57 protein-coding genes and 2 pseudogenes (1 of these 59 cut by a window edge) are annotated in these 57671 nt (G+C 39.8%); 37 read left to right on the forward strand and 22 right to left on the reverse strand.

The window, feature by feature from the left end; genetic code table 11:
- Nucleotides 1–428 precede the first annotated feature (428 nt).
- Nucleotides 429–2465 (forward strand): excinuclease ABC subunit UvrB, encoded by a 2037-nt coding sequence (gene uvrB / locus HMPREF3263_RS08315; RefSeq protein WP_070853195.1) that lies wholly within the window; start codon nt 429–431, stop codon nt 2463–2465.
- Nucleotides 2466–2501: 36 nt separating this feature from the next.
- Here uvrB and HMPREF3263_RS08320 read toward each other — a convergent pair whose 3' ends face one another.
- Nucleotides 2502–3893, reverse strand: a complete 1392-nt coding sequence (locus tag HMPREF3263_RS08320) for a DegQ family serine endoprotease (protein ID WP_005697587.1) — start codon at nt 3891–3893, stop codon at nt 2502–2504.
- A 416-nt stretch (nt 3894–4309) separates the two neighbouring features.
- Between HMPREF3263_RS08320 and aroG the strand changes: the two genes are divergently transcribed.
- Nucleotides 4310–5401 (forward strand): 3-deoxy-7-phosphoheptulonate synthase AroG, encoded by a 1092-nt coding sequence (aroG, locus tag HMPREF3263_RS08325; protein ID WP_005697593.1) that lies wholly within the window; start codon nt 4310–4312, stop codon nt 5399–5401.
- A 121-nt stretch (nt 5402–5522) separates the two neighbouring features.
- Nucleotides 5523–6440, forward strand: coding sequence for a LysO family transporter (locus tag HMPREF3263_RS10715; RefSeq protein ID WP_176747776.1), 918 nt, complete (start codon nt 5523–5525; stop codon nt 6438–6440).
- An 83-nt stretch (nt 6441–6523) separates the two neighbouring features.
- Here the strand turns inward: HMPREF3263_RS10715 and hypF are convergent, their stop codons facing one another.
- Both hypF and hybG read right to left on the reverse strand, forming a co-directional pair.
- Complete coding sequence (hypF, locus tag HMPREF3263_RS08335; protein WP_005697677.1) at nt 6524–8791, reverse strand: carbamoyltransferase HypF; 2268 nt, start codon at nt 8789–8791, stop codon at nt 6524–6526.
- 13 nt (nt 8792–8804) lie between these two features.
- Entirely contained in the window at nt 8805–9080 is a 276-nt protein-coding gene (gene hybG / locus HMPREF3263_RS08340; protein ID WP_005696275.1) for a hydrogenase maturation factor HybG, read from the reverse strand.
- A gap of 346 nt (nt 9081–9426) precedes the next feature.
- Here hybG and HMPREF3263_RS08345 point away from each other — a divergent pair, with 346 nt between their 5' ends.
- From HMPREF3263_RS08345 to fdhF, 12 genes are all read left to right on the forward strand, one after another.
- On the forward strand, nt 9427–10026 hold the full coding sequence (locus tag HMPREF3263_RS08345; protein WP_005697640.1) for a 4Fe-4S dicluster domain-containing protein: 600 nt from the start codon (nt 9427–9429) through the stop codon (nt 10024–10026).
- A 37-nt stretch (nt 10027–10063) separates the two neighbouring features.
- Nucleotides 10064–12085 (forward strand): hydrogenase 4 subunit B, encoded by a 2022-nt coding sequence (gene hyfB, locus HMPREF3263_RS08350; protein WP_070853196.1) that lies wholly within the window; start codon nt 10064–10066, stop codon nt 12083–12085.
- Between the two features lie 10 nt (nt 12086–12095).
- A complete protein-coding gene (locus HMPREF3263_RS08355; RefSeq protein ID WP_070853197.1) occupies nt 12096–13058 on the forward strand; it encodes a respiratory chain complex I subunit 1 family protein in 963 nt (320 codons plus the stop codon).
- Nucleotides 13059–13069: 11 nt separating this feature from the next.
- Nucleotides 13070–14515, forward strand: coding sequence for a hydrogenase 4 subunit D (locus HMPREF3263_RS08360; protein WP_070853198.1), 1446 nt, complete (start codon nt 13070–13072; stop codon nt 14513–14515).
- A 15-nt stretch (nt 14516–14530) separates the two neighbouring features.
- Nucleotides 14531–15169: a hydrogenase 4 membrane subunit gene (gene hyfE / locus HMPREF3263_RS08365; protein WP_005697594.1), complete on the forward strand. Its 639-nt coding sequence runs from the start codon at nt 14531–14533 to the stop codon at nt 15167–15169.
- A gap of 4 nt (nt 15170–15173) precedes the next feature.
- Nucleotides 15174–16712: a hydrogenase 4 subunit F gene (locus HMPREF3263_RS08370; RefSeq protein WP_070853199.1), complete on the forward strand. Its 1539-nt coding sequence runs from the start codon at nt 15174–15176 to the stop codon at nt 16710–16712.
- A gap of 20 nt (nt 16713–16732) precedes the next feature.
- Entirely contained in the window at nt 16733–18463 is a 1731-nt protein-coding gene (locus HMPREF3263_RS08375; RefSeq protein WP_049365604.1) for a hydrogenase large subunit, read from the forward strand.
- Nucleotides 18464–18475: 12 nt separating this feature from the next.
- The gene (locus HMPREF3263_RS08380; RefSeq protein ID WP_049367960.1) at nt 18476–19123 is read left to right on the forward strand and encodes a formate hydrogenlyase complex iron-sulfur subunit; all 648 of its coding nucleotides are present in this window, start codon (nt 18476–18478) and stop codon (nt 19121–19123) included.
- Complete coding sequence (locus tag HMPREF3263_RS08385; protein ID WP_070853200.1) at nt 19120–19896, forward strand: NADH-quinone oxidoreductase subunit B family protein; 777 nt, start codon at nt 19120–19122, stop codon at nt 19894–19896. Before HMPREF3263_RS08380 ends, HMPREF3263_RS08385 begins: the two co-directional genes overlap by 4 nt.
- Before the next feature lie 47 nt (nt 19897–19943).
- Nucleotides 19944–20351, forward strand: coding sequence for a formate hydrogenlyase maturation HycH family protein (locus HMPREF3263_RS08390; RefSeq protein WP_070853201.1), 408 nt, complete (start codon nt 19944–19946; stop codon nt 20349–20351).
- Nucleotides 20341–20799: a hydrogenase maturation peptidase HycI gene (gene hycI, locus HMPREF3263_RS08395; RefSeq protein ID WP_005696264.1), complete on the forward strand. Its 459-nt coding sequence runs from the start codon at nt 20341–20343 to the stop codon at nt 20797–20799. The genes HMPREF3263_RS08390 and hycI overlap by 11 nt, the downstream gene beginning before the upstream one ends.
- A gap of 181 nt (nt 20800–20980) precedes the next feature.
- Complete coding sequence (gene fdhF / locus HMPREF3263_RS08405; RefSeq protein ID WP_083327602.1) at nt 20981–23134, forward strand: formate dehydrogenase subunit alpha; 2154 nt, start codon at nt 20981–20983, stop codon at nt 23132–23134.
- 199 nt (nt 23135–23333) lie between these two features.
- Here fdhF and HMPREF3263_RS10630 read toward each other — a convergent pair.
- Nucleotides 23334–23486, reverse strand: a pseudogene (locus HMPREF3263_RS10630) (Mor transcription activator family protein); the annotation flags it as partial.
- Nucleotides 23487–23504: 18 nt separating this feature from the next.
- On the opposite strand from HMPREF3263_RS10630, the gene HMPREF3263_RS10765 reads away from it, so the two are divergent.
- Nucleotides 23505–23672: a hypothetical protein gene (locus HMPREF3263_RS10765; protein WP_005697606.1), complete on the forward strand. Its 168-nt coding sequence runs from the start codon at nt 23505–23507 to the stop codon at nt 23670–23672.
- 113 nt (nt 23673–23785) lie between these two features.
- Here the strand turns inward: HMPREF3263_RS10765 and HMPREF3263_RS08410 are convergent, their stop codons facing one another.
- Nucleotides 23786–23992: a hypothetical protein gene (locus HMPREF3263_RS08410; protein WP_032803998.1), complete on the reverse strand. Its 207-nt coding sequence runs from the start codon at nt 23990–23992 to the stop codon at nt 23786–23788.
- A 139-nt stretch (nt 23993–24131) separates the two neighbouring features.
- On the opposite strand from HMPREF3263_RS08410, the gene HMPREF3263_RS08415 reads away from it, so the two are divergent.
- From HMPREF3263_RS08415 to HMPREF3263_RS08430, 4 genes and pseudogenes are all read left to right on the forward strand, one after another.
- Complete coding sequence (locus HMPREF3263_RS08415; RefSeq protein ID WP_005697664.1) at nt 24132–24497, forward strand: transcriptional regulator; 366 nt, start codon at nt 24132–24134, stop codon at nt 24495–24497.
- Between the two features lie 33 nt (nt 24498–24530).
- On the forward strand, nt 24531–25628 hold the full coding sequence (locus HMPREF3263_RS08420) for a nucleoid-associated protein (RefSeq protein WP_005697626.1): 1098 nt from the start codon (nt 24531–24533) through the stop codon (nt 25626–25628).
- A complete protein-coding gene (locus HMPREF3263_RS08425; protein WP_005697648.1) occupies nt 25625–26779 on the forward strand; it encodes a hypothetical protein in 1155 nt (384 codons plus the stop codon). The genes HMPREF3263_RS08420 and HMPREF3263_RS08425 overlap by 4 nt, the downstream gene beginning before the upstream one ends.
- A 76-nt stretch (nt 26780–26855) precedes the next feature.
- Nucleotides 26856–27032, forward strand: a pseudogene (locus HMPREF3263_RS08430) (N-acetylmuramoyl-L-alanine amidase); the annotation flags it as partial.
- Nucleotides 27033–27182: 150 nt separating this feature from the next.
- On the opposite strand, the gene HMPREF3263_RS08435 reads toward HMPREF3263_RS08430, so the two are convergent.
- The 5 genes from HMPREF3263_RS08435 to HMPREF3263_RS08455 are packed head-to-tail and all read right to left on the reverse strand — an operon-like array spanning nt 27183 to nt 30264.
- Nucleotides 27183–27824: an energy-coupling factor ABC transporter ATP-binding protein gene (locus HMPREF3263_RS08435; RefSeq protein ID WP_005697661.1), complete on the reverse strand. Its 642-nt coding sequence runs from the start codon at nt 27822–27824 to the stop codon at nt 27183–27185.
- The gene (locus HMPREF3263_RS08440; RefSeq protein ID WP_005697659.1) at nt 27824–28468 is read right to left on the reverse strand and encodes an energy-coupling factor transporter transmembrane component T family protein; all 645 of its coding nucleotides are present in this window, start codon (nt 28466–28468) and stop codon (nt 27824–27826) included. Before HMPREF3263_RS08440 ends, HMPREF3263_RS08435 begins: the two co-directional genes overlap by 1 nt.
- Nucleotides 28465–29076 carry a cobalt transporter CbiM gene (cbiM, locus tag HMPREF3263_RS08445; protein ID WP_070853203.1) on the reverse strand — a complete coding sequence of 204 codons (612 nt, stop codon included), beginning with the start codon at nt 29074–29076 and terminating at the stop codon, nt 28465–28467. Before cbiM ends, HMPREF3263_RS08440 begins: the two co-directional genes overlap by 4 nt.
- A 1-nt stretch (nt 29077) precedes the next feature.
- Nucleotides 29078–29581, reverse strand: coding sequence for a hypothetical protein (locus HMPREF3263_RS08450; RefSeq protein ID WP_005697614.1), 504 nt, complete (start codon nt 29579–29581; stop codon nt 29078–29080).
- Complete coding sequence (locus HMPREF3263_RS08455; RefSeq protein WP_005697667.1) at nt 29581–30264, reverse strand: DUF4198 domain-containing protein; 684 nt, start codon at nt 30262–30264, stop codon at nt 29581–29583. Before HMPREF3263_RS08455 ends, HMPREF3263_RS08450 begins: the two co-directional genes overlap by 1 nt.
- Before the next feature lie 85 nt (nt 30265–30349).
- On the opposite strand from HMPREF3263_RS08455, the gene HMPREF3263_RS08460 reads away from it, so the two are divergent.
- The 5 genes from HMPREF3263_RS08460 to hypE all read left to right on the forward strand — a co-directional run bounded on the left by HMPREF3263_RS08460 (nt 30350) and on the right by hypE (nt 34374).
- Nucleotides 30350–30763 (forward strand): MerR family transcriptional regulator, encoded by a 414-nt coding sequence (locus HMPREF3263_RS08460; protein ID WP_005697590.1) that lies wholly within the window; start codon nt 30350–30352, stop codon nt 30761–30763.
- A 136-nt stretch (nt 30764–30899) separates the two neighbouring features.
- The gene (gene hypA, locus HMPREF3263_RS08465) at nt 30900–31241 is read left to right on the forward strand and encodes a hydrogenase maturation nickel metallochaperone HypA (protein WP_005697604.1); all 342 of its coding nucleotides are present in this window, start codon (nt 30900–30902) and stop codon (nt 31239–31241) included.
- Nucleotides 31242–31427: 186 nt separating this feature from the next.
- On the forward strand, nt 31428–32234 hold the full coding sequence (hypB, locus tag HMPREF3263_RS08470) for a hydrogenase nickel incorporation protein HypB (protein WP_005697615.1): 807 nt from the start codon (nt 31428–31430) through the stop codon (nt 32232–32234).
- A gap of 9 nt (nt 32235–32243) precedes the next feature.
- Nucleotides 32244–33356 (forward strand): hydrogenase formation protein HypD, encoded by a 1113-nt coding sequence (hypD, locus tag HMPREF3263_RS08475; protein WP_005697602.1) that lies wholly within the window; start codon nt 32244–32246, stop codon nt 33354–33356.
- Between the two features lie 4 nt (nt 33357–33360).
- Nucleotides 33361–34374, forward strand: a complete 1014-nt coding sequence (gene hypE / locus HMPREF3263_RS08480) for a hydrogenase expression/formation protein HypE (protein WP_005697589.1) — start codon at nt 33361–33363, stop codon at nt 34372–34374.
- A 67-nt stretch (nt 34375–34441) separates the two neighbouring features.
- Here the strand turns inward: hypE and HMPREF3263_RS08485 are convergent, their stop codons facing one another.
- Both HMPREF3263_RS08485 and HMPREF3263_RS08490 read right to left on the reverse strand, forming a co-directional pair.
- A complete protein-coding gene (locus HMPREF3263_RS08485) occupies nt 34442–34765 on the reverse strand; it encodes an HI1450 family dsDNA-mimic protein (protein WP_005697650.1) in 324 nt (107 codons plus the stop codon).
- A 96-nt stretch (nt 34766–34861) separates the two neighbouring features.
- Nucleotides 34862–35755: an ABC transporter six-transmembrane domain-containing protein gene (locus HMPREF3263_RS08490; protein ID WP_005697597.1), complete on the reverse strand. Its 894-nt coding sequence runs from the start codon at nt 35753–35755 to the stop codon at nt 34862–34864.
- Between the two features lie 103 nt (nt 35756–35858).
- Between HMPREF3263_RS08490 and HMPREF3263_RS08495 the strand changes: the two genes are divergently transcribed.
- Nucleotides 35859–36290: a MarR family winged helix-turn-helix transcriptional regulator gene (locus HMPREF3263_RS08495; protein ID WP_005697621.1), complete on the forward strand. Its 432-nt coding sequence runs from the start codon at nt 35859–35861 to the stop codon at nt 36288–36290.
- A gap of 56 nt (nt 36291–36346) precedes the next feature.
- Here the strand turns inward: HMPREF3263_RS08495 and ppc are convergent, their stop codons facing one another.
- Both ppc and purR read right to left on the reverse strand, forming a co-directional pair.
- Nucleotides 36347–38986 (reverse strand): phosphoenolpyruvate carboxylase, encoded by a 2640-nt coding sequence (gene ppc, locus HMPREF3263_RS08500; protein ID WP_005697631.1) that lies wholly within the window; start codon nt 38984–38986, stop codon nt 36347–36349.
- Nucleotides 38987–39154: 168 nt separating this feature from the next.
- Nucleotides 39155–40165, reverse strand: coding sequence for an HTH-type transcriptional repressor PurR (gene purR / locus HMPREF3263_RS08505; protein WP_005697663.1), 1011 nt, complete (start codon nt 40163–40165; stop codon nt 39155–39157).
- A 404-nt stretch (nt 40166–40569) separates the two neighbouring features.
- Between purR and HMPREF3263_RS08510 the strand changes: the two genes are divergently transcribed.
- The 11 genes from HMPREF3263_RS08510 to HMPREF3263_RS08560 all read left to right on the forward strand — a co-directional run bounded on the left by HMPREF3263_RS08510 (nt 40570) and on the right by HMPREF3263_RS08560 (nt 50998).
- Nucleotides 40570–41340, forward strand: a complete 771-nt coding sequence (locus HMPREF3263_RS08510) for a glycosyltransferase family 25 protein (protein WP_070853204.1) — start codon at nt 40570–40572, stop codon at nt 41338–41340.
- Between the two features lie 7 nt (nt 41341–41347).
- A complete protein-coding gene (locus HMPREF3263_RS08515; RefSeq protein ID WP_070853205.1) occupies nt 41348–42547 on the forward strand; it encodes a hypothetical protein in 1200 nt (399 codons plus the stop codon).
- The gene (locus tag HMPREF3263_RS08520) at nt 42540–43421 is read left to right on the forward strand and encodes a glycosyltransferase family 2 protein (RefSeq protein WP_070853206.1); all 882 of its coding nucleotides are present in this window, start codon (nt 42540–42542) and stop codon (nt 43419–43421) included. Before HMPREF3263_RS08515 ends, HMPREF3263_RS08520 begins: the two co-directional genes overlap by 8 nt.
- 22 nt (nt 43422–43443) lie before the next feature.
- Nucleotides 43444–44247: a glycosyltransferase family 2 protein gene (locus HMPREF3263_RS08525; RefSeq protein ID WP_070853207.1), complete on the forward strand. Its 804-nt coding sequence runs from the start codon at nt 43444–43446 to the stop codon at nt 44245–44247.
- A gap of 33 nt (nt 44248–44280) precedes the next feature.
- Nucleotides 44281–45390, forward strand: a complete 1110-nt coding sequence (locus HMPREF3263_RS08530) for a lytic murein transglycosylase (protein ID WP_070853208.1) — start codon at nt 44281–44283, stop codon at nt 45388–45390.
- A gap of 119 nt (nt 45391–45509) precedes the next feature.
- Entirely contained in the window at nt 45510–46607 is a 1098-nt protein-coding gene (locus tag HMPREF3263_RS08535; protein ID WP_070853209.1) for a cytochrome-c peroxidase, read from the forward strand.
- 97 nt (nt 46608–46704) lie between these two features.
- Nucleotides 46705–47820, forward strand: a complete 1116-nt coding sequence (locus tag HMPREF3263_RS08540) for an ABC transporter substrate-binding protein (RefSeq protein ID WP_005697609.1) — start codon at nt 46705–46707, stop codon at nt 47818–47820.
- A gap of 15 nt (nt 47821–47835) precedes the next feature.
- Entirely contained in the window at nt 47836–48885 is a 1050-nt protein-coding gene (locus HMPREF3263_RS08545) for a FecCD family ABC transporter permease (RefSeq protein ID WP_005697612.1), read from the forward strand.
- Complete coding sequence (locus HMPREF3263_RS08550; RefSeq protein WP_005697603.1) at nt 48885–49658, forward strand: ABC transporter ATP-binding protein; 774 nt, start codon at nt 48885–48887, stop codon at nt 49656–49658. Before HMPREF3263_RS08545 ends, HMPREF3263_RS08550 begins: the two co-directional genes overlap by 1 nt.
- Before the next feature lie 13 nt (nt 49659–49671).
- Complete coding sequence (locus HMPREF3263_RS08555; protein WP_005697639.1) at nt 49672–50106, forward strand: pseudoazurin; 435 nt, start codon at nt 49672–49674, stop codon at nt 50104–50106.
- 70 nt (nt 50107–50176) lie between these two features.
- Entirely contained in the window at nt 50177–50998 is an 822-nt protein-coding gene (locus HMPREF3263_RS08560) for an ATP-grasp domain-containing protein (protein ID WP_005697611.1), read from the forward strand.
- 56 nt (nt 50999–51054) lie between these two features.
- Here the strand turns inward: HMPREF3263_RS08560 and HMPREF3263_RS08565 are convergent, their stop codons facing one another.
- The 8 genes from HMPREF3263_RS08565 to HMPREF3263_RS08600 form a co-directional block, all read right to left on the reverse strand.
- Nucleotides 51055–51669 carry a hypothetical protein gene (locus HMPREF3263_RS08565; protein ID WP_005697647.1) on the reverse strand — a complete coding sequence of 205 codons (615 nt, stop codon included), beginning with the start codon at nt 51667–51669 and terminating at the stop codon, nt 51055–51057.
- A 97-nt stretch (nt 51670–51766) separates the two neighbouring features.
- A complete protein-coding gene (locus HMPREF3263_RS08570) occupies nt 51767–52090 on the reverse strand; it encodes a c-type cytochrome (protein WP_005697654.1) in 324 nt (107 codons plus the stop codon).
- Between the two features lie 5 nt (nt 52091–52095).
- On the reverse strand, nt 52096–52575 hold the full coding sequence (locus HMPREF3263_RS08575) for a TlpA family protein disulfide reductase (RefSeq protein WP_005697630.1): 480 nt from the start codon (nt 52573–52575) through the stop codon (nt 52096–52098).
- Nucleotides 52565–53236 carry an ABC transporter ATP-binding protein gene (locus HMPREF3263_RS08580; protein ID WP_070853210.1) on the reverse strand — a complete coding sequence of 224 codons (672 nt, stop codon included), beginning with the start codon at nt 53234–53236 and terminating at the stop codon, nt 52565–52567. The genes HMPREF3263_RS08575 and HMPREF3263_RS08580 overlap by 11 nt, the downstream gene beginning before the upstream one ends.
- Nucleotide 53237: 1 nt before the next feature.
- Nucleotides 53238–54371 (reverse strand): ABC transporter permease, encoded by a 1134-nt coding sequence (locus tag HMPREF3263_RS08585; protein ID WP_070853211.1) that lies wholly within the window; start codon nt 54369–54371, stop codon nt 53238–53240.
- A complete protein-coding gene (locus HMPREF3263_RS08590; RefSeq protein ID WP_049375554.1) occupies nt 54358–55698 on the reverse strand; it encodes an ABC transporter permease in 1341 nt (446 codons plus the stop codon). The genes HMPREF3263_RS08585 and HMPREF3263_RS08590 overlap by 14 nt, the downstream gene beginning before the upstream one ends.
- Nucleotides 55698–57092, reverse strand: a complete 1395-nt coding sequence (locus HMPREF3263_RS08595; RefSeq protein ID WP_070853212.1) for a Fe-S-containing protein — start codon at nt 57090–57092, stop codon at nt 55698–55700. The genes HMPREF3263_RS08590 and HMPREF3263_RS08595 overlap by 1 nt, the downstream gene beginning before the upstream one ends.
- A 115-nt stretch (nt 57093–57207) precedes the next feature.
- On the reverse strand, nt 57208–57671 hold the 3' portion of the coding sequence (locus HMPREF3263_RS08600; RefSeq protein WP_005696223.1) for an iron transporter. Its footprint extends 58 nt past the window's final position; 464 of the gene's 522 nt are visible here — the last part of the coding sequence; its start codon lies beyond the right edge, outside the window; it ends in the stop codon at nt 57208–57210.

The raw sequence follows: 57671 nt of genomic DNA on the forward strand, positions 1-57671 counted from the left end.
CACCGTTCTACCGACTGAACTAAGGAGGAATAAATTTGGTATCACAAAGAATAGGCGCGCATTTTAATGAGCGACCTGTCGCTTGTCAATACTCAAAATGAAAAAAATTACAAAAAAATTTACCGTTTTTGCTATCCACAAAGCCTGTGGATAACTTTGTGGATTGTTTTTGTTTAAAATGGTCAACCACTGGTGCAGACTGGCTTTGTCTCAAATTGTTCATCTATTAGCCATTCGTTGATATTTGTTTAAATATCAATGTGTTATATAAAGTCCAGTAAAAAAAATAAAATATTTTTCAATTTTGAAGTGTTTAAGACTTGACACGCCTAAGTGTGTGTAAAACTTGGATTTTTATCGCTCAATTTGGAGTAATAAATGTGCTAAAATAGCCACACTTCTAAAACAGTAAAAAATTGACCGCACTTATGGCAGAGAAAATTAATACTAAGCCTTTTATTCTTCATTCCGATTTTAAACCTTCCGGTGATCAACCCCAAGCAATCGAAAAATTAGTCGAAAATTTAGAGGATGGTTTGGCGCATCAAACCCTTCTCGGGGTAACGGGCTCTGGTAAAACCTTTACTATTGCAAATGTTATCGCGACGTTAAATCGCCCAGCAATGTTACTTGCCCCAAATAAAACCCTTGCTGCTCAGCTTTATGCAGAAATGAAAGCATTCTTTCCAGAAAACGCGGTGGAGTATTTCGTCTCATACTATGATTATTATCAACCGGAAGCTTATGTACCGAGTAGTGATACCTTTATCGAGAAAGATGCTTCTATTAATGATCAAATTGAACAGATGCGTCTTTCAGCTACCAAGTCGTTCTTAGAGCGTCGAGATACTATCGTAGTCGCATCTGTTTCGGCGATTTATGGTTTGGGTGATCCGGATAGCTATTTGCAAATGATGTTGCATTTACAACAAGGGGCAATTATCGATCAACGTCAGATTTTAGCGAAGTTAGCGGAATTGCAATATACAAGAAACGATCAAGCCTTTCAGCGTGGTACATTTCGTGTGCGCGGCGAAGTGATTGATATTTTCCCTGCGGAATCTGACGATCGTGCGGTACGAATTGAATTATTTGATGATGAAATTGAACGCTTAAGTTTATTTGATCCTTTAACGGGCACAAGTTTTGGCGCGGTTCCGCGTTTTACGGTGTATCCGAAAACCCACTATGTGACGCCAAGAGAGCGTATTTTAGATGCCATTGAAAAAATCAAAGCGGAGCTTGTGCAACGCCGTGAATATTTCATCAAAGAGCATAAATTGTTGGAAGAGCAGCGCATTACTCAGCGTACACAATTTGACATTGAGATGATGAACGAGCTTGGCTATTGCTCAGGCATCGAAAACTATTCACGCTATCTTTCAGGCAGAAATGAGGGGGAACCGCCTCCGACATTGTTTGATTATATGCCGTCTGATGCGATTTTGATTATTGATGAATCACACGTGACTGTGCCGCAAATTGGTGGGATGTATCGTGGTGACCGTTCACGTAAAGAAACCTTGGTCGAATATGGCTTCCGTTTGCCTTCTGCATTGGATAACCGTCCATTACGCTTTGAAGAGTTTGAACGTTTAGCACCACAGACGATTTACGTTTCAGCGACACCAGGCCCTTATGAGTTGGAAAAATCGGGCAGTGAAATAGTCGATCAGGTAGTACGTCCAACGGGCTTGCTCGATCCACAAATTGAAATTCGTCCAGTATCTATTCAAGTGGATGATTTACTGTCTGAAGCACGCCAAAGAGCGGACAAAAATGAGCGTGTTTTAGTGACGACGCTAACGAAGAAAATGGCGGAAGATTTAACGGATTACTTAGACGAACACGGTATTCGTGTGCGTTATCTGCATTCAGATATTGATACCGTTGAGCGTGTAGAGATTATTCGTGATTTGCGTTTAGGGGAATTCGATGTGTTGGTTGGCATCAACTTATTACGTGAGGGCTTAGATATTCCAGAAGTTTCTCTTGTGGCGATTTTAGATGCGGATAAAGAAGGTTTCTTGCGTTCTGAGCGTTCCTTAATTCAAACCATCGGTCGTACCGCTAGAAACTTGAATGGTAAAGCGATTTTGTATGCTGATAGCATCACTAAATCTATGGAAAAAGCCATTACCGAAACGAATCGCCGTCGTGAAAAACAAATGAAACACAATGAAGAGCACGGCATTGTTCCACAGGCATTGAATAAGAAAGTGGGCGAGTTGTTAGATATTGGTCAAGGCGCAAATCAAAAAGCGAAATCGAAACAGCGTGGAAAAACGGCGGCTGAACCAACCGCACTTTACAATGCACCAAAATCAGCCAAAGAATTCCAACAACAAATTAAGAAATTGGAACAACAAATGTATAAATTTGCTCAAGATCTCGAATTTGAAAAAGCCGCCGCAGTACGTGATCAGCTTCATCAATTGAGAGAGCAATTTATGATATCAGAATAAAGAAAAAGTGCGGTCAAATTTGACCGCACTTTCATTTTATTGCACTAACAAGTAGAAGTTATTTTTGCCACGTAGGATATTAAGTGCAACAGCAGATGGTTTTTCATCTAGCGCTTTACGTAAGTCTTGCGTGCTTTCAATTGGCTGGCGGTTGATGCCGATGATGATATCACCGGATTTTAAACCGCGCTGCGCCGCCATTGAATTTGGCTGTACTTTGCTAATTTCTACACCTTTAACACCTTTTGCATCATAGTTGTTTAAGGTTGCACCGTCTAATGCAGGAAGCTCAGTTTTGCTTGCAGTTTGAGAGCCATCATCTGCTTGTAAAGTCACTTTTACGTTGTCAGTTTTGCCATCACGTAAGTAAGTGAGTTCAATTTCTTTACCTGCACCAGAGGTCGCAATCTTAGCTCGCATTTCGGCGAAGCTTGAGATTTTTTGACCATTCATTGCGGTAATTACATCACCTGCTTTCAAGCCGGCTTTTTCTGCAGCAGAATTTGGAATGACTTCACTCACAAATGCACCTTGTTGAGCACTAACATTAAAGGCTTTCGCTAAATCCGCATTTAATTCGCCACCTTTAATACCGAGTAAACCACGACGTACTTCACCAAATTCTAAGATTTGTTGCACAAGGTTATTGGCTTGGTTGCTTGGAATCGCAAAGGCAATCCCTGCGTTACCACCACTTGGAGAAATAATCGCGGTATTGATACCAATTAATTCTCCTTGTAAGTTTAATAATGCACCGCCAGAGTTACCACGGTTTACCGCTGCATCGGTCTGAATATAGTTTTCATACGCACCACTATCTGAACCAGTAGAGCGGCCTAGTGCTGAAACAATACCAGAGGTTACAGTTTGACCTAAACCAAATGGGTTACCGATAGCAACGGTAAAATCACCTACACGCAATTTATCGGAATCAGCCATTTTGATTGAGGTGAGGTTAGTTGGTTTTTCGATTTGCACTAAAGCGATATCAGATTGTTCGTCTTTTCCAACAAGTTTTGCTTTGAATTCACGTCCATCTTGTAGTTTTACGGTAATTTTATCCGCACCATCTACCACATGATTATTAGTTAAAACATAGCCTTTATCTGCATTGATGATCACGCCAGAACCTAAACCACGGAAGTTGCGTGATGCACCACGATCTCCGCCGAATTGTTCGCCAAATTGATCACCAAAGAAAAATTTAAATTCTTCTGGAATATCATCAGGCAATGCTGAACGGCTGTTTGCTTTTGCTTTGCCTTCAACTGAAAGGGTCACGACTGCTGCTTGCGCTTTTTCTAGCATTGGCGCTAGGCTGCCTTGTTCTACGATTTCATTCGGAATAGCCGCTTGAGCGGATAAAGAGGTCGCAAATACGCTTAAACCTAATGCAATGCCGGTTAATACAAAATTTTTTTTCTTCATAGAGTTCTCCAAGTAAAAAATAAATGACTGAATAAGTGTTCAATCTGACAAAGAAATGGGGGAAATGTTCAGTAAAAACAAGGGAGTTCAAAAAATATTTTAAAAAGTGCGGTCGGAATTGAAATTGTTTTTTATGACCACATTTAGTTTAAATTTATTTGTTCATTTTAGAGGATAAAAAAATAATCTATTTTAAATGGAGCAGGTACAACCTATTTTTACGCCAAAATCCTTGCCAGCTAAGGCTGAAATATAGTTTAATAGTGTCCTGTTTCACTGTTTTGGAAGTACAAATTTTACGCAATTACATAATAATTGTGTATAAAACCAAATGAACTAGTTTACTAGTACAAAAAATGGGTGTAGAGTAACGCCATTAGATTTAAGCACAACATTTAAGATTTAGAGAGTGACATATGGCGACGAAGAAAGAAGAAATCGAAGTAAAAGTTGCAAATGATGATACCCGAATTGAAAAAGTCGATCAGGTATTACCCCCAATTGCCTTATTAGAAAAATTTCCTGCTAGTCAAGAAGCGGCTGATTTAGTTCATGAAACCCGCTTGCACGCACACAATATTATTCATGGAAAAGATGACCGTTTACTTGTAGTAATTGGTCCTTGTTCTATTCATGATCCTAAAGCTGCATTAGATTATGCCAAACGTTTAAAAGTATTACGTGATGAATATAAAGATACACTTGAAGTGGTGATGCGTGTTTACTTTGAAAAACCGCGTACAACAGTAGGTTGGAAAGGCTTAATTAACGATCCTTATTTAAATGATACATATCGTTTAAATGATGGTTTACGTATTGCACGTAAATTATTATCTGACATCAATAATTTAGGCGTCCCGTCAGCAGGTGAGTTCTTAGATATGATCACACCACAATATGTGGCTGATTTCATGAGCTGGGGCGCAATTGGTGCGAGAACAACTGAATCTCAAGTTCACCGTGAGTTAGCTTCAGGCTTATCTTGTGCAGTAGGCTTTAAAAATGGCACAAATGGTGGTGTGAAAGTTGCCTTAGATGCAATGGGGGCGGCGGAAGCTTCGCATTATTTCTTGTCTGTGACAAAATTTGGACATTCGGCTATTGTTTCAACAAAAGGAAATGAAGACTGCCACATCATTTTACGTGGTGGGGATAAAGGCCCTAACTATAAATCAGAAGACGTTGCAAAAGTTTGTGCAGAGATCGAAAAATCAGGTCGTATTCCACATGTAATGGTTGATTTCAGTCATGCAAATAGTAGCAAACAATTCAAAAAACAAATGGAAGTTTGTGAAGATGTTTGTCAGCAAATTGCAGGTGGTTCAAAGCAGATCTTCGGTGTTATGGTAGAAAGCCATATCGTTGAGGGTCGTCAAGACTTAGTCGATGGTAAAGCGCAAACTTACGGACAAAGTATCACTGATGCTTGCATCGGTTGGGAAGATACAGAAATCGTGTTAAAACAGTTATCTGATGCGGTGTTAGCACGTCGCCAAGTAAATGGCTAATAAATTTGATTTTTCAGATGATTAAAAGTGCGGTCAATTTTGACCGCACTTTTTTATGCGCTTTGAAAAAAGGGATAAAAAGGGTATGCTAGCTCTAATGGAATAAGAAAGGAGATGTATGATGCAGGATATGATAAATGGCTTATTAATTGTCTTAATACCGATGGTGTTAGGTTATTTATTAAAGGTCAATAATAAATCCTATATTGCAAAAATAAATCATATCGTGATGTTTTTGCTTTATATTATTCTTTTCTTAATGGGCTATTTACTTGGTCAGTTAGATGATTTAGAGCATAAACTGCCTATTATTGGCACAACTGCGGTGACGCTATCGGCGATCATTTTGGGATCCAATATGATTGGTTTAATGCTTTACGACCGCTTTAACCCTGCTGAGCCACTTAAATCACAAGGTAAAATTGATTCTCGTTGGCACTCCTTAATTGACTCGCTCAAACTTTCCGGCACAGTGGTGATCGGCACCCTTTGTGGTTTCTTATTCAAATCCTATCTCATGTTGCCTACTGGAATTAATCTGTATGTATTGATCGTATTGATTTTCTTTGTCGGGATTCAGCTAAGAAATAACGGCATTTCCTTGAAAGAAGCCCTTTTCAATAAACGAGGTTTCCAAACGGGGATGGTGTTTACTTTTACTTCATTACTAGGCGGTATTATTGCTGCTTTCGTTTTGGCTATGCCAATTACGCAAGGACTGGCGTTTGCCTCTGGAATGGGATGGTATTCATTATCCAGTGTGGTATTGACCAATGCATGGGGACCGGTGCAGGGCAGTATTGCCTTTTTTAACGATTTATCCCGTGAAATTGTCAGTTTATTTGTCATCCCATTATTTATGCGTCATTTCCGTTCGACGGCAATTGGGATTACAGGTGCCACTGCAATAGATTGCACTTTGCCTATTATTCAAAAAGCGGGGGGGATTGAAGTCACGCCGATTGCGATTTCATTTGGTTTTGTTACGAATATTCTGCCACCATTGTTGTTAGTTTTCTTTTCCAGTATTCCGTTATAAAAGATAAAAAATAAATGCAAAACAAAAGAGTTAATCGTCACTTTTCGATTAACTCTTTTTCTTATATTTAATATTAGGGATTATCAGTTTCTATGCATGGCAATAACAGCCTGACCTAAACTAAGTCCACCATCACCCATCGGTAGTTTATGCGCACTCAGTACATGGAATTCACCCAGATGCTCTTTTAATAAGCGACGTAGCAGTTGGTTATGCATTACGCCGCCGGATAGCACGATGGTACGGCATTGGTGTTTTCGTGCTTGGTTTGTTGCAAGTTCAGCAAAACCTTGGGCGAGAGCATAGTGAAAGGCGAAGGCTTTATCTTCAACAGGTGCATGGTAATTTAACCAACTTTGCCAGAAATAAGCCAAATCCAGTTTATTGTCGATAAGCGGCATTTTTACTGGAATATTGACCGCACTTTGTGTTTGTGTCGCCAAAGATGAGGTATTTGCCAGTGCTTCTAGCTGACAGGCAGCTTCGCCTTCCCAAGAAACAATGCTTGGTGCAATACCGAGAGCATAAGCTACCGCATCAAATAAACGACCCGCAGATGATATAGGTGGACAATTTAGTCCTCGCTCGATGGCATTAACTAGTATTTGCCAATTCGGTTCTATACAGGTTTGGGTGAGAATGTCTTGCCATTGTGGCACAAATTGATGCAGGTGAGCCAGCCAGTTACGCCAAGGTTGTTTGGCCGCAAGATCGCCACCAGGTAGAGCAACAGCAGGTAAACCACCTAAATATTGACTGTGTTGATAATCAACGAGCAGGCATTCGCCTCCCCAAAGCTGTCCATTTTCGCCCATGCCAATACCGTCTAGAGCAAGACCAATTACAGGTTTATTGCAATTGTGCTCGGCCATTACGCTGACAATATGAGCATGATGATGCAGTACTTCGATGGTGGGGATTTGTTGCTGTTCAGCAAGTTGTTTCCCGATAGAAGATGAAAAATAGCCAGGATGAGCATCCACCGCGATGATGTCTGGTTTAAATTGATAAATCTGTTGAAATAATTCAAGATTCTCATTTAATTGTGACCGCACTTGTTCATTTGCCGTATCGCCAATATGTTGACTCAGTACCGCTTTATTGTGACGTAGTAAGCAGAAGGTATTTTTCAGATCAGAACCCAACGCCAATACATTTTTTGTGCTTTGTGTTTCAAGTGGCATTTCATCAGGTACATAGCCACGTGCACGGCGAAGTGTTTCTAATCCATCGAAGGCAACACGAACAAGACTATCATCGGCGCGTTGTAAAATATCGCGATTGTGACAAAGATAAAAATCCGCTAAATCAGCTAATTGTTCCACCGCATGTTCATTTTTCAATACAGGAGGTTGCCCGCTTGCATTAGCAGAAGTCATGACTAGTGGACGATTAACTGCGCGTAATAACAAATGTTGCAGTGGATTGCTTGGTAGCATGACGCCGATTTCTTGCAGGTTAGGTGCGATGTTATCAGAAATATTGGGTACTTTATGTTTTGCTAGCAGTACAATTGGCGCAGCACTGCTGGTTAGCAATTCTATTTCTTGAGGCGCTAAATCCTGCAAAAACTGCAAGTCAGGCACCATAATGGCTAATGGTTTTGTTGGACGATGCTTCCGTTGACGTAATAAATCAACCGTCTTTTGATTATTCGCATCACAGGCTAGATGAAAACCACCTAAGCCTTTAACTGCGACGATATGACCTTGTTGCAATAAAAGTGCGGTTTGTTTTAGTGCGGTTTCATGAGTAGCAAGCGTTTGTTCTCGATCTTGTAACCAGATATGGGGGCCGCAAACAGAACAAGCATTGGGTTGAGCATGAAAACGACGATCAGCGGGATCTTTATATTCTTTTTCACATTGTGGACAAAGCGGAAAAACAGACATCGCCGTGTTTTTTCGGTCGTAAGGAATTGCCTTAATGATGGTAAAACGCGGACCACAATGGGTACAATTGGTAAAGGGGTAGTGATAACGTCGATTGTTGGGATCGAATAAGTCAGCTAAACAATGTGGACAGGTTGCTGCATCGGGAATAATTTGCGTGTCCATTTGATTGTTTTCGCTTTCCCGGATAGTAAAGCCTGTTACTGCAGTTGCTTCTGGCCAATCAATGGTGCGCTGAGTAATATCGGTAATTTGCGCTAGCGGTGGGAGTTTGTTTTGTAGGTCGGACAAAAATTGCTCGAGTGCATCTGCTGGTGGAGAGACCAAACGAATTAATACGCCTTGTCCATCATTATTGACATCTCCGTTTAACTTATATTGATTTGCCAGAAGCCAGACAAAAGGGCGAAATCCCACGCCCTGAACTTTTCCTTTTATGCGTAATTCGATCCCTTGCATAACGCAATCCTGTTTATTTTTGATTGAGACCAAGAAAATCGCCGACTTCGTGTTCTAGCTGGCTCATGGCAATTAAAGCTTCTTGCGTTTGTTTGGCTTCTTCTTCATCAATAATCGTCATGGCAAAACCCACATGTACGAGAACCCATTTGCCAACCAGAGGTTTTGGGTCATCCTGACAAATTAATGAAATATTAACTTCTCTTTTTACTCCGCAGACATCGACTACAGCAAGCTGTAATGCGCTGTCAGCTACTTGAATGATCTGTCCCGGAATACCTAAACACATAATCTGTCCTTAGTTAGAATGTTTATGAGATGAATCGTTTATTGTGTTTCAATAAACGTACTGCGCGTGTGAAATTTTATCATGTAACCACCTAAATTTGTATAGCCATATCTTAAATAAGGCTACTGCATTTTTGTTTAAAATCTGTTCACATTTTTAACATAAAATTATTATGTTTCACTGTTATTTAACAGGTGTATCACAGCAATAGAAAAACAATGAAAATCTTTTGATCTTAATCACAAATTTTCGAATTAGTTCTTGAGCTTTACTTTTTTACAGGAGTATCCTTACTTCTAGAGTGGTTATTGTAAAAAACGTTATTTACATACAAGGAGGGGAGTGTATGAATCGTTTTGTAATCGGTGATCCGAAGGATTGCATTGGATGCAACACCTGTATGGCCGCTTGTAGCGAAGTGCATAAAGCTTTCGGATTACAATCTTTTCCACGCTTACAAGTCATGCGTAATGATGATGTAACCGTGCCAATTCTCTGTCGTCATTGTGATGATTCACCATGTGCTACTGTATGTCCGGTGCACGCAATCACACATATTAATGACACTATTCAACTTAACGAAAGTCTCTGTATCGGTTGTAAACTTTGTGGTATTGCTTGCCCATTCGGTGCAATTACTCAACATGGTTCTGCACCGATTGACGCACCAACCTATTATGAAGGATTCTCCTTCACTGATGCGGTAAAACGAGATATTCGTACAGCACCAGATAATACGGATTTACACAATATGCTGGCATGGCAACCTGGCGTGAAAGCCATTGCGGTGAAATGCGATCTTTGCTATTTCCGTGAAGAAGGTCCGGCTTGTGTACAAACCTGTCCGACCAAAACATTATTTATTATTAGTGATGAGAGTATCAAGCAGGCTAATGAAAGAAAACGTGAAATGGCAATGGTTTCTTCGCCTGCGATCCCAAGATAATTAGTGTGTTTTAACTTATAATCAATGGAGTGATATTATGAGTTTACCTATCAATTTACTCATCACGACCCTGTTGATTTATGTCGTTGGTGCGTTTATTTCGCTCGCAGTGAGACGAAATGAACAACTTTCAATCAATATATCCGGCGTGACCGGTGTACTTGCTGGAGTGTTAGGTATTGTTGCCTGCATCCCCGTTCTGATCAGCAGCGACACAGTCGTTGATGTTTTTAAAACCCCATTTGAATTTGCCTCATTTTCCATCCGTATTGATGGATTGGCGGCGTTTATGGTGTGTGTCATTTCTTTATTAGTGATTGTGACCGCACTTTATTCTTTCTCTTATGTGAAAGAATACAAAGGTAAAGGCGCTGGTTCTATGGGGTTCTTTATGAATTTATTTATCGCTTCCATGGTTGCGTTAGTTACCAGCGATAATGCGTTCTACTTCCTTGTATTCTTTGAAATGATGTCATTGGCATCTTATTTCTTAGTCCTTACCGAACAAGATGACAATGCTGTAAATGCAGGCTTGCTTTATTTCTTTATTGCACATGCCGGTTCGGTATTAATTATGATCGCCTTCTTCATTTTCTACTGCTATGCCGGTAGTTTTGAATTTAGCGCATTCCGTCAAACCACTTTACCGGCACCGCTTGCCTTTACTGCCTTTATTTTGGCATTTTTAGGTTTTGGTGCCAAAGCGGGGATGATTCCATTACACAGCTGGTTACCGAAAGCTCACCCGGCTGCACCTTCTCATGCATCTGCGATGATGTCTGGTGTAATGGTGAAAATCGGTATCTTCGGGATCATTAAAGTGGGTGTTGATCTTCTCGGTTCTACCAATGTTTGGTATGGCGTTATCGTACTCGGTTTCGGTGCGGTATCTTCCGTACTCGGTGTACTTTATGCCTTGGCAGAACATGACATCAAAAAACTCTTGGCTTATCACACGGTAGAAAATATCGGCATCATTATGATGGGTGTGGGCGTTGGTATGATTGGTATCGCAACACATCATCCAGTGTTGGCAACCGTGGGATTACTCGGTGGGTTATACCACTTACTTAACCATGCCGTGTTCAAAGGCTTGTTATTCTTAGGTGCAGGTTCAGTAATGTATCGCTTGCATACTAAAGACATGGACTTGATGGGCGGCTTAGGCAAACTTATGCCTTACACTGCGTTCTGTTTCTTAATCGGTACCATGGCGATTTCTGCATTGCCACCGTTTAACGGTTTCGTCAGTGAATGGTTTACTTATCAATCCTTATTCACTTTAAGTCAAAGTGATGATTTCGTATTAAAACTAGCCGGCCCGATTGCCATCATTATGTTGGCATTAACAGGTGCGTTAGCAGCACTTTGTTTCGTGAAAGTATACGGTATCAGCTTCGGTGGTGCACCGCGTAGCGAAAAAGCAGCCAATGCACGTGAAGTGCCAAAACCAATGGTGATTGCGATGGCAGTGTTGGCGTTATGTTGTGTGTTGTTAGGTGTGGGCGCATCTGTGGTAACCCCAATAATTGCGAAAATTTCGACCGCACTTGCTCATAGCGAACCGTTCATGTTGGTTCAAAATGGAGTAGTAGTTGCACAAGCTGAACCGCATACTGCACTTTCAACACCGATGGTGACTATCATGCTATTGGCATTCTTCTTCTTGCCATTTAGTTTTTATGCGTTCACCAAAAATCAACGTTTATCCGATCGTGCAAAAGGCAATCCATGGGCTTGTGGTTATGCTTATGAACAAGATATGGCGGCTTCTGCGGGTAGTTTTACTCGTCCATTACGCACGATTTTCAAACCGCTTTATACCTTGCGCGAAGTATTGGATCCTGCACCTTTAGGTGATAAAGGCATCCAAGCAGTAATTAAAGGCGCAACAAAAACAGAACCTTTCTGGGAAGAAAAAGTGACCATGCCGATCGCTCATTTTATTCCTTGGTTAGGAACTAAAATTCAATGGTTGCAACAAGGTGACTTCCGTTTGTACTGCGTGTACTTCGTGATTGCTTTGGTGGCAATACTACTTTCCATTGCGTTGATGTAGGAGGTTGAAAATGATTACGTTACCTTCAGAAATTGCAACATCTGCCGGAATGTTTGTTTTTGCCATTGTGCAAGCCTTGATTCTACTTGCCCTTGCACCGTTATTTTCCGGTATTTCACGTATGATCCGTGCTCGCATTCAATCTCGTCGCGGTCCAGGCGTGTTACAAGATTATCGCGACATTGCGAAATTAATGAAACGTCAAAATATTTGGCCTGACAATGCGGGTTGGGTTTCTAAAGTGATGCCTTATGTGCTAATTAGCACGGTGATGGTAGTTGCCATGAGCTTACCTTTATTTACTCGTGTTGCACCGTTTGGCGCTGGCAGTGATTTAATCACCGTGATTTACTTATTCGCCTTGTTCCGTTTCTTCTTTTCAATTGCGGGTTTGGATTCAAACAGCACATTCTCAAGTTTAGGGGCAAGTCGTGAAGTCACATTAGGTGTCTTGGTAGAACCAATTCTCATGTTGGCATTCCTTGTGATTGCTTTAATTGCCGGTTCAACCAATTTTGCGGTTATCGGTAATGCACTTTCCGAAAACACTTGGCAATATCCAATTGCGACAGTGATTGCTATCGCCGCAGCATTCTTCGCCGTATTTATTGAAATGGGTAAAATCCCATTCGATTTGGCGGAAGCGGAACAAGAATTGCAAGAAGGTCCATTGACAGAATACTCTGGTCCAGCACTCGCCTTATTAAAAGTCGGCTTAAGCTTAAAATCCATGGTTGTAGCATCTATCTTTGTGAGCGTGTTGCTTCCGTTTGGTATCCCGACAGAGATGAGCTTAAGTGCGGTCATTTTAGGCGGTGTTTTATTCTTCGTGAAATTATTCGTGGTGTTCGTATTGGTTTGTGTCTTTGAAAATACACTCTCTCGTACCCGCTTTATGTTAACAGGACGTTTAACCGTGGTCGGCTTCGGCATTTCTGTGTTGGCGTTTGTATTTTACTTCACAGGGTTGTAAGGAGGATAAATATGGAACGTTTAGCTCTGATTACAATCATTTTACCTTTCGTCGGGGCGTTTATTGTTGGTTTGAACAAAAAACACTTTGCTCAAATTGCTACAGTATTTGCTGCGCTTGCTACGTTAGGAACAATGTTAGTCGCCGGACAATGGTTTGCCAATGGTCATCAAAGCGTCACTTATGACATTGTCGCTTTTGATAAAACTGCGATCTTTGGTGTAACTCTTGATGCAGTCAGTACATTAATTGCTTTTGCCGTTGTGACCTTAGGTTTCTTAATCTGCCTATATTCTTGCGGTTATTTAACCGATAAAAACCGTGAACACCCACATAACGGGTTACCACGTTTTTATGCCTTCTTGCTTATTTTTATCGGTGCCATGGCGGGCTTAGTGTATTCCTCAACTTTAGCAGGACAATTATTGTTCTTCGAAATTACTGGGGGATGTTCTTGGGCATTAATCAGTTATTACCAAACACCAAAAGCCCAAGCCGCCGCAATGAAAGCCTTGATTATTACCCACGTGGGGGCAATCGGGTTATATATTGCCGCAGCCTATTTGTTCAGCCAATCAGGTACTTTCTCTATCACTGCGTTAGAACATTTAGATCCGAGTGCGAAAACAATCGTATTATTCGGTGTGATGTTTGCTGCATGGGGTAAATCAGCGCAATTACCAATGCAAATTTGGTTGCCGAATGCGATGGAAGCACCAACACCGGTGAGTGCGTATTTGCACGCCGCATCAATGGTAAAAGTTGGGGTCTATATTTTCGCTCGCTCTGTTATATCTGCTGGTGAGATTCCACATATTGTGGGTGAAGTCGGCATCATCATGGCGATGATTACCTTAATTTACGGCTTCTTGATGTACTTGCCACAAACTGACTTAAAACGTTTATTGGCATATTCAACCATTACCCAACTTTCTTATATTTTCATTGGGATTTCTCTTGCCGCATTAGGCTCTAAATTGGCCTTTGTGGCAGCGATTAGCTACATCTTTAACCATGCTTTCGCGAAAAGCTTATTCTTCTTGGTTGCTGGTTCGTTAAGCTATGCAACAGGAACCCGTTCTATGCCATTACTACAAGGTATTATGCGTACAATGCCAGTGGTAGGAGCTGGATTTGGTGTGGCCGCGTTAGCGATTGCCGGGGTACCACCGTTTAACGGATTCTTCAGTAAATATCCTCTATTCGCAGCTGGATTTGAATTAGGCCAAGAATACGGTTGGATCACTTGGTTGATGGTACTTGCTTTAGTTGAATCTACCGCGACATTCGTATGGTTGTTGTATAAATTCGGCCAATGCGTCATCGGTAAACCATCAGAAGCTGTCGCAGAAGCACAACCAATTACATTTTCAATGAGTATCGTATTAGTGATTCTCATGGTGATGTCTGTATGCTCTAGCTTCATTGCAGCATATTGGCTAGGTTTGGCGAGTTAGGTTAAGGAGGACTCTATGTTAATGATAAATGGACTTGCGTGTTTACTCATTATTACCTCTCTTTGCGTAATTATGGTTCGAACCGCCAAAAAAGCTGCATTGTTTTACAGTTTGCAATCGTTGGTGTTGGTATTACTGTTCGTATATCTAGCTAATGAAATGCAAGCCCATGAACTTTACATGTGGTCAATTAGCGCATTTATTACCAAAGTGGTTTTGGTACCCGCGATTTTAATCTATGCGATGAAAAAAGTTGATGAAAGTCAAACTCCAGCTGGAATAAATGTCGCTTGGTTGATCCCGATCACAGCAGTGATAGTGACATTGTGCTACTTTGTCGTTGTCCCAATCGATTTACCGTTGGTTGCCCATCTTAAACCGGCATTGTCGGTGTCATTAAGTCACTTCTTATTGGGCTTAGTGTGTATTGTCAGTCAACGCAATATCGTAAAACAAGTATTCGGTTATTGTTTGATGGAAAACGGTTCTCATCTCACATTAGCCTTATTGGCAAATAAAGCACCTGAGTTAGTGGAAATCGGAATTGCCACAGATGCTATCTTTGCCGTCATCATAATGGTGGTATTGGTAAACAAAATTTACCGTACATTCCACTCATTAGATGCAAAACAACTTATGAGTTTGAAGGGGTAACGCTATGTATGAACAATGGATAATTGCGTTATTAATCGCACCTTTAGCAATATCACTTGCCAGTTTCGCTTGTGGCGTGACAAAAACACGGACAATTTGTACCGCACTTCATGTTACAGGTTTGATTTTGATGTTGGCATTCACCTTACAAATTATTAATGGTGTGCTGACTCAGGGGGAAATCAGTGCATTAAATAACTGGATTTACATCGATAGTCTATCTGCTATTTTCTTAGGTCTTATCGCTATTGTTGGGACTTTAGCCGGTATTTATTCTATCGGCTATATCGGTACTGAATATCGAGAAGGCCATCTTGATTTGAAAACATATTGCAATTATTACGGCTTTTTGCATTTGTTTTTCTTCACTATGATTATTTCTGTGATCACCAATAATGTGATTTTGATGTGGGCAGCCATTGAGGCAACTACATTAAGTTCTGCGTTCTTGGTTGGCACATATAAACAAAAAACTTCTCTTGAAGCCGCATGGAAATACATCATTATTTGTTCAGTTGGGGTGGCGTTTGGATTGTATGGCACAATTTTAACGTTCTCTAATGGTACGAATCTTTTAGCGGATCCTAGCCAAGCCATTTTCTGGACAGAAATCAATCAACAGGCAGCGGGTTTGAATCCGATGCTTATGTATCTCGCTTTTGCCTTCATTTTGGTTGGTTTCGGTACTAAGTGCGGTCTATTTCCAATGCATACTTGGTTATCTGATGCGCACAGTGAGGCACCAAGTCCAGTGAGTGCGATTTTATCAGCGGTATTATTGAACTGTGCCATGTTGGTAGTATTGCGCTATTACATCTTAGTTTCTAAAGCAGTCGGTTCTACATACCCGCAAACCTTATTATTGGTATTCGGTTTACTTTCTGTATTGGTTGCGGCCTTGTTTATTATCGTTCAATTCGACATCAAACGCTTATTGGCATACTCCAGTATTGAAAATATGGGGTTAATTAGCTTCGCTTTTGGTTTAGGGGGCCCAATAGGCGTATTTGCTGGGTTACTACATACCATTAACCATAGCTTGGCGAAAACCTTGCTGTTCTGTGCTTCTGGTAACATTTTATTGAAATACAAAACCCGTGATATGAACCAAGTACGTGGTTTATGGCGTGTGGCACCAATGACAGCGGTGTTATTTGCCGGTGGTGCATTAGCACTAGGTGGTATTCCACCATTTAACGTGTTCGTCAGTGAATTCAGTATTGCGGTTGCCGGTATTTACGCAGGTAAAACTTGGTTAATGGTGTTCTGTTTAATTTTACTCACTATCGTGTTAGCTGGATTGTCTTTAATGGTATTAAAAACTGTATTAGGCAAACAACCGGATAATGTTGAAGTGGGGGATGTGAACAAAGTTTCACTCGTGGCGATGGCAATTTTATTGTTATTCATGTTTATTATGGGTATTCATATTGCCGAACCAATTTTGCAGTTATTAAAAAGTGCGGTCGGAATTGTACTCGGATCTGAACAAGTATCCTTTGGTGAAATGTTAGTTTTACCTTGGCAAAGTTTAGCGCAATGATCGACAGGAGGGATAAATATATGGAATTAACTAAAAATACATCAGTCGATCCAGCCAAAATGATTGGCAAGAATTACATTGAAGCAGTCAATGCAAAATTTCCAAATACCATTTTGGATGAGGAGTGGTCAACACCAAATCAGGTTACGCTTACCATTAAAACCAATATGCTACCTGATGTTGTTGAATACCTTTATTATCAACATGAAGGTTGGTTGCCTTTAGTATTCGGGAATGATGAACGCTCAATCCACGGCAATTATGCGGTGTACTACGTGCTTTCCATGGAAGGGGAAGTGAAAACTTTTATCACTATTAAAGCCTTAGTTGATCCTGTGAGCTTAGAATTTCCGTCTGTGACACCAAAAGTCAAAGCGGCTGTTTGGGGCGAACGTGAATTATTCGATATGTATGGTTTGAAAGCCGTTGGTTTACCTGACCAACGCCGCTTAGTGTTGCCAGATGATTGGCCGGACGATCTTTATCCATTACGTAAAGACTCCATGGACTATCGTTTACGTCCTGATCCGACAACGGCGACAGAAACATACGAATTTATTAACGAAAAAGGCGAGGCACGTATCGTTCCACTTGGCCCGTTACATATCACTTCGGATGAACCTGGACACTTCCGTTTGTTCGTGGATGGGGAAGACATCATTGATGCGGATTATCGTTTGTTCTATGTACACCGTGGTATGGAAAAATTGGCAGAAACTCGCATGGATTACGACCAAGTCAACTTCCTTGCCGACCGTGTGTGTGGGATTTGCGGTTTCACTCACAGTGTGGCCTATGCTAATTCCGTAGAAAGCGCTTTGGGGATTCAAATTCCAAAACGCGCTGAATGGATCCGTGCGATTTTGTTAGAAGTAGAACGTTTACACAGCCACTTATTAAACTTAGGTCTATCTAGCCACTTTACCGGCTTTGATACCGGCTTTATGCAATTCTTCCGTGTTCGTGAGAAATCCATGACCTTGGCTGAAGTGCTAACTGGGGCACGTAAAACCTATGGTATTAACCTTATCGGTGGTGTGCGTCGCGATATGTTGAAACATCAACGTGAGCAATGTATCAAACTTATCGGGGAAATGCGTGAAGAACTCAAAACCTTAACCGATATTTTATTAAATACACCGAATATGGAACAACGTACGGTAGGCGTTGGTGTCTTGGCAAAAGATATCGCTCGTGATTTCAGTCCGGTAGGACCAATGATCCGTGGTTCTGGCTTTGCGCGTGATGTGCGTAAAGTACATCCATTCTCTGGTTATGGCGATATCCCTTTCAATCTCTTCACTGAAGCAAATGGCGACGTGTTATCCCGCGTGAAAGTGCGGATTAATGAAGTATTTGAATCCATGAATATCATTGATTACATGGTGGATAATTTGCCAAGTGGTGAAATCTTAAAAGAAGGTTTTAATTATACGCCTGGACGTTTTGCTTTAGGGATTACCGAAGCTCCACGTGGCGAAGATATTCACTGGTCAATGCTAGGCGACAACCAAAAACTTTTCCGTTGGCGTTGTCGTGCTGCCACTTATGCTAACTGGCCAACCTTACGCTACATGTTGCGTGGCAATACAGTGTCTGATGCACCACTTATTATTGGTAGTCTTGACCCTTGCTATTCTTGTACCGACCGTGTCACTGTGGTAGATGTGCGTAAACGCAAAGCCAAAACCGTGGATTATAAAGAAATTGAACGCTACGGTATTGAACGTAAAAATTCACCATTGAAATAGGGGAGGCGGAAAATGTTTAAATTACTAAAAACGGTATTTAAAGCAGGTGATGTTACCACCAAATATCCGTTCAAACCTTATGAAGTCGATGATGATTTTAGAGGAAAACCGGAACTCAATTCAGATCAATGTATTGTCTGTGCGGCTTGTACAATTGCCTGTCCAGCCAATGCGTTAACCATGCGAACTGATCCAGTTACAGGTGAACGTACATGGTCGTTATTTCTTGGTCGTTGTATTTTCTGTGGTCGTTGTGAAGAGGTTTGTCCAACCAAAGCTATTCGCTTGTCACAAGATTTTGAACTCTCAGTGACCAATAAACAGGATCTTTTCCAAGAAACAACCTTTGCTACAGTAACTTGTCAGGAATGTGGTAAACCGTTTATTTCTTATAAAGAATTGAATTACACCATTGATTTATTTAAACAAACTTTGGATAAACCTGAATTAGTGAAACAAAAATTGGCGGAGTTGCATACTTGTCCGGTTTGTAAACGTCAGCACAGCTTAGAAAAAACCGCGAATATGGAATCCAATATGCGGATGAAATTAATCGACTTTAAAGAGCCTGTTCGCTTGAATTTTAAAAAAGCGCTCGAGCAACGAGAACAAAGTGCGGTTGATTTACCTAACGTTTTAGCAGGAGGCGAAAGACGATGAACACACAAATTCCAATGCCGGTCAATGGCATATCAACACCGTTTAGTATTGATGAAAATATTGCCAAAATGAAACAAACGTTACTGAAAGATATTCAACGTTCAGCTTACGTTTATCGTGTGGACTGTGGCGGTTGTAATGGGTGTGAAATCGAAATTTTCAGTACCATTACGCCAACATTCGATGCGGAACGTTTTGGTATTAAAGTGGTGGCTTCACCTCGTCACGCGGACATTTTATTATTCACTGGTGCGGTTACCCGTGCGATGCGTACGCCAGCAATGCGTGCTTACCAAGCTGCGCCCGATCCTAAAATCTGTATTTCTTACGGTGCTTGCGGTTGTGGTGGCGGTATTTTCCATGATCTTTATTGTGTTTGGGGGGGGAGTGATCAAATCGTACCAATCGATGTGTACATCCCTGGCTGTCCTCCGACCCCTGCAGCGACAATTTATGGATTCGCGGTAGCACTTGGCTTGCTTGATCAAAAGCTCAAAGGTAAACAAGAAAAAGCTGATCCTAACGCAGAAGCTAAATTACGTTTCCCAACTATTCCGTTGGATTTGCGTATTAGTCTTGAACGTGAAGCACGTCGTCTTGCCGGTTATCGTCAAGGTGGCAACATCGCTAACCAATTTATGGCAATGATGACAGAAAATGATAACGTACCATTTGGGGTGCGTTTAGGTGAATACCTAGAGCGAGAAGCCGATCCGCGTTTAAGCGAAATCGTTAATCGTCTGCATGCTATTAGTATGCCGTTTTCGGGATAATTAATCGTGGTGGCAACCTTGTTGCCCCTCTACAAAATGGGAATGTTATGACAACTCAAGTCTTTTTCTATTTATTAAACGAACGTTTCGTCGAAAACGATGAACAGGTGCCAGAGCAAGCAAAACAAGTGATGTATTATTCTTTGGCGATTGGTCACCATGTGGGCGTAATTGATTGCTTTAAAAAATTATTGATTTGCGACTATGGCGACTATCAACGTTTTGTCGAGAGCTTTCCGGAAGGCGATGCGAAACGTAAATTTGCGGGTTTAATGCGATTCGGTGAAATCGTGATTGATTCAAGCCATGTAAATTTATTGGCAAAAGCGATGGACGAAAACAAAGCTAATTTCACACCACAACATCAAGAGTGGGTCGAAATTTTAATGGATACGCTGGCGTCTATTCAGCGTGAACCAGTGATGTATATTATGGTGAAACGACGTGACGAATAATGTGATCTTAACCGTTGGCAACAGCATGATGGGTGATGATGGCGCAGGACCTTATCTCTATCAATTATTGAGTGAAAATCCATTGCCAAATTGGACCGCACTTGATGGTGGTTCAGCACCGGAAAATGTTGCCCATATCGTGCGAGACATGAAACCAGATTTGCTTTTAATTTTCGATGCGGCTGATATGGAATTAGCGCCCGGTAAAATCCGAATCATTGAAAAAGAGAGCATTGCGGAAATGTTTTTCATGAGTACGCATAATATGCCGCTCAATTACCTCATCGAGCAACTGGAACAAGATATTAAACAAATTGTTTTTGTGGGGCTTCAGCCTGATCTGGTTTCCTTTGGTTTTCCGATGACAGAAAGCGTAAAAGAGTCTGTGCAATTTATGTATGATTTTTTAAAAGAGGGAAGATCGCTTGAAGAGATTCCTGTTTTGTAAAAAAGTGAGGGTGATTTTCTAAACATATTTAAAAATATTACGAAAACCTGTTTTATATCAATAAATCCATGTTTTTTGTAAGACTATGAACTGATTTTGGGTGTAATATATACCCAGAATTAATTATTCTAATTCTATCTCTAACCTCGTGTTGTACTAAAATAAGGACGTTACTATGGCTATTAAAAAAGTAATTACCGTATGTCCGTATTGTGCCTCAGGTTGTAAAATCCATCTTTTGGTGGAAAACAACAAAATTGTGGGAGCTGAAGGTGCAAACGGCAAGACAAACGAAGGGGAGTTATGCCTAAAAGGATATTATGGCTGGGATTTTGTGCATGATACAAAAATCCTGACTCCTCGCCTAACTCAACCGATGATCCGCTACAAACGTGGCGAACCATTCACACCAGTGAGCTGGGAAGAAGCAATTTCTTACACAGCAAGACGTCTCAGTGAAATCAAAGAAAAGTACGGTAACGAATCGATTATGGTAACGGGTTCTTCCCGTGGACCAGGTAACGAAGTGAACTTCGTTATGCAAAAATTCGCCCGTGCGGTATTAGGAAATAACAACATTGACTGTTGTGCGCGCGTGTGACACGGCCCTTCTGTAACAGGTCTGCTCAAATCGGTCGGTAACGGCGCAATGTCCAACTCAATTGTTGAGATTGAAGATACCAAATGCGTATTCATTTTTGGCTATAATGCCTCCACTTCACACCCTATTGTGGCGCGTCGGATTAACCACGCCAAAGCAAAAGGGGCGAAAATCATTGTTTGTGACCCTCGTAAAATCGAAACAGCCCGTATTGCGGATATTTATGCGCCGCTTGCTAACGGGTCTAACGTAGCATTCTTGAATGCGATGATGAATGTGATTTTGGAAGAAGGGTTACAAGATCAAAAATTTATTGATGAACACACCGAAAACTTCGATGCGTTCTATGAAACCGTGAAAGCTTATACACCGGAATCCACTCAGCATATCACAGGTATTAAACCTGAAATGTTGCGTGAAATTGCCCGCACTTATGCAAAAGCGGAAACGGCTACTATCTTATGGGGTATGGGTGTTTGCCAATTCCGTCAAGGTGTAGAAACCGTACGTGCATTAGCAAGCTTGGCAATGCTTACCGGTAACTTAGGTAAACCAAATGTTGGGGTGAACCCAGTACGTGGTCAAAACAACGTACAGGGTGCATGCGATATGGGTGCGTTATTCAACACATTACCTGGCTATCAAAGTTTTGCTAATCCAGAGATTAATGCAAAATTTGCGAAAGCTTGGGGCGTGCCATCTATTCCAACCAAACCAGGTGTGCCGTTGAGTGAAGTACCTGAAGCTATCATGGAAGATAAGATTAAAGCGTTCTATATCATGGGTGAAGATACACTACAAACTGAGCCTGATATTAATGCGGTTAAAAAAGCCTTCGAGAAAGTGGAACTTCTTATTGTTCAAGATATTTTCATGACTCAAACAGCCGCAGAAGCAGATATTTTATTACCTGCGACTTCTTGTGCTGAACATGAAGGTGTATATAGTGCTGCTGACCGTGGTTTCCAACGTTTCTATAAAGCCGTTGAACCAACCGGCAACGTCAAGGATGACTGGGTAATCATTAGCGAACTTGCTACAGCAATGGGCTACCCAATGCACTATAACAATACCAAAGAAATTTGGGATGAACTTCGTTCGCTTTGTCCAATTTATAAAGGGGCAACTTACGAAAAAATGGAAGGCTTGGGTTATATCCAATGGCCATGTACTGATGAAGGCCCTGAAGATCAAGGTACAACATACTTGTATAAAGGCCAAATCTTCGACCGTCCGAACGGCAAAGCTGAGTTCTTCGCCTGTGACTGGGAGCCACCGATGGAAGATCTTTCTGAAGAGTTCCCATTGGTACTTTCTACCGTGCGTGAAGTCGGTCACTATTCTTGCCGTTCAATGACCGGTAACTGCCGCGCTCTAGCTGCACTTGCAGATGAGCCGGGATTCGTACAAATGAACGATCAAGATGCCAAAGAATTAGGCATTAAAAACAACGACTTGGTTTGGATTGCTTCTCCGCGTGGTAAAGTGATTTCTCGCGCAGATGTGAGCACTCGTACCAACAAAGGTGCTTGTTATATGACCTATCAATGGTGGATCGGTAAATGTAACGAATTAACCGCTGAACATTTGAACCCGGGTTCTAGAACACCGGAATACAAATACAGCGCGGTTCGTATTGAGAAAATCGAAGACCAAGCCTGGGCTGAACGCTATGTGGTCACTGAATACGCAAAATTAAAAAATCGCTTAAAAGAAACCGCACTTGTGGCTTGATTAGCGTCATAAATGAATTACGGGCGAACTTAATGGTTCGCCCGTTTTTAAATCCACTCAACATAACCCTCACACATAATCCAACATAAATGGGAAAATTTTGGATGAAGTGGGAAGAAATGAGAAAAGTGGAATGAAACAGAGTTACACATAGCGAAAAAGAAAACCCAGCGACTTTTTACGGTCACTGGGTTTGTTTTTAGGATCGAGCGAACATATCAAACTGCCGTTTGGCAATTTCTTCTTTCTGCACACGTTTGACGATTTTGTAGATCCATTGCAAAGATAAACCATACTTCTTAGCAAGGTATGCGAGGTTATTGCCGGTGAACTCATTGAAAATTTGCTTTTTAAAAAGCTAATTTCAATTGTGTTGATTGGTCAGCCTGAGTTGAAGTTGAAACTTTCTGAACGCAACACAGAAGTGCGTGAAGTGGTGCAACGCTGTGAGGTGGTGGAAGAGATGAAATACCTTGTTTGTCATTTCTTCTCCGTGTTGTTTTGTGGTAAATTATGGCAATCAATTTTTATTTGCTAAGGAACAAAAAATGGAAAATCAAATTGCCGAATTAAAAAAAGAATTGGCGGCATTACAAGTACAACTGAAAACCCACTAAATCGCCTTAGAAATGCTGGCTGCAACGTTAGAACCTAATGCCCGTCAGCAGTGGGCGGATTATCTGGCTTCTTATCTTGCCGTAAGAGCTCGGACAACTGCTGGGATCGCTCACGCAGAATAGCCCTTGTTGCAATCAATTCAATCTCTACAGGAGAAAGTGGCGGCTCCGCTATCGCTTTCTTAATTACCGCGGTTAAGCCCGACTTTTTCAAAAAATAAATCAATAAACGGCTGAACATAAACTCCTCCTTCTTTCTGTTGCTTTATGGTTCGTTTGTGTTGATGTGGTAAAGTTAGGCGGAATAATTCCGAAATAACAAGTGAAATTTCTGAAAATCTAAATTATTTTCAGGTTATTTCCGATAAAAGGCTAAAAATATGACTATTGGGGCAAGAATTAAGCAATTACAGAAAGAATTAGGTTATTCAAGTGCAGAAAAATTTACAGAGACTTTAGAAAAAACGACCGTTTCACGCTTAAGTGATGTTATTAGAGGTAAGCAAAAACTGCCTGATGACTTGATGTTTGAGCTAATTACCAAGTTTAATGTGAATTCTAATTGGATTATTGCAGGAGTCGGAGATATTTTTATCGGAAAAATTCCGAATAATGCACTTACACCATCAGAACAAACCCTGCTCGAAGACTATCGCGAAAGCAACGAGCAAGGCAAAGAAGCCATAGAGAAAACCGCAAGTGCTTTGGCGGTGACGGCGGCACCTACGACTCGTAAGGTAGCGTAGAAAATATTTAATACAAAAGAAGGAGTCAATGATATGACAGTTCAAATTCAAGCGGGCATCATTCATCAAATTAAAAAAGCCCAAAATACACCTGCGGCGGCTGCGTCATTACAATTACAACAGCAATTACATTCCACAAGTAATACACACTTAACAACCTTTGTTGACTACGCCGAACAGCAGCTGCAAAAAACAGGTAAGAATAGTTCTATAAGTGGTGGTTTTGGTATTCAGCATACACTCTCTAAGGTGCTTGCTGACAGCTACTTTACGAAAACTGGGCAAATTGATTATTTACAACTATCCAAAGATATTGCTCAAGGACTCTACTATTTTGTCACACAAAAAGCAGCCACAACTGGCGAGTATGTCCCAATAGTGTTCTATTGTGTAGATAATACCGACTATTTACTGATTTCACTGATTAGTCTGAATAAGTATATTAATATCGATGCGCAAGGCGAGTTTTCAGATACTAGCGTGATTGATAATGATGCCTTAAAGGTAGGGATAAAAATTAATTTAACGCAAATGGCGGCACATTATGCGCTACCAAATGATGAGCAACCAGAGAGCTACTACATTCAATGGATTCAGCGTGGCAATAGTAAATTGCCTGATTATATTCAAGACTTTATCCCTGTTGGTGAACGAATTGATAACGGCAAAATAACCTCGACATTGCTTAAAAATATTAAAAATTATACCGCTTCAGTGTTTAATGATCCGAAAATTCGTCATAAAGTAGAGACAGATGTGGTAACATTATTGCGTAATAAATTTGAACGCGGTGAGTCAGTGCATATTGAAGATGATATTGATGCCTTGCTTGATAGTGCATTAACTACTCACGGTTTAGATACCCAACCTAAATTCTGTGATTACCGCAAGGAAAACAATATTGTACTGGATTCATCTTTCAAAGTAGATTCAAGCAAATTGAAACCTTACGAAAAATTTGATTTATCTCTTTCCAATAAAGGTATTCTCATTAAAGGGGATATGGGGCAATTAGGGGAAAGTATTTTTGTTATTAAAGATGAAAGTAATGATAAAAAATACTTGCAAATAGAACTAGATCAAAAAGAATTTGATCAAATCACTCAACGTTACGAGAGCTTATTACAATGATCTTAACTGAGTTTTTTAGTTTAGTAACTGAAATGTCTGTCAGTAAAAATAACCTGACAGGCTTTGTTACGCCTAAAAAACAAGAGGATATTGTAGCATTACGAAATTGGGATGATACGAGTGGAGAATTTGAATTAGAGAGTGAAACATTAAGCATTAACAAAAAAACCAGTTTTAAGCTAACGCCAAGATTGCAAGATGGCTTAGGTTATGCGAGTTATGAAAGCTATTTTGATAAGAAACGGGAATGGTGGCTCAATCCGAGTTTCGATGATGTAGTCGAACATCAGTGGTGGCTATCCCAAGCATCAACAATGCAAATTTCGCAAGAAAATTTACAAACACTGGCAAAATTGTTGCAATTATTGGCAGACAAAAATCGTTTCTATTCAACTAACAATATAGTCGTATTTTTTAGCAAAAAACCTTCTGAACTTTCATTAAAAGCTCAAAATAGCCATTCTTTTGTTCAGCTTGTGCGTGACTTATCTGAAGTACAAATTCAAGCCATTAATAAAATTTGTGGATTTTTAGGTGGTAATAGTGAAGATGAACATTTTCATTCTAAGAAAAATGCCTTTTCAACGGCTTTAACTGATTACTTAACCGAAAAAGAAGGTCGGATTCAACATGATGTTTGTGATTTACTTACGGATATTGTAAATATTAGCAATCAAACGCATACGCAATATGATCTCTATCTTGAAGATTTTTCTTATAGTAAATTTGTTAAAAAAATTGAAGAGAGAGCTTCAAAATTTACTGTGCGTATCAATGAGGCACTAGGAAAATCAAGCACACAGGTTCTAGGATTACCTATTGCCGCTGCAGTATTTAATTTTGCAAAATTGGAAACTCAATGGGTGGGAGTTATCTCTTTGATGGTTTATGCGGTGCTTTGTGCTGCTGTACTTTTCAATCAGAATAATCATCTTTTATATATTGAGAAAGAGTTTGATTTATTTGAAAGTAAGCTACCTAAGAAATTAAAAAATCAAGATTGGCAAATGACTAAAACTGCAGTGTTAGAACAAATAAAAAATCAAAAGCGATTAACTTATTTATTATGGTTCATTATTCTTTCAGCATTTTGGTATGCATCAGGTCTACTAGGTTACTTGGTTGCTATCACTTTTAGTAAATCAGTTTAAAAGCTACTTTTTCCTATCACACTTAAACTCCTATTAATTTTTAAACCAATTTATAAAAAGTTAGTAGGAGTTTTTTATGCCTTACCCCATCAACAAAATCGTGATTCACCGTTCTGCCACCCAGAACGGCAAGCCACTACGCACCACCACTCAAACCGCTGCACAACGTATCGACGACTGGCACAAACAGCGTGGCTTTCAGCGTTTAGCAGGCAATTACAAGCAATTCAATCCACACTTACAACACATCGGCTAATATGGTATTCAAATTTTAGAAAACTGTAATTCAGTTTCAATATATGAAAAGAAAGCGAGATGAAATTATCTCGCTTTTTTCATTGTAGTTATGTTGAGCGGGTTTACGTTTTTTATTGAATTATTTTCTTAGATATTATGAACGCATTTAGCCATCATTATCTGTGGCTAAAGACAAACAAGAATCGGCGAGTGTTTCACTAAAGCGTAAATCATGCGAGGCAATAAGCATTGGTAACTGTAACTCGCGTAAAAGTGCGGTCAGTTTTGCGATATTTTTTACATCCAGTCCGTTGGTTGGTTCATCCAATAACAATACTTTTGGCTGCATCGCTAGCACGCCAGCCAGTGCTGTAAAGTTCTGTTCTCCACCAGATAAGGTATTCACAGAGCGATCTTTTAATCCAACAATATTCAGACGTTCTAATTGCTGTAATGCAATTTGATAGGCTTCATCTCGGTTCAATCCCTGATTGAGTGGACCAAAGGCTACATCATCAAGTACAGTTGGGCCGAAAAGCTGATCGCCGGCATGTTGGAAACAGATGCCTACTTTTCCACGTAGCGGTACAAAATCCTTTTCTTGATGGCATGTTCGATCGAACCAGCGAATTTCACCTTGTTGGTGAGGTATAAAACCTAATAGACAGTGTAATAAGGTTGATTTCCCACAACCAATATCACCTTGTAAAAAAAGGCGGTGACCTTCAGGGAGTTCAAAAGAAAGGTTATCAATAATCACACGTTGCTCGCGCATGATCTGTAATTGTTTGACTTCGAGGACGTTCATCAAGATTTATCCTGTGTTTTTTTCACATCATGCAGTTGAAAGCCACGTGCTTTTAGCGCCATTTCTGTTTTTTCTGCTTTAACGAGAGCATGAATTAATAATAATGCCACACGTTGCGCGGCGATAAATAAGGTTCTGCCGTTAAGTTTTGGCTGGTATCCGCGTGCGCGCATCGCCATATCCATTTTTTTATGTACATCACCCAGTACGGAAATATAACGTACGGTCAGAACAAATAGGTGAAGTAATTTTTCAGGCAACGGCAAACGACATAGCGCTTGCAATAAAAGGCTCTCGTTCATATCAATTAACAAGAGTCGAGTTAAACTTAAAATCAAATTAAAACGTAGCGTGATGAGCAGCGCGAGCTGAATGCCCATAGGATTTAATACTAAACCTTGCTCGGTGATTTTCCAGCTTAAGGTTAACCAAACGAGTAGCGTAAAGAGATTTAGTTTAAGCCAATATTTGAAATAACTGGTAAGGGATTTTCGATAGCGTATTAGCGCAATAAGTAATCCGCCTAATACGACTAGATTAAGGATAATAAGCGTTGAAATATGTGTCATTGTGCTGACGATAAGTCCACACAAAAACACATAAATTAATCGTAAGTGCGGTTGAAAAATAGCAAGAAAATTCATTTCACCACACTGAGCACTGTTGGGTACATTTTGTTTAAGAATAAGACCACACCAACACTGACGATACTGTCGATAATAAACACAGGAATATGTGATATCACCAGTAGCATAATCAGATCGCTGTAGGCTTTACCACCATCCAGAGCTAAGACTAAAGAAGCGAGCAAGGCCGCACCACCAACACCGATTACACCTGCACCAATTCCTGCGGCAATTTGAGTGCGACGGGAATTGTCATTTTCAAGTCTTTTTGCAAATAGCCAATGTACGAGAAGGGCAGGTAATGCCATTACGCATAAATTGACACCTAATACGGCAAATCCCCCGAAGGAAAAGAGCAGAGCTTGTAGTACTAATGCGATCAAAAAGGCAGGGAAAACAACCCAGCCGAGAAACAGGCCGGCCATGCCGTTTAAAATGAGATGCACGCTGCCAATGCCAACCGGTACATGAATGGTACCTGCAACAAAAAAAGCAGCAGCAAACAATGCTGTTAGCGGCAATTGCTGCGAATTGAGTCGTTTAAGACCAATCATTACGCAGACTAATGCGACAGCTGCACCACCAAGCAATACGGGTGTATGCAACACACCTTCCGATAAATGCATATTATCTTTCCTTAGATTGCGACGCACGCGTCATCTTTGAGGCTCTAATCAATGCCCATAAGCCAAAAATACCAACAATATAGCCGATACCGCCAATAATATCGTGCAGGTAAATTTTGTCTTTTAATTTAGAAATATCTTCGCGGACCAACATCAATGCATTGTCACTGTTATTAGTGGTTTGCGCAGATACTCTGTTGGCAACAATTGAGGCTCGATGTCCTTCTTCACCTTCTATCACTACTTTAATGGCACCTTCGGCAGTCGTATTGATCGGATAGGCAAATTGCCCATCGCGATCCGTTTTACCTTCCAATAGAGGGGAGTCCTGACCAGCTTGAAAAATCTCCATATAGGTTTCTGCCGCTGGGGTCATATCGGAATAATAGGCTTTGCCAGAAACTGTGCGTCCATCATATTGTGCAAAAACATGCAAACTATGAGCCAATGCTGATGGTGCGCACAGCCAGGTGAAAAGTGCGGTTAAAAATACAACTCTTTTCATTATTTCGCGTCAAAAGTTAGCATATATTCAACACTACGTTTGTTATAGTCAGGATTGTCTTGAACCGGCTCGTCAAATTCAGCCCAGACTTTGTTATAGCCCGCTTTAGGGGTGAATTGTGCAATACCTTTTTCATTGGTTAAGTTGAATGGGTGATCTTCGCCTAAACCCACTTTGATGCCTTGCTCAGGTTTACCTTTTACTAACACGAGAATATCGAGTGGTTGTCCCGCTTTCGGTTCACTTTGTGGAATAAGCTCATAATCCATATTGTGTGATTTATTCGCTTGTGCATCCCAGTGTAAAATCGCTTTGCCGAATTTGACTGGATTAACACTGAGTACAGCTTCAGGTGCTTGCTGTTTGGTTTTTTCGACATATTTACCGCTTGGCAATTTTGACCAAACGCCATTATCAAAGCGAATAAATGCGATGGCAGCATCAGGTGCAGCAAAGTGTGCTTCGCCTTCTTTAAAGTTTACTGTGGCATTTTGCAATTGGCCTTTAGCATCAAGTAGGCGTACCGCTTTTAATTTGCTTTGAGGATAGGTTTCAGTTTCCTCATGACCAAATTTAACCACATATTGCCCTTTTACATCCTTAACGGGCTCCAACCAAACATTATGTGCATTAGCGAGTGAAGCACCGAATAGTGCAGTGATAAGTAATGCTGTTTTTTTCATGGAAGTTCTCCTTTTCTAACATGTGAATACTGTGATAAAGTATAAAATATGAAGTAACTTCAGAGTCAAGTGTAATTTTAAAAAAATGAAAATTGGTCAGCTAGCCAACATTGTTGGCTGTACGGTGGAAGCCGTACGTTTCTATGAAAAACAAGGATTGATTGAACCCGCTAAGCGAACAAGTGGTAATTTTCGCGTTTATACGGAAGAGCATTTGAAACAACTTTCTTTTATTTGCTATTGCCGCAGTTTGGATATTTCACTAAAAGAAATCAAAATGTTGCTCAATCCTCAATGTGCTACTCAAGAGCAGGAAAGAGAAATTAATGAGTTGCTAGATCGACATATTCGAGAAGTATCAAAACGGATCCATGAATTGGCTCACTTGAGAATTCGCTTAATTCAGCTCAAAGGCAAATGTAGCCAGTTTGAACAAAATAATGATTTAATGAATACTTTATTGCAACATAGCGGCATTAATTTTGTGCCACTAAAATGATTTCTTGTACGAGTACCAGTAAAAATTTTTCACACAACGTTTAAATATCAAGCAACGAAACACAGAAATGCTGAAAATAAACATTAAAAAAGAGTAGAATTGGAAGAAACTGCTTTTTTATTTTAAGGAGAAAATCATGCATGAGATGTCTCTCTGTCAGAATATTATGGAAATTATTGATCAACAAAAGAAAAAGCATGAAATCCATGAAGTGACAGATATTTGGCTAGAAATTGGGGCGCTGTCTTGTGTCGAGCAAAGTGCGGTAGAATTTTGCTTTGAAATTATGCGAAAAGATACCGTTGCTGAAAACTGTCAGTTACATTTTATTCATTTACCTGCGATTGCATGGTGCTGGCAATGTCAAAAGGAAGTTGAGATTGAAGCCTATCAAGATTGCTGTCCACATTGTCACAGTGCATGTTTACAACGTCGAAGTGGCACCGAATTTAGAGTGAAAGAAATTGCCGTAAAATAGCAAGACGTCTAAATTGGCAAATTTAACCTGATCTTTTGAATATAAAATACGCTAACTACTTGATAGTATGTATTTATCTCTCTTCAAAGAATATATTTAAGATAGAGAATATGGTATTCTAACGCATGTGAATTACCATAGATTCTAAGTATTTACAGAATAAACGAAACATTATTGAGGTGACTTATGTGTACAACCTGTGGCTGTGGCCATCCAGACCAAGTCAGAATCGGAGAATTACCGCATGTTCATAATGATTCCAATGCGCAACATGCAACAAAACTACCTAATTTTTCTCACTCCTCCTTCCGCATGCCAGACTTTCCACAACAAGAAGAAACCCAGCAACGATTACTGAAAGTAGAACAAGATATTCTTGGTGCCAACAATCAATTAGCCGATATGAATCGTCGCTTTTTCGCGAATCAACATATTTTGGCACTTAATCTTGTTTCAAGTCCAGGTTCAGGCAAAACAACTTTATTGACGACCACACTAAATGCATTAAAAAATGACTATCCTTGTTATGTGATCGAAGGGGATCAACAAACAGAAAATGATGCGGATCGTATTCGTCAAACGGGTGTGCCGGCGATTCAAGTTAATACAGGAAAAGGTTGTCATTTAGATGCACAAATGATTGGTAATGCATTGGTGAAATTGCAGCCACAGGAAAATAGTCTGATGTTTATTGAAAATGTCGGAAACCTAGTTTGTCCATCAGAATTTGATTTAGGTGAGCATGCCAAAGTAGTGATTTTATCTGTGACAGAAGGCGAAGATAAACCACTCAAATATCCACATATGTTTGCGGCTTCGAAGTTAATGATTTTAAACAAAGTGGATTTACTGCCGTACTTAAATTTTGATGTGGAAAAATGTATTGCTTATGCGAAACAAGTGAATCCAACAATTGAGGTTATCCAGTTGTCTTCTCAAAGTGGAGAAGGGTTACAGCAATGGCTAGACTGGTTAAAAGCGCAAGAACGATAGGAGCATCAAATGCAGTTTGTTGATGAATTTCGTGATCCTGAACTGGCTAAAAGTCTGTTGCAGCGGTTACAAAAAATAATGGAAAACCAACCGCACTTTACGCCAGAAAATCCGTTATATCTGATGGAGGTCTGTGGCGGACATACTCATACCATTTTTAAATTTGGGCTGGATCGCTTATTACCCAAAAGTATTGAATTTATTCACGGTCCAGGCTGCCCGGTGTGTGTATTACCGATGGGGCGAATTGATGTATGTATTGAGATTGCTCGTCGTCCAGAAGTAATTTTCTGTACTTTCGGTGATGCCATGCGAGTACGTGGACGTTTAGGTTCATTATTAGAAGCTAAAGCACAGGGCGCAGATGTTCGAATCGTTTATTCGCCGCTCGATGCATTGAATATTGCATCAAATAATCCAGATAAAAAAGTGGTGTTCTTTTCACTCGGTTTTGAAACGACGATGCCGAGTGCTGCAATTACCTTGCAACAAGCGAAAAAACAGCAGGTAAAAAACTTTTTTGTGGTATGTCAAAATATCACTATCATCCCAACATTACACAGCTTATTATCACAAGGACAAGTCAAAATTGACGGCTTTCTTGCACCAGGTCATGTCAGCATGGTGATTGGTTCTGAACCTTATCAGGAATTGTGTGATACCTACCATAAGCCTTTTGTGATCACTGGTTTTGAGCCTTTAGATATCCTACAAGCAATTTTAATGTTGGTGACACAGATTGTTGAAAAACGCTGTGAAGTGGAAAATCAGTATAAACGTATCGTACACCAACATGGCAATGAGTTAGCACAACAGGCAATCAGTGAAGTGTTCCGCTTGAAAGCCAGCAGTGAATGGCGTGGATTAGGCGAAATTGCGGAATCGGGTGTTGAACTGACAGATGATTATCAATGCTTTGATGCAGAAGCGCATTTTGCTTGCCAGCCACATCAAGTTGCCGATGATCCTGATTCTCGCTGCGGTGATGTACTGATCGGAAAATGTAAGCCGGCGGATTGCCCATTATTTGCTAAAAAATGTAATCCTGACAATGCTTATGGTGCATTGATGGTGTCTTCCGAAGGGGCATGTGCGGCCTATTATCAATATAGACGGGAATAAAACAATGACTGATTTTATTACAATGGCACACGGAAATGGTGGTGCCACAATGCAAGAGTTGATCCGCGATTATTTTGTCGAGGCATTTGATAATCCAATACTTTCACAAGGCGAAGATCAGGCTCGTATTGCTTTACAAGAGTTAGATGCTTTAGGTGGAACATTGTCATTTTCTACCGATAGTTTTGTGATTGATCCGATTTTTTTCCCTGGTGGCGACATTGGTAAACTCGCTGTATGTGGTACCGCTAACGATGTAGCGGTATGCGGTGCCGTACCAAAATATTTGTCTTGTGGCTTTATTTTGGAAGAAGGCTTACCACTGGAAACTTTAAAAAAATTGATTCAATCTATGGCAAAAGCCTGTCAGTCAGCCGGTATTCAAGTGGTAACAGGTGATACCAAAGTAGTACAAAAAGGCGCGATAGATAAAGTGTTTATCAATACAGCCGGTATTGGTGTTATTCCAAACGGACTCGACTGGGGCGTGCATCGCATTCAACCAGGTGATCAGATTATCGTGAGTGGTACTTTGGGTGATCATGGTGCAACCATTTTGAATTTACGTGAAAATCTTGGTATTCAAACGGATTTACGCAGTGATTGTGCTGTGCTTGCCCCGCTTATTGATTGTATTCGTCCGATTGAAGGGGTGAAAGCTGTACGCGATGCGACCCGTGGTGGTGTGAATGCGGTACTTCACGAATTTGCACAGGCACAAAAAGTAGGGATTCAAATTGATGAAACGGTATTACCAATTCGTCAGGAAGTACGTGGTATTTGCGAATTACTCGGTTTGGATGCATTAAATTTTGCCAATGAAGGCAAACTGGTGATTGTGGTGGATAAAGAAAAAACAGCTGAAATTCTGACCGCACTTCGTAGCCATCCATTAGGTGAAAATGCGACCATAATCGGCGAGGTAACGACTGATGGTAAAGTTCGAGCAGTTGGTCTTTTCGGTCAAAGTCGTTTATTAGACTTACCACGCAACGAACCTTTACCACGAATCTGTTAAGCAAAAACCGGTTTAATTTAAAATTAAACCGGTTTTAGTTTGTAAATTGATATGTGTGAGAAGAGTGCTATTTTTTCCAAATAACGTGGAATTCACGATCTTCTTCTCGGTGTGAAATTAAGAATTTCGCAAACACATCATCCATTTCATCTTTCTCATTTACTAATCCGACCCAAACTTCAGCAAAAGCCTCAGGATCGATTAACACCCCAATTTCTTGTTCCCAATCATCGGCAGTTTCGACAAACTCGACTGCACCACGATCTTCAAATTGCAGATTGAATAGCATAATATCAGCGGGATCGAGATTTTCGCCTGCCATCTCTAAGAAAATATCATAAGCAAGATCAATCGCTGCATCTGGATCGAGTTTTTGAATATCAGTTGTCATTGGGTTTTCCTTCATCAAGTCAATTGCGCGTATGATACCGCAAGAAACAGAAAACAAAAAGTGCGGTCAAATTCATCTATATTTTGCTTATAGTAGTTAAACCTCAACTCGTTTTCCTATATCTTTCAAATTAGAAAATTGCTCGAGTAATCGAGGTGCATCATCAAGACTAATCGCAAATGTCCAAAGATAAGTAATTACTGCATAAATATGCCCAGCTTGCACACCTTTAGTTGTGGCTAAATTAACTACAGCGACACCAAATAAAATAGCTGATGCAATGCCAATCCATAAATAACCCGTTGCTTCACGATTAGATAAACGGATACGTAAATAGGCGAGCCAGTCATAATGTTTATTTAAGTGATAATTGCTTTTTTGTTCAATTACGTTGACTTCTTTTTCTAACCGATCGTTAAGCTTTAAATAAAGCAAATCATTTGTTTTTGAGTATTTAGGTAATAAAAGACCAAAAAACACCAATATTAAACAAGCCGTTATGCCAGACCAAAATTCTAGCCACAATAGCATTATAGCCGCACCAACGATGGAAAAACTCGACATAATTAATGTTGGTAGATGTTGTTCAAAAAAGTCCACAAATTGACGTGATAATGCTACACGAGCAGTAATTGCTGAGATGTTTAATCCTTTCTCTCGTTGGTTAATGATAACCGGCACGGCAAGCTCTGCGTAAATACGAGCAAAACTACGAGTGTCTACTGCACGGCGAGCTGCACCAATTCCCCAAATGATAAGCACTAAAAGGGAATAGCTAAGTGAAAGCAACACATCTCCATTCATTATTGCATTAACAGCAAAGCCCCCAAAAACGGGATAAGTAATAAAGAGAATGTTCTCTAATGTGACCAAGCTAAAAGTAAAAAAAAGACGTTTTTTGTTGTTTTTGGCGATTGATTTAATATTTTCTATCGCATTTGAAGTTATTTTAGTCATAAAGATATAGTCCAATAATTTACTAAATTGCATAAATTATAGTCTCAAAAGTTACTAAAATAAAGTAAATTTTAAGACTATGTTTTTATGATTGAAATGATAGAATAAGACAAACAGAGAAAGTTGAGGGATAGAAATGAATAATTTTGAGTTGCTTGATAAGCACATTTCAGAAATTGATGAGGTGCTGGATACATGGATTGAGCAGAAATTTTTACTTAATTACAATCATTTTGCTGTGCTCTATTGTTTAGCTAGTGCTGAAAATGGACAATGCACACAAAAGCAAATTTGTGATGAATGGTATCTGCCAAAACAAACCGTGTTTAATATTTGCAAAGAATTTCGAGAAAAAGGATGGATTGAATTTTATCCGAGTTCAACAGATAAACGTGAAAGGATTATGCAATTAACAAATGCAGGTAAATTGCAAGCAGAACCGATTTATGAGGCGACCACAGAAATGTTTGAGAACGCATTTAATGTATTTGGAAAGCAGAAATCTTCTCAACTTTTTGCATTAATGTCTGAATTTTCCCAAATCTGTCGAAATGTAATGAATAAATAAAAAGTGCGGTCAAATCATCGTTGTTTTTTGACCGCACTTATTTTTAGTTGCTGTAACTAGCCCGTATTTCGCATACCTGCTGCAATACCGGTGATGGTAATCATCAAGGCTTGCTCGACATCAGGGCTTGGGTTTTCAGGCAATTCACGGAAACGACGGAGCAATTCCACTTGAAGGAGATTGAGCGGATCCGTATAAACATTACGTAATGCAATAGAATCTGCGATCCACGGCAAGTCCGCCATTAATTCATCTTTGTGAGAAAGCGAAAGCACGGTTTTGATATCCGCATTGAGTTGGTTACGCAGATTTTCACCTAAATACCAAAGCTCTTTTTTCACTAAGTTATGATCATATTGCTCAGAAAGCCAAGTATCGGTTTTACTGAACACCATTTCTAACATACCCACGCGAGTAGAGAAAAATGGCCAAGCTTTGCACATTTCTTCAATAATATGGCCTTTGCCTTCATCCACAATTTTTTGAATTGCCGCACCTGCACCAAGCCATGCCGGTAGCATTAAGCGGTTTTGCATCCAAGCAAAAATCCATGGAATGGCACGCAAGCTTTCTACGCCCCCATTTGGATTACGTTTTGCAGGACGAGAGCCAAGTGGTAGTTTAGACAGTTCTTGTTCCGGTGTGGCACTGCGGAAATAAGGCACGAAGTCTTTATCACCACGAACAACACTACGGTAAATGTCGCATGAAGTAGCGGAAAGTTCATCCATCACAGTACGCCATTCTGCTTTTGGTTCTGGCGGTGGAAGTAAGTTTGCTTCCAAAATTGCACTCGCATAAAGATCAAAGGTTTCAACCGCAACTTCTGGTAAACCAAGTTTAAAGCGGATCATTTCCCCTTGTTCAGTCACGCGTAAACCATTTTTGAGTGAGCGTGGTGGCTGAGAAAGTAATGCTGCATGTGCAGGCGCACCACCTCGACCGATTGTACCACCACGACCATGGAATAAAGTGAGTTCAATACCTAGCTCTTCGGTTAAATTGACTAACGCTTCTTGTGCACGATATTGTGCCCATGAAGCAGCCATCATACCTGCATCTTTGGCAGAATCAGAATAACCAATCATCACCATTTGATGATTGTTAATCACGCCACGATACCAACCAATATTGAATAATTGACGCATGACTCTTTCAGAAGCATCTAAGTCATCTAAGGTTTCAAAGAGTGGTACGACAGGAATATGATAAGGCACGCCCGCTTCTTTTAGTAATAAATGCACGGCAAGCACATCAGAGGCACTTCTCGCCATGGAAATAATATAGCAAGCAATTACACCTTGTTTTTGTTGTGCAATAACTTTGCACGTCTCTAAAATTTCTTGGGTTTCTGCAGACGGCTTCCAATGGGTTGGAATTAATGGGCGACGAGAATTCAATTCACGTACTAAGAAAGATTGTTTCTCTGCCTCGCTCCACTGTGCATAATCACCAATGCCAAGATAACGGGTGATTTCTGCAATAGCATCTGTATGGCGAGTACTTTCTTGACGGATATCCATTTGTGAAAGAGTGACACCAAAACAGCGAATGCGATGTAAAATATCCAATAAGGAACCATTGGCAATAATACGCATGCCGCATGCCATCAATGATTGATAGCAGTCATAGAGTGGTTCCCAAAGCTGATTATCTTCCATGATAATATCCGCTTGGTTTACGCGTGGCGGACGATTTGCCATGCAATCATCAAAGTAATCAAGGGTCGCGATAAGTTTTGCGCGAAGTTCTTTGACCACAAAACGATAAGGCTCTAAATGCTCACCATATTTTGCGGTAAATTCTGGTGTGCATTTGACCATGGATAATTCATCGGCAAGGGATTTGATGTCATTTAAGAATAAATCAGCTGCTTTCCAACGAGCAAGATAGAGGACTTGTTGGGTGATTTTTGAGGTAACGAATGGATTTCCATCACGGTCACCGCCCATCCAAGAAGAAATTCTGACAGGACGTAAGCCCACGGGTAAGTCGTAGCCTAAGAATTCACGAGCATGTTCATTTAATTGACGTAAGAATTCCGGCACGCCTTGCCATAGGCTGTTTTCAATCATCGCATAGCCCCATTTTGCTTCATCGAATGGGGTAGGGCGAACTGTACGGATCTCATTGGTATGCCACGCTTCAGCAATTAAACGAAGCAATAAGCGTTCAATAATACCTCGTTCTTTAGGTGTTAAATCATCATGCTCTAATTTGCTTAAGCATTTATTAATCTCAACGTGTTTATGCACTAAAGAACGACGTGTAGTTTCGGTTGGATGTGCCGTTAATACAAGCTCAATAAGCAAGTTTTCAACGGTTTTGTAAACCTCTTCTTTTGAGGCATTTTGTGCTTTTAAACGTTGAAATAACGCACTCAATGAACGGTTAGAGGATTGTAAATCTTTATGTTGGCGAGAGACGGTTTGGTATTGTTCAGCAATATTCGTTAAGTTAAGAAAATGGCTGAATGCACGCGCAACAGGAATAATATTTTCATTTGAAATGGTGGAAAGGGTATCCAACAATGTTTTACGTGCCAGGCTATCGCCTGCTCGAGATTGTTTGGACAATTGACGAACATTTTCAATTAAGGTGAGAATGTCTTCGCCTTGTGCATCATTAATGGTTTCACCAAGAAAACGCCCTAACATATTAATGTTATGGCGGAGAGTGCGATACTCATTAGTCATATATAAACTCCGATAAAAATAAAACTAGGAGAGATATAACCAAAAATATGTATCGGGATCAAATGGTATACGTCAAAAACTTGAATTAAATCAATAAAGGCTAAAATAAGTAAAAAAACGACCGCACTTTTTAGATAAAATTCAAAGTGCGGTCAAAAAGTTTAATGTTTATTTAAGATTGCGAACTGATTTTCGAATGACGAGTTCAGGATGGATCGCAATGCGGTGTTTTTCGTGATTATCGTTATCTTTATTGGCAATACGCTCAAACAAAAGATTAACCGCTTGCGCACCTAGACGAGACTTCGATTGGTGAATCGTTGTGAGTGGCGGTGCATAGAAACGTGATGAGTGAATATTATCATAGCCGATAATTGAGATATCATCAGGCACGCGTAAACTTTTTTCCGTAATCGCAGAGATTGCACCTAATGCCATCACATCATTACAACAGAATACGGCAGTAGGTAGGTTGTCTTGTGTGAGAATTTTATTCATACACTCGTAACCGTCTTCAGGCTCGAAGAAACCTTCCATAATCCAATTTTCATGTATTGGTAGATTGGCTTCATTCATCGCTTTTACAAAGCCCTCGTAACGGGTTCTTGCAGTCGTTTTATCTAATTCACCCGCAATAAGACCGATCGCTTTATGACCACAATCAATTAAATGTTTCGTGGCAAGGTAACCGCCCGTAAAGCTGTTATCTTCAATGATATCGGTATCTGTATTTGGACCCCAATCCATCACCACCATAGGCACAGACGAGAAACTAGAAAGTACATCGAGTGAATGTTGTGTGTATTCAGAACACATGACCAATAAACCATCTACGCGTTTTTTGGCAAGCATTTCGACGTGGTTTTTAATTTTTTCAGGATCATTTTGTGTATTACACAAAAAAAGTGAATAGCCTTGACGATAACAATGATCTTCAACGGCATGAATGATTTCAGCAAAATAAGGAGATTCACTGGTGGTAACAATCATCCCAATGGATTTTGTTGTATTGACTTTCAAACTCCGAGCAACAGCACTTGGTGAGTATTTCAAGCTTTTAATGGCTTGCATTACCGCCTCTTCGGTTTCTTTTGCTACAAAACGGGTTTTATTAATTACGTGTGAAACAGTGGTGGTGGAAACACCAGCCATTTTTGCGACATCTTTAATTGTTGCCATAATTTTGCCTCTAGAGAATTTTTCCTATTATAAAGACTGTCACCAAATAGGTTAAGTAAATTATAAAAATTTTTTGAAAAAACGTGCTTTATTGTTAGAATGGGTTATCTTTAACTAAACAAGTGGGAAATTAAAATGAGTGATTTTGGTTACGCAATGTTAGCTGTAGTGCTTTCTTTAAGTGTTGTAGTCGGTTTAGCGACAGCAATTTTCTAATTGAAAGAAATAACATATTAATCCATTTAAAATAGACCGCGCTTTAAGCATTTAAAGTGCGGTTATTTTTTTAAGGCTTTTTAAAGTTGTGCTAAAAGCCATGCCATTGGACTATTTCTTTAGTATAATTTGCAACTATTTCCGTTTGTTGTAATCAAAATACTGCAAAAACCAAATTTGAGATAATTATGAATAAATATTTGATTTCACTAGATAAAGATGTTCAGCGTCGTGAGCTGTTTTTTGCTCAACCAGATACGGCAGATTTCGTTGTATTTTCAGCCATTAATACCATGAAAAAAGAATGGGATGAATTGGCAGAAGTATTCAATCCAACAAAATTTGAACAGCATTATGGACGCAACGTCACAAAAGGCGAAATTGGTTGTACATTAAGTCATTTAGCAGTGTATCGTCAGATCGTAGAAGATCAAAATGTGACGGAAAATGACTATGCATTGGTGTGTGAAGATGACGCTTTATTCAATTCAAATTTATCACCAAAAACAATCGCACTCTTAACCGAAAAATGTGATGCGGATATTGTATTAATCGGGCAGTCAAAAATTGCTGAATTTAATGATGTGGAATTAGAGATCAATTATCCAACCACTTTTTCATTCTTGCGCCAAACTATTGGTGATGTCACCGTGGCTTATCCATATAAAAGTTATTTTGCAGGTACGGTGGCATACTTAATCAAAAAATCAGCGGCACGTGCATTTTTGAAACAACTCGAACAAGAAAAACCGTTTTGGCTTGCTGATGATTTCTTATTATTTGAAACCCAATTCCAGATTAATAACAATGTGGTTCGTCCGCTTGTAGCCATTGAAAATCCACAATTAGTGAGTAATTTGGAAGCGATTCGTGGTTCAAAATCTAATAATTTAGTGAAGAAATTAATGAAATATCCACTCAAAAAAATCTTAGCAGTGAAAAAGAATTTAGGAAAATAACGTAAAAATGACCGCACTTTTTAATCTTTTTTATCTTTACGATCCTTGGCTGTTTCATGTCGTACGCATGTCATTTGTCACAGGTTTAGCGGCATTGGTTGTATTGGCTTATCAGTATTTTAAAAAGCAGAAACCACAAGGTATCACTGTGCCAGTAGATAGTTTAGCCGTTATCATTGGGCTGATTGCATTTAGCGTGATTCCACTTTTAGTCAATGGTACGCGAGATTTTTCGGTCATCACCATGTATGTGAAAGAGCTGATTTTATTTATCTTCGGCGTGGGACTTTATAATGCCTTCTATGCCAATGTAAATGGTCAACAGAAAGTCGTTCGTGATTTACAACTTGGTGTGGTGGTGCAGTTTGTCGTGGGCGTGATTGGCTTACTCGGTGCATCATTTATGATTGATTTCTTGCTTTCAACCAATGCGGTGTTGCCCGCACGTTTTTATGGTTCAGAGCAGGAATATCGCTTATATAACATCACCGCAACCGCCTTTTTCCAATTGAGTTTATTCTATTTGATGCTGTTACATTTCTTACTGGCTTACAACGCTAAACATAATACGCTTCCAAGTATTTTAGTGTTTTTTATGCTATGCATTGGGTTGATTTCAGGACGTACATTCCTTCTGTTATCGGTTGTGAGCATTTTAGTGTATTTCAAATGGCGTTATGTGCCATCACTCATTGCATTTGCTGTTTTGGTATTATTATTGGCCTATTTCTTACCTGAAAATCCTTATGTAGCACATGCTTTAGAACCCGTGATTAATTTATTACATGGTGCAGGATTTGTCAGTTCGTCAACGGACACCTTGATGAAAAACCACCTCTTTATGCCAACACTCAAGCAGTTCATTTATGGCGATGGTATGTATATGACAGGTGAGTTAGAAGTTGGTCGTTATTATGGTCATACGGACTCTGGTTTCTTACGCCAAATTCTTTATGGTGGCGTGTCTTATGCTTTAGTGTGTTTTGCCGTGACATTCTATTTTGTACGCAAAGTCGCCTTAAACTGGTTTGATGGCAGCTGGAAATTTATTCTTTCTGCCTTTGTGATTTTAGCGTTCTGTAACATCAAAGCGGATACCTTTGCTTTCCCAGGCATTATGTTTGTCATGCTGATGTTCTTATCGCTTTTTGGCACTCACGGTAAACAACTTATTTTATTTAAACAACAGGAGCAGAAAGATGTTTAGTATCATCGTGCCTTCTTATAATCGGAAAGAAGAAATTCCTGCGTTATTGGAAAGTTTAACCAAGCAAACCACCTATAATTTTGATGTGGTGATTGTGGATGATTGCTCAAAAGAAGCCGTTGAAGTAACACAATCATATCCATTTGCAGTTAAAGTGATTCGTAACGAAACCAATCAAGGGGCGGCAGAAAGCCGTAATATCGGGGCAAGAAATGCCGATAATGAATGGTTGTTATTCCTTGATGATGACGATCGTTTTGCAAATGATAAATGTCAGAAATTAGCCGATGTGATTGCCGAGCATGCGGATGTTAACTTTGTTTATCATCCAGCCCAATGTGAAATGGTCAATGAAGGTTTTAGCTATGTGACGAACCCAATTGAGCCGCAAGATATTAGCGTAGAGCGAATTTTACTGGCGAATAAAATCGGTGGTATGCCGATGATTGGGGTGAAAAAAGATCTGTTTTTAAAAATCGGCGGATTATCGACCGCACTTCGTTCTTTAGAAGACTATGATTTCTTGCTGAAGCTTGTACAAGATCCAACGTTTAAAGCGTACAAAGTGGCAGAACCATTAACTTATTGTACCTTCCATACCAAGCGTTCTAGCGTATCAACGGATACGACTAATACGCAAAAAGCGATTGATTATATCCGTGAACATTATGTGAAAACGGCAGAGCAAGAAAAGAATTTTGCCATCAACACACAATATATGTTGGCTTACCCACATATTATGAATTTATCCCGTAAAGCGGCTTTTTACTATTTTGAAATTTTTAAATTAACGAAAAGTATTAAGCAGCTAGTCATTGCCTTTGTGGTTTTAATTTCACCTAAATTGGCAATTAATTTGAAGCGATTTATGTAGATAACTTATTAGATAGAGAAGTATGAAATTTTCAGTTTTAATGTCCTTATATATTAAGGAAAACCCACAATATTTAAGAGAATGTTTTGAAAGTTTAGTGGCTCAAACCCATCCGGCAGATGAGATTGTGTTGGTGTTTGATGGTGCTGTCACACCTGAATTGGAAGCCGTGGTTTCTGAATTCGAAACAAAATTACCCTTAAACTTAGTGAAATTGCCAAAAAATTTAGGTTTAGGTAAAGCACTCAATGAAGGATTGAAACATTGTTCACACGATTGGGTATTCCGTATGGATACCGATGATATTTGTGTGCCAGAACGTTTTGCGAAACAAGTGGCGTTTATTGAGCAGCACCCGGATACGATTATTTTCGGTGGGCAGATTGCTGAGTTTGGCGAAAATATTCAAGACATTGTGGCATATCGTAACGTGCCGACTGATGCACAAGATATCGTTAAATTTACGCAAAAACGTTGTCCGTTCAACCACATGACGGTGGCATATCAAAAAAGTGCGGTCATTAATTGTGGTGGATATGAAGATTTACAGGAAGATTATTACCTGTGGATTAAGCTCGTAGCACAAGGACAAAAAGTGGCAAACTTGCCAGATATTTTAGTTTATGCCCGCGTGGGCAATGGCATGGTAGGGCGTCGTCGAGGTTTAAACCAAGCGAAAGCAGAATGGCGTTTATTTAAATTGAAACATCGCTTAGGTATTCAAGGCTTATTTTCAGGCCTATTCACCTTTGCCTTGCGTTCAGGTTCTCGCTTATTACCAACCTCATTATTGAAAGCTGTTTATAACAAATTTTTACGCAAATAATGCGATATTTTGATAATTAAAAAAGGAAAAGAAATGAATTTAATCTCAACGTTAAAAATGACCGCATTATCGGCCGCACTTTTATTAGTCGGTTGTTCAAGCAGTACAACAACGTCATCCACCAAAAGTATTCCGTCAGTAAGTAGTAATGCTGTTTATAGCAAGCCAAGAACCTTAGATAACTTTAATGATTATGTGCAGTTCTTAAAAGGTAAAGCGGCAGCTGAAGGCGTGTCTGCTTCTGTATTGAATGCACAAAATAATATTCAATATATGCAAAAGGCGGTGGATTTAGATCGTGCTCAAGCGGGTAGAAGCAAGCGTAATTCGGATCAACCACAGTTACCGAATCCAAACGGTACAACCAATTATCTGAATAAAGTACTGACTCAAAACAAAGTGGATATTGCCGAAGAGCGTTATTGGGAAGTTCAGGCGCCATTACAACAAGCAAGCCAACGTTATGGTGTTCAACAGGAATATATCCTTGCCTTATGGGGCATGGAAAGTAGCTTTGGTCACTACCAAGGTAGCTATGATGTGCTTTCAGCTTTAGCTACATTAGCCTTTGATGGCAGACGTGAAGCTTTATTCAGTAAAGAATTTGTAAATGCGATGAAAATGTTAGAACGTGATCATATTCAACGTCACAGAATGTTAGGCTCTTGGGCGGGGGCAATGGGGCAAACTCAATTTATGCCAAGCGCATTCTTAAATTATGCAGCAGATGGTAATAATGATGGTGTGAAGGATATTTGGACAAACCAATTTGATGCGTTTGCTTCAATTGCAAATTATCTCCACACTGTAGGTTGGGATAACAAATTGCCTTGGGGCGTTGAAGTCACATTAAATCAACCATTAGATTTATCGCTTTCAGGTATTGAGAAGAACAAAGCACGTTCACTCAGCGATTGGCAGTCTAAAGGCGTCACTTTAGCGAGCTTTAGCCAACAAGAACAAGATAAACTTGCCGCGCTTTCTCAAGCTGATCTTTGGCTAGTTCGCCCGGATAAAGAAGTTGGTCGTGCATTCTTGGTTTCCAATAATTACCGCACGATTTTAGATTGGAACAAATCGAATTACTTCGGTGTGAGCATTGGGATGTTTGCTGATCGTATCAAGATGGTTACCGGCTTGTAGAATATTATTCCCTTTTATAATCCAACAATGCTTTGTTGGATTATTTTTTATCTATAATTTGAATATTTGGAGAACACGATGCAAAAAAATGGCTTTCTATTTTATTGTTTGCCCCCCTGATGCAGAGCAATTATGCATTAGCTGATCAAGCAGAGAAAAAAGAATTGGATTATAAAGCACTCGGTGAAGTGTTGTTTTTTGATAAATCGATTTCTTTTAATAAAACACAAAGCTGTTCAACCTGCCATAGTCCAGATACCGCCTTTGTGGATCAACGTAAGAATTCCGCAAATCAAATGGTCTCAGAAGGGGATAATCCTCATCTTCATGGTAATCGAAATGCCAATACTGCGCTTTATGCGATGTTCTCACCGGATTTTCATTTCGATAAAAAAATTAAAGATTATGTAGGCGGACAATTCTGGGATGGTCGTGCGAAAGATTTAGCCGAGCAAGCAGGTGGACCACCAGTAAATCCAGTAGAAATGGGCATGCCAGATAAAAAAGCCATTGTTGAGAGATTAAAAGCGGATCCGACCTATTACAAACCTATTACAGATCTTTATGGCGAAAGCATTTGGGCGGATACCGACAAGATTTATGCCATCATGGAAAAAGCCATTGGCGAGTTTGAAAAACAAGAGTTATTTGCGCCATTCTCTTCAAAATATGATCGTGCTTTAAAAGGTGAAGCTGAATTGACCGCACTTGAAGCCGAAGGTAAGGCATTATTTTTTGATAAAACACGCACAAATTGTAGTAACTGCCACCAATCAAGTGAAACGAATTCAGTAAAAGAAACCTTTACGAATTATCGCTATTTCAACATCGGTGTGCCAAGTAACCAAGAATTAATTAAGCTTAATAAATTAGCTGCCGATTTTGTGGATAATGGACTATTGGATAACCCGATGGTGAAAGGCGATGAAAAGCAAAAAGGCAAATTTAAAGTGCCAACTTTGCGCAACATCAGTGTCACTGCACCTTATATGCATAACGGCGTTTTCCATGATTTGAAAACTGTTTTGTTATTTAAAGACAGTTTTAATAATCCTAATCGTAAAATCAATCCCGAAACAGGAAAAGCGTGGGATAAAGCCGAATATGCTCAAACCATTAATCCTGATGTTTTAAAAGCAAAACCGCTTACAGATGAAGAGATTAACGCATTAGAAGTATTCTTGAAAACATTAACGGATGAAGCTTACGAAGAATAGTTGAGCACCTGAGTTGAATTTAGCAATCGTTTTCGGTATTATTCGCACCGATAATTATTATCATTTATTTTTTAATTTTACTCAGGAGATTTTTCTTATGAAAAAACGTTTTTCAACTTTAGCGATTGCGACCATTCTTGGTTTAACTGCAGGTTTTGCCAATGCTGATCCCGTGAAAGTAAAAGATATACTTGATCGTGAAGTCACTGTTGATTTACCGGCAAAACGCGTTGTGCTTGGTTTCTATTACCAAGATTATATGGCTGTTGGTGGCGATAAAGCGTTAGATAACGTTGTCGGTTTTTCTAAGAAAGTATGGTCTTCTTGGGCACCAGCAAGCTGGGAGTTATTCAGCAAGGCTGTGCCAAAATTAAATCAGTTAGATGATGTGGGTGAAGTAGAGGAAGGCACGTTCTCTGTGGAAAAAGTGCTTTCATTAAAACCTGATCTTTTAGTCTTAGCAGATTGGCAGTACGAAATGCTAGGTTCTGATTTAGATGCTATCAATGAAGCGGGTATTCCAATTGTCGTCTTAGATTACAACGCTCAAACCTTAGATAAACACATCAAATCAACGGAAATTATTGGCGAATTAACCGGTCAGAAAGATCGCGCAGCGAAAATTGCGAAAGAATACAAGGATATTGTAGAACATATTCAGACTACGGTTAAAAATGCGAAATTAGCAAAACAACCAAAAGTGTATGTAGAGTTTGGTCGCGGTGGCCCAGCTGAACAAGGGATGACATTCTTCTCAAGCATGTGGGGCTCAATGATTAGCCTTGTAGGCGCAGAAAACGTAGCGCCTGCAGAAATCGGTAAATGGGGTACATTAGCTGCAGAGAAAGTGTTAGCATCGAAACCGGATGCGATTATTATTACAGGCCGTGAAACTGAATTGAAGAAAAATCAAGATGGTATGGTGATGGGCTTTGGTATTGAAAAAGCGGAAGCTGAACGTCGTTTAAATGCATTCAAACATCGTGCAGGTTGGGCTGAATTACCGGCAGTGAAAAATAATCGTGTTTATGCAGCCTATCATGCGAACTCTCGTACTCTATCAGACAGTGCTTCCGTTCAGTTTGTGGCTAAAGCCGCTTATCCTGATCTGTTTAAAGATTTAGATCCGCAAAAAACTTATCTAAACTTCTATAAAAACTACTTACCGGTTACGCCGGAAGGTACGATTTATCTTTTCCCTGAAACTAAATAAGGGAAACGTTAATTCATGAAAAACAATTCTGTTGTAGCAGATATTGTGGCTAACCAGCGTAAGCTTGAACGCAAACGCTGGTTTGTTATTTTATCTTTTCTTGTGATTGGTGTGATTAGCCTCATTCTTGATGTGATGACAGGCCCCGCGATGCTATCGGTGTCGGAAGTTGTGAACGCCTTGTTCGGTATCGGTGAAGTCGATAAAATGACAGACAATATTGTGCATAATTTACGTTTACCCATGGCATTGATGGCGCTTGTAGTGGGGGCAACATTGGCTGTAGGTGGGGCAGAGATCCAAACCTTATTAAATAACCCAATGGCAAGTCCTTATACTTTAGGATTGGCTGCTGCGGCTGGTTTTGGTGCTTCTATTGTGATTGCTTTCGGGAGCTTTGGTTTACCCATACAAGTTGCCGTGCCAATAGGCGCGTTTGTCATGACTATGCTTGCCTCGGGAATCCTTTTCTTATTTGCCTCTAAACGTCGTTTTAGCTCTGAAATGCTCGTGTTGGTAGGGATTGCATTACTCTTTATTTTCCAATCTTTGCTTTCATTAGTACAATTTATTTCAGCGCCGGAAGTCTCGCAACAAATCCTATTCTGGTTATTTGGTAGTTTAAATAAAGCCACGTGGCAGAGCTTAATCATCATTATTGTCGTCACCACAATTTGTGTCACATTACTTTCAAAAGAGCTTTGGAAATTGACCGCACTTCGTTTAGGCGAAGATCGTGCAGCGAGTCTTGGCATCAATTTACAAGTATTACGTATTAAGGTTTTAGTTCTTGTCGCTATGATGACGGCGACGGCAATTAGTTTCGTGGGCGTGATTGGCTTTATCGGCTTAGTTGCTCCACATGTTGCTCGAATGTTGCTTGGTGAAGATCAACGTTTCTTCTTACCGGGCGCAATGTTAGTCGGTGCCGCATTCTTATCCCTTTCTTCGGTATTATCCAAAGTCATTATCCCTGGTGCATTATTCCCGGTGGGGATTGTTACCTCGTTTATTGGGGTGCCTTTCTTCTTTTGGATTATTTTAAATAACAAGCGGGGACAATAATGTTAGAATTAAAAAGTCTTACGGTAAAACGAGGTGATCTCACCGTTGCGGACCACATTAATGTCCGTTTTGAAGAAGGTAAAGTTTATACGGTACTAGGACCAAACGGCACGGGAAAATCCTCCATGCTGAAAACCATTTTTGGTGAATTGCCACATGAAGGAATAATTACCTATCAAGGCAAACAGCTAGAACGGACGAAATTAGCGGATTGGCGTAAACCAATTGGCTATATGCCTCAAGATAGCCGAGTAGATGCAAGCTTGACCGCACTTGAAGTTGTCCTTTTAGGACGAATGGATAGCCTAACGATGCGAGTAAGTGATGAGCTTCTCACTGAAGCAGCAAGTATCATGGCACAATTAGGTATTGGTCATTTAGCCCATCGTGATATCCTGAATCTCAGTGGTGGGCAGCGCCAAATGGTGATGTTTGCCCAGGTTTTATTACGTGAACCACAGATTTTAATGTTGGATGAGCCGGTGAGTGCGTTAGATATGCATCATCAGCTTAATCTCTTAGAAGAAGTTTACACCTATACGAAACAGAAAAATCTGATTACTATAATGGTATTACATGATTTAAGCCTTGCCGCTCAATTTTCAGATGAGTTGATTTTACTTGGTGAAGGTAAAGTGCAAGGTGTCGGCGATGCTCATCATGTTTTACAAGTCGAAACCATTAATCGTTTATATCGTGTAAACGTTGAATTATTACAATGTAGCGCAGGTTTGCCAGTGGTTCGTCCACAACGTAAATCAGCACATTCTTAAGAAGGAAATGAAAATGAAAAAAATCGCACTTGCAGCATTATTAGGATTAAGTTTTGCTGCTCAAGCCGCACATTATGACATCAAAATGTTGAATTCAAACAGTGAAGGCTCAATGGTTTTTGAACCAGGTTATTTAAAAGTACAACCGGGTGATACGGTGACATTCCGTGCAGAAAATAAAAGCCACTTTGTACACAGCAAAGCGATTCCTGAAGGTGCACAAAAATTCCAATCTGAAGAAGATCAGGAACTCACGATCACTTTAGATAAAGAAGGTGTATATGTTTATACTTGCCCAGTACACCGTTCAATGAATATGAATGGTGTAATTCAAGTGGGTGATAATTTACCAAACAAAGAACAAGCAGAGAAAGTGGTGAAAGACCTCGAGAAAAAATCTATGACGAACAAAGGTCGTCTTGAAAAATATTTTTCTCAAGTAAAATAATCATTGAAATCGATGCGCCAGTTAAATAATTGGCGCATCTTCTTTATGTTTAAATCTGTTATTATTTACTATGCTTACGATTACTACTTGCAAAACGTATCCTTCAGCCCCTCAAAATCTTATCCCTGTACAAACACAACTTTCTAATCAAGGTATTCCTACTCAATTTTTGCCTTGGCAAGAAACATTACAAAGTCATTTTATTCTGCCTTTAGCAGCATGGGATTATGCAAATTTCTATGATGAATTTACTCAATGGATTAAACAACATAAGAATGCATTCATCAATCCTGCGGAATTAATGTTATGGAATAGCCATAAAGGCTATCTATGTGATTTGCAGAATTGGGGCATCAATGTTATTCCCACTATTATTTGCTCAACAAAAACATCTGAAATTTTGACCGCACTTGAACGCCAAGATTGGCCAGAATTTGTCATCAAACCTGCTGTAGGGCAGAGCGGTAATTTGGTGACAAAACTCAAACAAGGTGAAGCATTACCTGATCTTTCCCTGTATGGTGAGCAAGTTGTGTTACAGCCGTTTATTCCTGAAGTAGCAATAAATGGTGAAATCAGCTTGATTTTTTTTAATGGTGTATTTAGTCATGCTATTCGCCGACAGCCACCTCAAAATGAATGGCGAGCAAATTCACAATATAAAGTTGAAATTATCCCTGTTGAGGTTCATCGTCATATTATTGAAACAGCGCGCCATGTTTTATATAAATTGCCAGAGATGCCTGTCTATGCACGCGTAGATGGAACGATTATTGACAGTACATTTTTATTAAATGAATTGGAGTTGATTGAGCCTGCGTTATATTTAGATCGTTGGGAAGGGGCAACAGAGCGATTTGTGGATGTGTTAAAGGCTAGAATCTTAAAATAAGAGCAATAAAAAAACCTTACTTTTTACAGTAAGGTTTTTTCATCTTCAACGTTCAATTATTTTGTAGCTGGAGCAACTGGGGCTGCAGGTGCAAATTTTTGTGCTAAATCAGCACCGTCTTTTTGTAATTTAGCTACTGCTGCTTGGAGTTTTTCAACTTTAGCTTGGTAAGCTTTAGTTTGTTCTTCAGTTGGTGCTTTAGTGGCTAAGTTTAATTGATCAACTAATAATTCGCTTGATAATGCAAGCACTTCTTTATTTTGATCTTTAATGTTTTTCACTGAAGGTGAAGTTACATCTAATTTATCTAAGCTTGCGATAGTATCTTCAACAGTTTTATTGAAAGTCTTGATTGCTTCTTCAATTTTTTTATCATCTTTTGCTTGAACCGCAGCAGTTAAATCAGATTGAAGTTTTTGTTGTGCTGCCATTTGAGCTTGTGCTTGGCTTGCATTCCATTCAAGTAATTTGTTGTAGTCAGCTTGTTCTTGAGTTGGAGTTGCTTCAGCTGGTTTTGTTGCTTCAGCTGGTTTCGCCGTTTCTTGTTTTACCTCAGGCGCAGGTTGAGTTGCTTCAGGTTTTGCTGGAGCTGGTTTATCTGCCGGTTTATCACAAGCAGTTAAGAATAATGCAAATAATGCAGTTGCGCTGATTTTAATAAGTTTGTTCATAGACAATCCTCTATTTAAATTTAATAAAAATATATTTAGTTAAATTAACCGTTGCTTCGACAGCATCAAATTAAATTAGTTCAAAAAATTTTTTAGTTTATTTGAAATTTTTAATATATTCACTTAGGTTACGAATATCTTCATCACTCAAGCGTTGTTTAGCTGGATTTCCAGCTCCAATAATTTTCCCCATTTTTCTTTCAGAAAGTGCGGTTGAAATTTCTTCTGGTTTTAGCTGATTAATAATTTTTGATTCACCCATGGCTGGTTTTTCGCCTTGTTTTCCATGGCAAGTCGCACAAGAACGTTTATATACCTTTTCTGCTTTGACTAAATCAGCTTCGGCAGAAAGCGCGGATGTTGCAAATAAAAAGTTTAAAACAGGTAAAAAAGTAGAGAGTAAGTAAATTCGTTTTTGCATTTTAGCTAGCCTTTAAATAATTTATCTAAATCTGCAGCGGGAATTGCACCTTCATATTTAGCCTGAATATTACCTTCAGGTGTAATCACAAAACTTGTTGGCGTGCCGATAAGCTGATAGCGTTCTGCTGTGATTTTTAATTGGTCTTTGATAACCGGCAACGTAAGCTGACGTTTGGCGACCACGGCTCTGGTATCCACTTTATCTCCATCTACGTTAATGGCGATAAGTTGAACTTTATTTGGATTCGCTTCGGCCAATTTTTCGAACTCTTTTAATTCTGCGACACATCGTCCACAGGTTTCAGACCAGAATGTCAGTAAGCGAGTGCCTTTCCAATCATCAAGTTTCACTTCTTTACCTTGTAAATCATAGGCAGCAATGTCTGGCGCTTTTTGACCAATTGCAGCAACTTCATCTTTACAAGAAACGCTACCGAAAATGACCGCACTTATGGCGAGTAGTTTGATGAATTTATTTTTCATGAATTTCCTCTTTTACAAATTTTCCGTGGTGGAGATAAATAACACGATCGGTTAACTCACCTAATTCAGGATTGTGTGTCACCATCACAATAGTTCTCCCTTGGCGATTTAATTCTTGTAGTAAATCCAGTACAAGCGCTTCATTTTTTTCGTCAAGGTTACCTGTAGGTTCATCTGCAAAAATAACGGGAGGTTGATTAACCAATGCACGAGCAATACAAACCCGTTGTTGTTCACCCCCAGAAAGTTGGCTTGGACGGTGATCAATACGATGACCCAATCCCACTTGTTCGAGTACCGCTTTAGCCGCTGCTTCATCAATTACACTGTGATAATGCTGAGCCAGCATCACATTTTCAAGTGCGGTCAAATAAGGAATTAAGTGGAATTGCTGGAAGACTAAACCGATTTTTTCTGCACGGAAACGCTGACGACCGATTTCATCTAGTTGTGCCGCATCGACACCATCTAAAATGACTTTACCTTCACTAGCCGTATCTAAACCGGTCAGAATATTCATGAGCGTGGTTTTACCCGAACCTGATGCCCCCATAATCGCAATAAATTCACCTTGGCGAATTTGAATATTAATATTTTCTAAAGCGGTGACTTGCCCGAATCGTTTATATAAATGTTGCGTTTCAATTACAAATTCGCTCATTTTATTCCCCTTTTAACATATTTGCGGTTTGAATATTTAAAGCGCGTTTGGTTGGTACAATCACCGCAATAAAGGCAACCAATAACGATAAGACGATAGTAATTGGAATAACCGGTAGACGCATATCAATATAAGATTTGAATACGGTTAATCCAAGTAATTGTGCCAAAATGTAGCCGAGAATCAGCCCTGCTACAATTGCACAAAGCGCAATGATCAGAATCTCGGTACTAATTTGCTTAATGATGTCACTCTGTTTCGCCCCCAAGGCTTTTTGCAGCGCAAATTCTTTTGCTCGCTCACCAACAATCGCTATCAACGTGGTATTCACACAAAGGGTGGCGAGAATCAAAATGACCAATGAGATTAAGCCCATTAAGCCTTTGATTTTATCTAAAATCTGTCCTTCCGAAGCGGAGACTTTTCGAATCGGTCGAGCAGTCAGATCAGGTTGATGTTGCATAATGTCTTGGGCAAATTGTGCAACGTTACCTTGTTCATTTTTTATATTGAGCAAGGCATTATTGGCTGCTCCCTCTTTATCCAACCAATTTTGGGCAAACTCTAAATTTACGATTAGCATGTTGTCTGTAGCATCACCCGCCTCAACAATACCTTTTATCGTGAATTCATGTTTTTCAACCGAATTTTTAGACAGAGTTAATTTACTTCCAACACTTAAATTGAGGCGTTCAGCTAAGGTTTTACCAATCATGGCATTGCGATCGTCAAAATTGACATTAATAGCTGAGCCGGTAATTTGCCAATAAGGCGCGAGCACACGCATATCTTCAAACCACACGCCCATAATTACGATTTTTTCTAAATCGCTTCGTGCAACGCCATACAAATAAGGGCTGGCAGCGGTGATGAAATTATCCGGTGCATTGTGCAGAATTTGCTTTAATTGGCGCTCTTTCATCAAACCTCCATTAGCTGAACCAATGTAAAAGTTTGCCCCAAAGGTACGAAGCTCTTGGCTCATTTTGGTATTAATATCGAAATAGACTGCTGCCATTGCCGTCACAATAGATGCACCAACAGTCAGCGCAGAGAAGATAATAAATACCCGCTGTAAACGTAGGCGTAATGCTTGGAAGATTAAACGCCAAAACATACTTTTATTGGCGGCCATAGAGCACCTCCACAGGGTAAAGTTTGGCAATTCGATGGGCAGGGAACCATGTACCCACTACAGCAATTAAAATAGACAGCATCAATACGCAAGGAATTACAATCCAAGCAAAACTCAGTGGTACGCCAAATAGCGCAGCGCCAATAAATCTTGCTAAGCCCCAACCTGCAATACAACCAAGCGAACCACCGATTAAGGCACTGATAATGGCTTCACAATAAAATAATAAGGCAATTTGCCATTGATAGGCGCCTAAGGCTTTCATCAAACCAATTTCTTTTGAGCGTTCAATGATCCCTGTACTCATTAATGAGGCGATCCCCATGGCTGCGGCGATTAAGGCGGCAAGAGTAACGACTGCCAACAATAACTGGATTTTACCAATGACCACACCTTCTGAAGCTGCAACCTGCCAAATAGGGCGAACAATGGCACCAGAAATAGCTTCTTCTAATTGGTGTGAAATAGAAGAGACATAAGCCGTACAATACCAACGATCGTACTCTTCGGCATCTAGCGCATCGGTATTGGCACGCGCTTTACGAGAAAGATCATTTTCTGGGACAGTAAGCGCAGAAACTTTAACTGATTGAATTTTCCCTTCTAAGTCCAGCAATTTTTGCACAGCATTGAGCGGCATGACTAATTGATTATCTTCAGCACCACCTGTGGATAAAATACCGGTAATTTCGACCGCACTTTGATTATCTAGCTCATTATTTTGATAGCGAAGCTGGATTTTATCACCTTGCTTTAAGCCAGTTCGTTGAGCTAACTGCTCACCAATCAATGCAGGAATAAATTCTCCTTCAGGTGTTTCAAGATCGTTGACCCATTCACCTTGCACATGCCAATACGGACTAATAATTTTTTGTCCTGTATGGTAATCATCTTCATCTGGTACAGGGATGTTATGATCAAAAAACGTACCCAGCACATTAATTTGTCCAAGTGCGGTTAATTTTTCATGAGTATTTTCGGAAAGCGTTTCCGCTTTTACATCTGCACTTAATAACGGTGCAAAACCCACGATATTATTTCGCCAGAAAATATCTTTAATATTCGGCAGTTCTTTTTCATCGAGAAAATCTTGACTACTCAAATCTGCGTTATGACTAAGTTCATCAGGCAGGGCGGCATTACTTGCAGGCTCAACTAAAATATTGGCTCCGTAAGATTTGAGCTCTTTTGCCATTTTATCGCCAATATCAATGGATACAGCCAAGAGTGCAGAGACTAAGCCCGCCGCTAAGAAAATAGTAATCACGGCCAACAGTTTACGTTTAATGCTAAAACGCCAAGATTGAAATAACATTCTTGCTAGCATTATTCCCCCTTACCTAAATACTTTTCAGGGTTATCACGGAATAAATCAAGATTTTTCTCACTTTCAAAGAAGTAAGTTTTACCTTCGTAATTATATTTGTGCTCCGTTTTAGTGTTTTTCATTTGGGCACCACTAATCGGATCTTTTACATCGATTTCAACAATCGTGCTAAATAAATTTAACCCTTCTTCTAAGCTGATTCGATTAATGAGAATTTCAGTCTCAGTTTGTTGCCAATCTTCAATCGGCACAGGATTACAGCCACCCGGTTTACCAATAGATGGAATAAACATATGTACGCCGCAGCCTACACAAACGACTTGGTTACCTTCCATCACATAGCCTTGGTCACCACAAAGCAAGCAGGCATCAAATACCGCAGCTAGACTCAATTTATCTGGTTGACGATTAATGACAAAGAAACGCACGGCTTTACCGTCATCAGCAATCCAGACAAAACGGTGTAATTTGCCATCTTTTACTTGCTCAATTGGAATATGGACTTGTTGCTTTTCATCTAAGGTCAAAGGAATCGCTTCTGACAGTTGTGGCGGACGAGAAGCAATTTGTTCCCAATAAAGCTGTGTAGCAAAAATAATCGCTACGGCCAAATAGCCCCAACCAAGTAAGCGAGAGGAAGTACGCAATGCGGCTAATTTTTGGCGTTTTCCAATAGGTTCTTGTGTCGCATTAACTTGTTGCTTGCGTGATAAATGAATTTTGCCGTAGAAGATGGCTAGTACGACGAAGAGTAAGGTTGCACAGATGTAATTTAACCAACGAGTAATTTCGCCTGATTTTGCAACAAAGCTTAAACGTAGTTTGGTGAGTTCAAGCACTTGAAGTTTCATTAAAATTAATAAGAGTTCGCCAATAAGTGGAACCAGTAAGCCAATTAAGAGAAGGCTCATCACACCTTTTAAAAGTGCGGTTGATTTTTGTTGTGTTTTTCCCGCTTGTTTTAAAAGTAAATCGATCCAACCTTGTAAGCATAAACAAAAAACAAAGGCAAAAATGACCGCACTTATGTGCAAGATAGAGTCCGTGTTGATGACATCAGTAGAAACAAGCGCGGTGATGTTGGGATCTTTTGCCCAGAAGCTGCCCGCGATAAGCATTAATACCGTTTGCCAAAAGGCCGGTAAGCGACCTTTGCCAAAAATTAAACATAAAGCAAAGATAAACAATAGTGCCAATATTACGCCATTGAGCACTAAATTGGTCATTTGTCCCGTAGGTAAACTAAGACGTAGTACGATACCGGCAATAAAACCGAATAGGCTAAGCCAAATTATTTTTTTTGCACTTACAGTGGATTGTTTACTGTGATAAACACCGAGCAATAATGAAAAAGGTAAAAGTGCTTGAAGGAAAAAAGTAAAAAAATAATTCATAGTTTGATCATTTAATGGGATAAAACAGACGATATTTTAAGGTTAAATTAAATGCTATTGCCTTCCCCTGAAATACAAGGGAAGGCAAGTCGGTAAAATCGATGTTTACCTGAGATTATTTGATGCCAGTGAATTTGAATTCATAGCTAACATCAAATGGTTTCCACCAACGACCTACACCCGTTTCAGAGTCGGTATGACGGTGCATACCCGCTTTTGATGGTGGGTCGATGTGGTAAGTTAATTTATAGTTACCCACACCCATCATTTTCACGTTAGCGCCGTAGTGAGGACCATCACCTGCCACCATTGGCATGAACGTACCTTCTTGTTTTTCACCGGTATCGGTATTCACTAAAGTGTAGTTGATGGTTAAGTAAGGCATCCATTCACCATCACCAAAGCCATTTTTGTTACCTTTTACTGCGTGGATATCCGCTTCTAAGTGGATATCTGATTTCGCAGCAGGTAAACCCATGCCACGTGGTTCCATATCGATTGGTTTGAGATAAACCGCTGCAATTTCCATTTCATTCATGGTTACCGCTTCACCGATTGGGTACTCTTGGAATGCGTTTG

This window comes from Haemophilus sp. HMSC61B11, assembly GCF_001838615.1.
In the GTDB taxonomy this organism is placed as follows: domain Bacteria; phylum Pseudomonadota; class Gammaproteobacteria; order Enterobacterales; family Pasteurellaceae; genus Haemophilus_D; species Haemophilus_D parainfluenzae_AD.

What these genes read in the sequence shown, in the direction of transcription:
- uvrB (WP_070853195.1), top strand. Translation starts at nt 429, where the DNA reads ATGGCAGAGAAAATTAATACTAAGCCTTTTATTCTTCATTCCGATTTT.
- HMPREF3263_RS08320 (WP_005697587.1), bottom strand. Translation starts at nt 3,893, where the DNA reads ATGAAGAAAAAAAATTTTGTATTAACCGGCATTGCATTAGGTTTAAGC.
- aroG (WP_005697593.1), top strand. Translation starts at nt 4,310, where the DNA reads ATGGCGACGAAGAAAGAAGAAATCGAAGTAAAAGTTGCAAATGATGAT.
- HMPREF3263_RS10715 (WP_176747776.1), top strand. Translation starts at nt 5,523, where the DNA reads ATGCAGGATATGATAAATGGCTTATTAATTGTCTTAATACCGATGGTG.
- hypF (WP_005697677.1), bottom strand. Translation starts at nt 8,791, where the DNA reads ATGCAAGGGATCGAATTACGCATAAAAGGAAAAGTTCAGGGCGTGGGA.
- hybG (WP_005696275.1), bottom strand. Translation starts at nt 9,080, where the DNA reads ATGTGTTTAGGTATTCCGGGACAGATCATTCAAGTAGCTGACAGCGCA.
- HMPREF3263_RS08345 (WP_005697640.1), top strand. Translation starts at nt 9,427, where the DNA reads ATGAATCGTTTTGTAATCGGTGATCCGAAGGATTGCATTGGATGCAAC.
- hyfB (WP_070853196.1), top strand. Translation starts at nt 10,064, where the DNA reads ATGAGTTTACCTATCAATTTACTCATCACGACCCTGTTGATTTATGTC.
- HMPREF3263_RS08355 (WP_070853197.1), top strand. Translation starts at nt 12,096, where the DNA reads ATGATTACGTTACCTTCAGAAATTGCAACATCTGCCGGAATGTTTGTT.
- HMPREF3263_RS08360 (WP_070853198.1), top strand. Translation starts at nt 13,070, where the DNA reads ATGGAACGTTTAGCTCTGATTACAATCATTTTACCTTTCGTCGGGGCG.
- hyfE (WP_005697594.1), top strand. Translation starts at nt 14,531, where the DNA reads ATGTTAATGATAAATGGACTTGCGTGTTTACTCATTATTACCTCTCTT.
- HMPREF3263_RS08370 (WP_070853199.1), top strand. Translation starts at nt 15,174, where the DNA reads ATGTATGAACAATGGATAATTGCGTTATTAATCGCACCTTTAGCAATA.
- HMPREF3263_RS08375 (WP_049365604.1), top strand. Translation starts at nt 16,733, where the DNA reads ATGGAATTAACTAAAAATACATCAGTCGATCCAGCCAAAATGATTGGC.
- HMPREF3263_RS08380 (WP_049367960.1), top strand. Translation starts at nt 18,476, where the DNA reads ATGTTTAAATTACTAAAAACGGTATTTAAAGCAGGTGATGTTACCACC.
- HMPREF3263_RS08385 (WP_070853200.1), top strand. Translation starts at nt 19,120, where the DNA reads ATGAACACACAAATTCCAATGCCGGTCAATGGCATATCAACACCGTTT.
- HMPREF3263_RS08390 (WP_070853201.1), top strand. Translation starts at nt 19,944, where the DNA reads ATGACAACTCAAGTCTTTTTCTATTTATTAAACGAACGTTTCGTCGAA.
- HMPREF3263_RS08410 (WP_032803998.1), bottom strand. Translation starts at nt 23,992, where the DNA reads ATGTTCAGCCGTTTATTGATTTATTTTTTGAAAAAGTCGGGCTTAACC.
- HMPREF3263_RS08415 (WP_005697664.1), top strand. Translation starts at nt 24,132, where the DNA reads ATGACTATTGGGGCAAGAATTAAGCAATTACAGAAAGAATTAGGTTAT.
- HMPREF3263_RS08420 (WP_005697626.1), top strand. Translation starts at nt 24,531, where the DNA reads ATGACAGTTCAAATTCAAGCGGGCATCATTCATCAAATTAAAAAAGCC.
- HMPREF3263_RS08425 (WP_005697648.1), top strand. Translation starts at nt 25,625, where the DNA reads ATGATCTTAACTGAGTTTTTTAGTTTAGTAACTGAAATGTCTGTCAGT.
- HMPREF3263_RS08435 (WP_005697661.1), bottom strand. Translation starts at nt 27,824, where the DNA reads ATGAACGTCCTCGAAGTCAAACAATTACAGATCATGCGCGAGCAACGT.
- HMPREF3263_RS08440 (WP_005697659.1), bottom strand. Translation starts at nt 28,468, where the DNA reads ATGAATTTTCTTGCTATTTTTCAACCGCACTTACGATTAATTTATGTG.
- cbiM (WP_070853203.1), bottom strand. Translation starts at nt 29,076, where the DNA reads ATGCATTTATCGGAAGGTGTGTTGCATACACCCGTATTGCTTGGTGGT.
- HMPREF3263_RS08450 (WP_005697614.1), bottom strand. Translation starts at nt 29,581, where the DNA reads ATGAAAAGAGTTGTATTTTTAACCGCACTTTTCACCTGGCTGTGCGCA.
- HMPREF3263_RS08455 (WP_005697667.1), bottom strand. Translation starts at nt 30,264, where the DNA reads ATGAAAAAAACAGCATTACTTATCACTGCACTATTCGGTGCTTCACTC.
- HMPREF3263_RS08460 (WP_005697590.1), top strand. Translation starts at nt 30,350, where the DNA reads ATGAAAATTGGTCAGCTAGCCAACATTGTTGGCTGTACGGTGGAAGCC.
- hypA (WP_005697604.1), top strand. Translation starts at nt 30,900, where the DNA reads ATGCATGAGATGTCTCTCTGTCAGAATATTATGGAAATTATTGATCAA.
- hypB (WP_005697615.1), top strand. Translation starts at nt 31,428, where the DNA reads ATGTGTACAACCTGTGGCTGTGGCCATCCAGACCAAGTCAGAATCGGA.
- hypD (WP_005697602.1), top strand. Translation starts at nt 32,244, where the DNA reads ATGCAGTTTGTTGATGAATTTCGTGATCCTGAACTGGCTAAAAGTCTG.
- hypE (WP_005697589.1), top strand. Translation starts at nt 33,361, where the DNA reads ATGACTGATTTTATTACAATGGCACACGGAAATGGTGGTGCCACAATG.
- HMPREF3263_RS08485 (WP_005697650.1), bottom strand. Translation starts at nt 34,765, where the DNA reads ATGACAACTGATATTCAAAAACTCGATCCAGATGCAGCGATTGATCTT.
- HMPREF3263_RS08490 (WP_005697597.1), bottom strand. Translation starts at nt 35,755, where the DNA reads ATGCAATTTAGTAAATTATTGGACTATATCTTTATGACTAAAATAACT.
- HMPREF3263_RS08495 (WP_005697621.1), top strand. Translation starts at nt 35,859, where the DNA reads ATGAATAATTTTGAGTTGCTTGATAAGCACATTTCAGAAATTGATGAG.
- ppc (WP_005697631.1), bottom strand. Translation starts at nt 38,986, where the DNA reads ATGACTAATGAGTATCGCACTCTCCGCCATAACATTAATATGTTAGGG.
- purR (WP_005697663.1), bottom strand. Translation starts at nt 40,165, where the DNA reads ATGGCAACAATTAAAGATGTCGCAAAAATGGCTGGTGTTTCCACCACC.
- HMPREF3263_RS08510 (WP_070853204.1), top strand. Translation starts at nt 40,570, where the DNA reads ATGAATAAATATTTGATTTCACTAGATAAAGATGTTCAGCGTCGTGAG.
- HMPREF3263_RS08515 (WP_070853205.1), top strand. Translation starts at nt 41,348, where the DNA reads ATGACCGCACTTTTTAATCTTTTTTATCTTTACGATCCTTGGCTGTTT.
- HMPREF3263_RS08520 (WP_070853206.1), top strand. Translation starts at nt 42,540, where the DNA reads ATGTTTAGTATCATCGTGCCTTCTTATAATCGGAAAGAAGAAATTCCT.
- HMPREF3263_RS08525 (WP_070853207.1), top strand. Translation starts at nt 43,444, where the DNA reads ATGAAATTTTCAGTTTTAATGTCCTTATATATTAAGGAAAACCCACAA.
- HMPREF3263_RS08530 (WP_070853208.1), top strand. Translation starts at nt 44,281, where the DNA reads ATGAATTTAATCTCAACGTTAAAAATGACCGCATTATCGGCCGCACTT.
- HMPREF3263_RS08535 (WP_070853209.1), top strand. Translation starts at nt 45,510, where the DNA reads ATGCAGAGCAATTATGCATTAGCTGATCAAGCAGAGAAAAAAGAATTG.
- HMPREF3263_RS08540 (WP_005697609.1), top strand. Translation starts at nt 46,705, where the DNA reads ATGAAAAAACGTTTTTCAACTTTAGCGATTGCGACCATTCTTGGTTTA.
- HMPREF3263_RS08545 (WP_005697612.1), top strand. Translation starts at nt 47,836, where the DNA reads ATGAAAAACAATTCTGTTGTAGCAGATATTGTGGCTAACCAGCGTAAG.
- HMPREF3263_RS08550 (WP_005697603.1), top strand. Translation starts at nt 48,885, where the DNA reads ATGTTAGAATTAAAAAGTCTTACGGTAAAACGAGGTGATCTCACCGTT.
- HMPREF3263_RS08555 (WP_005697639.1), top strand. Translation starts at nt 49,672, where the DNA reads ATGAAAAAAATCGCACTTGCAGCATTATTAGGATTAAGTTTTGCTGCT.
- HMPREF3263_RS08560 (WP_005697611.1), top strand. Translation starts at nt 50,177, where the DNA reads ATGCTTACGATTACTACTTGCAAAACGTATCCTTCAGCCCCTCAAAAT.
- HMPREF3263_RS08565 (WP_005697647.1), bottom strand. Translation starts at nt 51,669, where the DNA reads ATGAACAAACTTATTAAAATCAGCGCAACTGCATTATTTGCATTATTC.
- HMPREF3263_RS08570 (WP_005697654.1), bottom strand. Translation starts at nt 52,090, where the DNA reads ATGCAAAAACGAATTTACTTACTCTCTACTTTTTTACCTGTTTTAAAC.
- HMPREF3263_RS08575 (WP_005697630.1), bottom strand. Translation starts at nt 52,575, where the DNA reads ATGAAAAATAAATTCATCAAACTACTCGCCATAAGTGCGGTCATTTTC.
- HMPREF3263_RS08580 (WP_070853210.1), bottom strand. Translation starts at nt 53,236, where the DNA reads ATGAGCGAATTTGTAATTGAAACGCAACATTTATATAAACGATTCGGG.
- HMPREF3263_RS08585 (WP_070853211.1), bottom strand. Translation starts at nt 54,371, where the DNA reads ATGGCCGCCAATAAAAGTATGTTTTGGCGTTTAATCTTCCAAGCATTA.
- HMPREF3263_RS08590 (WP_049375554.1), bottom strand. Translation starts at nt 55,698, where the DNA reads ATGCTAGCAAGAATGTTATTTCAATCTTGGCGTTTTAGCATTAAACGT.
- HMPREF3263_RS08595 (WP_070853212.1), bottom strand. Translation starts at nt 57,092, where the DNA reads ATGAATTATTTTTTTACTTTTTTCCTTCAAGCACTTTTACCTTTTTCA.